48 protein-coding genes and 1 pseudogene (2 of these 49 cut by a window edge) are annotated in these 56,500 nt (G+C 70.5%); 22 read left to right on the top strand and 27 right to left on the bottom strand.

Features of this window, described 5'->3' with window-relative positions; genetic code table 11:
* The 8 genes from ACFYO2_RS14530 to pssA all read left to right on the top strand — a co-directional run.
* Window positions 1-742: the 3' portion of a TetR family transcriptional regulator gene (locus ACFYO2_RS14530; RefSeq protein WP_388348393.1), read on the top strand. The gene continues 68 nt to the left of window position 1, outside the view; only the last 742 of its 810 coding nucleotides appear in the window; the start codon falls outside the window, past its left edge; its stop codon occupies window positions 740-742.
* Between the two features lie 409 nt (window positions 743-1,151).
* Window positions 1,152-2,495, top strand: a complete 1,344-nt coding sequence (gene ccrA, locus ACFYO2_RS14525; RefSeq protein ID WP_388348391.1) for a crotonyl-CoA carboxylase/reductase — start codon at window positions 1,152-1,154, stop codon at window positions 2,493-2,495.
* An 8-nt stretch (window positions 2,496-2,503) separates the two neighbouring features.
* Window positions 2,504-4,531 (top strand): protein meaA, encoded by a 2,028-nt coding sequence (locus ACFYO2_RS14520; protein ID WP_388348389.1) that lies wholly within the window; start codon window positions 2,504-2,506, stop codon window positions 4,529-4,531.
* Window positions 4,528-5,487, top strand: a complete 960-nt coding sequence (locus tag ACFYO2_RS14515) for an HpcH/HpaI aldolase/citrate lyase family protein (protein WP_388348388.1) — start codon at window positions 4,528-4,530, stop codon at window positions 5,485-5,487. The genes ACFYO2_RS14520 and ACFYO2_RS14515 overlap by 4 nt, the downstream gene beginning before the upstream one ends.
* Before the next feature lie 5 nt (window positions 5,488-5,492).
* Window positions 5,493-6,005 carry a MaoC family dehydratase gene (locus tag ACFYO2_RS14510; protein ID WP_388348386.1) on the top strand — a complete coding sequence of 171 codons (513 nt, stop codon included), beginning with the start codon at window positions 5,493-5,495 and terminating at the stop codon, window positions 6,003-6,005.
* 2 nt (window positions 6,006-6,007) lie between these two features.
* Window positions 6,008-7,213 (top strand): acyl-CoA dehydrogenase family protein, encoded by a 1,206-nt coding sequence (locus tag ACFYO2_RS14505; protein WP_388348384.1) that lies wholly within the window; start codon window positions 6,008-6,010, stop codon window positions 7,211-7,213.
* 170 nt (window positions 7,214-7,383) lie between these two features.
* The gene (locus ACFYO2_RS14500) at window positions 7,384-8,040 is read left to right on the top strand and encodes a phosphatidylserine decarboxylase (protein WP_388348382.1); all 657 of its coding nucleotides are present in this window, start codon (window positions 7,384-7,386) and stop codon (window positions 8,038-8,040) included.
* A gap of 22 nt (window positions 8,041-8,062) precedes the next feature.
* The gene (pssA, locus tag ACFYO2_RS14495) at window positions 8,063-8,881 is read left to right on the top strand and encodes a CDP-diacylglycerol--serine O-phosphatidyltransferase (RefSeq protein ID WP_388348623.1); all 819 of its coding nucleotides are present in this window, start codon (window positions 8,063-8,065) and stop codon (window positions 8,879-8,881) included.
* 120 nt (window positions 8,882-9,001) lie between these two features.
* Here the strand turns inward: pssA and ACFYO2_RS14490 are convergent, their stop codons facing one another.
* Window positions 9,002-10,120, bottom strand: a complete 1,119-nt coding sequence (locus ACFYO2_RS14490) for a glycerate kinase (protein ID WP_388348621.1) — start codon at window positions 10,118-10,120, stop codon at window positions 9,002-9,004.
* A 222-nt stretch (window positions 10,121-10,342) separates the two neighbouring features.
* On the opposite strand from ACFYO2_RS14490, the gene ACFYO2_RS14485 reads away from it, so the two are divergent.
* The 5 genes and pseudogenes from ACFYO2_RS14485 to ACFYO2_RS14465 all read left to right on the top strand — a co-directional run bounded on the left by ACFYO2_RS14485 (window position 10,343) and on the right by ACFYO2_RS14465 (window position 13,668).
* Complete coding sequence (locus ACFYO2_RS14485) at window positions 10,343-11,419, top strand: ADP-ribosylglycohydrolase family protein (RefSeq protein ID WP_388348381.1); 1,077 nt, start codon at window positions 10,343-10,345, stop codon at window positions 11,417-11,419.
* Between the two features lie 132 nt (window positions 11,420-11,551).
* Window positions 11,552-11,773 (top strand): annotated as a pseudogene (locus ACFYO2_RS14480) (hypothetical protein); the annotation flags it as partial.
* Complete coding sequence (locus tag ACFYO2_RS14475) at window positions 11,760-12,254, top strand: NUDIX domain-containing protein (protein WP_388348379.1); 495 nt, start codon at window positions 11,760-11,762, stop codon at window positions 12,252-12,254. The pseudogene ACFYO2_RS14480 and the gene ACFYO2_RS14475, both read left to right, overlap by 14 nt.
* Window positions 12,255-12,559: 305 nt before the next feature.
* Window positions 12,560-13,285: an NAD-dependent deacetylase gene (locus ACFYO2_RS14470; protein ID WP_388348377.1), complete on the top strand. Its 726-nt coding sequence runs from the start codon at window positions 12,560-12,562 to the stop codon at window positions 13,283-13,285.
* A 14-nt stretch (window positions 13,286-13,299) separates the two neighbouring features.
* The gene (locus tag ACFYO2_RS14465) at window positions 13,300-13,668 is read left to right on the top strand and encodes a VOC family protein (protein ID WP_388348375.1); all 369 of its coding nucleotides are present in this window, start codon (window positions 13,300-13,302) and stop codon (window positions 13,666-13,668) included.
* An 11-nt stretch (window positions 13,669-13,679) separates the two neighbouring features.
* Here the strand turns inward: ACFYO2_RS14465 and ACFYO2_RS14460 are convergent, their stop codons facing one another.
* Together ACFYO2_RS14460 and ACFYO2_RS14455 are read right to left on the bottom strand one after the other, a co-directional pair.
* On the bottom strand, window positions 13,680-14,165 hold the full coding sequence (locus ACFYO2_RS14460) for a methylated-DNA--[protein]-cysteine S-methyltransferase (protein ID WP_388348373.1): 486 nt from the start codon (window positions 14,163-14,165) through the stop codon (window positions 13,680-13,682).
* Between the two features lie 38 nt (window positions 14,166-14,203).
* Entirely contained in the window at window positions 14,204-15,724 is a 1,521-nt protein-coding gene (locus ACFYO2_RS14455) for an AlkA N-terminal domain-containing protein (RefSeq protein WP_388348371.1), read from the bottom strand.
* A 142-nt stretch (window positions 15,725-15,866) separates the two neighbouring features.
* Here ACFYO2_RS14455 and ACFYO2_RS14450 point away from each other — a divergent pair, with 142 nt between their 5' ends.
* Both ACFYO2_RS14450 and ACFYO2_RS14445 read left to right on the top strand, forming a co-directional pair.
* The gene (locus tag ACFYO2_RS14450; protein ID WP_388348370.1) at window positions 15,867-16,007 is read left to right on the top strand and encodes a hypothetical protein; all 141 of its coding nucleotides are present in this window, start codon (window positions 15,867-15,869) and stop codon (window positions 16,005-16,007) included.
* The gene (locus ACFYO2_RS14445; protein WP_388348368.1) at window positions 15,991-17,175 is read left to right on the top strand and encodes an MFS transporter; all 1,185 of its coding nucleotides are present in this window, start codon (window positions 15,991-15,993) and stop codon (window positions 17,173-17,175) included. The genes ACFYO2_RS14450 and ACFYO2_RS14445 overlap by 17 nt, the downstream gene beginning before the upstream one ends.
* A 211-nt stretch (window positions 17,176-17,386) precedes the next feature.
* Here the strand turns inward: ACFYO2_RS14445 and ACFYO2_RS14440 are convergent, their stop codons facing one another.
* The 8 genes from ACFYO2_RS14440 to ACFYO2_RS14405 all read right to left on the bottom strand — a co-directional run bounded on the left by ACFYO2_RS14440 (window position 17,387) and on the right by ACFYO2_RS14405 (window position 29,108).
* A complete protein-coding gene (locus ACFYO2_RS14440; RefSeq protein ID WP_388348366.1) occupies window positions 17,387-21,295 on the bottom strand; it encodes a glycoside hydrolase family 2 TIM barrel-domain containing protein in 3,909 nt (1,302 codons plus the stop codon).
* 204 nt (window positions 21,296-21,499) lie between these two features.
* Window positions 21,500-22,009 carry an O-acetyl-ADP-ribose deacetylase gene (locus tag ACFYO2_RS14435; RefSeq protein ID WP_388348364.1) on the bottom strand — a complete coding sequence of 170 codons (510 nt, stop codon included), beginning with the start codon at window positions 22,007-22,009 and terminating at the stop codon, window positions 21,500-21,502.
* 72 nt (window positions 22,010-22,081) lie between these two features.
* Window positions 22,082-23,491, bottom strand: coding sequence for a phytoene desaturase family protein (locus ACFYO2_RS14430; protein WP_388348362.1), 1,410 nt, complete (start codon window positions 23,489-23,491; stop codon window positions 22,082-22,084).
* A gap of 96 nt (window positions 23,492-23,587) precedes the next feature.
* Window positions 23,588-24,430 (bottom strand): inositol monophosphatase family protein, encoded by an 843-nt coding sequence (locus ACFYO2_RS14425; protein ID WP_388348360.1) that lies wholly within the window; start codon window positions 24,428-24,430, stop codon window positions 23,588-23,590.
* A 122-nt stretch (window positions 24,431-24,552) separates the two neighbouring features.
* Window positions 24,553-26,418, bottom strand: a complete 1,866-nt coding sequence (locus ACFYO2_RS14420; RefSeq protein ID WP_388348359.1) for a gamma-glutamyltransferase family protein — start codon at window positions 26,416-26,418, stop codon at window positions 24,553-24,555.
* 28 nt (window positions 26,419-26,446) lie between these two features.
* Window positions 26,447-27,292, bottom strand: coding sequence for a class I SAM-dependent methyltransferase (locus ACFYO2_RS14415; RefSeq protein WP_388348357.1), 846 nt, complete (start codon window positions 27,290-27,292; stop codon window positions 26,447-26,449).
* 53 nt (window positions 27,293-27,345) lie between these two features.
* The gene (locus ACFYO2_RS14410; RefSeq protein ID WP_388348355.1) at window positions 27,346-28,008 is read right to left on the bottom strand and encodes a response regulator; all 663 of its coding nucleotides are present in this window, start codon (window positions 28,006-28,008) and stop codon (window positions 27,346-27,348) included.
* A complete protein-coding gene (locus tag ACFYO2_RS14405; RefSeq protein ID WP_388348353.1) occupies window positions 28,005-29,108 on the bottom strand; it encodes a sensor histidine kinase in 1,104 nt (367 codons plus the stop codon). Before ACFYO2_RS14405 ends, ACFYO2_RS14410 begins: the two co-directional genes overlap by 4 nt.
* Window positions 29,109-29,275: 167 nt before the next feature.
* Between ACFYO2_RS14405 and ACFYO2_RS14400 the strand changes: the two genes are divergently transcribed.
* On the top strand, window positions 29,276-30,316 hold the full coding sequence (locus tag ACFYO2_RS14400) for a carboxymuconolactone decarboxylase family protein (protein WP_388348352.1): 1,041 nt from the start codon (window positions 29,276-29,278) through the stop codon (window positions 30,314-30,316).
* A gap of 112 nt (window positions 30,317-30,428) precedes the next feature.
* Window positions 30,429-31,097, top strand: coding sequence for a hypothetical protein (locus ACFYO2_RS14395; RefSeq protein ID WP_388348350.1), 669 nt, complete (start codon window positions 30,429-30,431; stop codon window positions 31,095-31,097).
* A 31-nt stretch (window positions 31,098-31,128) separates the two neighbouring features.
* On the opposite strand, the gene ACFYO2_RS14390 is transcribed toward ACFYO2_RS14395, so the two are convergent.
* From ACFYO2_RS14390 to ACFYO2_RS14350, 9 genes are all read right to left on the bottom strand, one after another.
* Window positions 31,129-32,655 (bottom strand): NCS1 family nucleobase:cation symporter-1, encoded by a 1,527-nt coding sequence (locus ACFYO2_RS14390; protein ID WP_388348348.1) that lies wholly within the window; start codon window positions 32,653-32,655, stop codon window positions 31,129-31,131.
* A gap of 206 nt (window positions 32,656-32,861) precedes the next feature.
* The gene (locus ACFYO2_RS14385; RefSeq protein ID WP_388348346.1) at window positions 32,862-33,881 is read right to left on the bottom strand and encodes a TIGR03842 family LLM class F420-dependent oxidoreductase; all 1,020 of its coding nucleotides are present in this window, start codon (window positions 33,879-33,881) and stop codon (window positions 32,862-32,864) included.
* Between the two features lie 11 nt (window positions 33,882-33,892).
* Window positions 33,893-35,296, bottom strand: coding sequence for a dihydropyrimidinase (hydA, locus tag ACFYO2_RS14380; protein ID WP_388348344.1), 1,404 nt, complete (start codon window positions 35,294-35,296; stop codon window positions 33,893-33,895).
* 143 nt (window positions 35,297-35,439) lie between these two features.
* The gene (locus tag ACFYO2_RS14375) at window positions 35,440-36,282 is read right to left on the bottom strand and encodes a nitrilase-related carbon-nitrogen hydrolase (RefSeq protein ID WP_388348342.1); all 843 of its coding nucleotides are present in this window, start codon (window positions 36,280-36,282) and stop codon (window positions 35,440-35,442) included.
* 155 nt (window positions 36,283-36,437) lie between these two features.
* The gene (locus ACFYO2_RS14370; protein ID WP_388348340.1) at window positions 36,438-38,021 is read right to left on the bottom strand and encodes a PucR family transcriptional regulator; all 1,584 of its coding nucleotides are present in this window, start codon (window positions 38,019-38,021) and stop codon (window positions 36,438-36,440) included.
* Window positions 38,022-38,049: 28 nt separating this feature from the next.
* Window positions 38,050-39,336, bottom strand: coding sequence for an aspartate aminotransferase family protein (locus ACFYO2_RS14365; RefSeq protein WP_388348339.1), 1,287 nt, complete (start codon window positions 39,334-39,336; stop codon window positions 38,050-38,052).
* A complete protein-coding gene (locus tag ACFYO2_RS14360) occupies window positions 39,333-40,175 on the bottom strand; it encodes a nitrilase-related carbon-nitrogen hydrolase (protein WP_388348337.1) in 843 nt (280 codons plus the stop codon). Before ACFYO2_RS14360 ends, ACFYO2_RS14365 begins: the two co-directional genes overlap by 4 nt.
* Before the next feature lie 325 nt (window positions 40,176-40,500).
* The gene (locus ACFYO2_RS14355; RefSeq protein ID WP_388348335.1) at window positions 40,501-42,486 is read right to left on the bottom strand and encodes a hypothetical protein; all 1,986 of its coding nucleotides are present in this window, start codon (window positions 42,484-42,486) and stop codon (window positions 40,501-40,503) included.
* Window positions 42,487-42,632: 146 nt separating this feature from the next.
* The gene (locus ACFYO2_RS14350) at window positions 42,633-42,884 is read right to left on the bottom strand and encodes a helix-turn-helix domain-containing protein (protein WP_388348333.1); all 252 of its coding nucleotides are present in this window, start codon (window positions 42,882-42,884) and stop codon (window positions 42,633-42,635) included.
* 32 nt (window positions 42,885-42,916) lie between these two features.
* On the opposite strand from ACFYO2_RS14350, the gene map reads away from it, so the two are divergent.
* The gene (gene map, locus ACFYO2_RS14345) at window positions 42,917-43,684 is read left to right on the top strand and encodes a type I methionyl aminopeptidase (protein WP_388348331.1); all 768 of its coding nucleotides are present in this window, start codon (window positions 42,917-42,919) and stop codon (window positions 43,682-43,684) included.
* Between the two features lie 195 nt (window positions 43,685-43,879).
* The gene (locus tag ACFYO2_RS14340; RefSeq protein WP_388348329.1) at window positions 43,880-46,423 is read left to right on the top strand and encodes an ATP-dependent Clp protease ATP-binding subunit; all 2,544 of its coding nucleotides are present in this window, start codon (window positions 43,880-43,882) and stop codon (window positions 46,421-46,423) included.
* Between the two features lie 6 nt (window positions 46,424-46,429).
* Here ACFYO2_RS14340 and ggt read toward each other — a convergent pair whose 3' ends face one another.
* A complete protein-coding gene (gene ggt, locus ACFYO2_RS14335; protein ID WP_388348327.1) occupies window positions 46,430-48,226 on the bottom strand; it encodes a gamma-glutamyltransferase in 1,797 nt (598 codons plus the stop codon).
* A 119-nt stretch (window positions 48,227-48,345) separates the two neighbouring features.
* Between ggt and ACFYO2_RS14330 the strand changes: the two genes are divergently transcribed.
* Window positions 48,346-49,104 carry a hypothetical protein gene (locus tag ACFYO2_RS14330; RefSeq protein WP_388348325.1) on the top strand — a complete coding sequence of 253 codons (759 nt, stop codon included), beginning with the start codon at window positions 48,346-48,348 and terminating at the stop codon, window positions 49,102-49,104.
* Between the two features lie 128 nt (window positions 49,105-49,232).
* Window positions 49,233-50,798 (top strand): CocE/NonD family hydrolase, encoded by a 1,566-nt coding sequence (locus ACFYO2_RS14325; RefSeq protein WP_388348323.1) that lies wholly within the window; start codon window positions 49,233-49,235, stop codon window positions 50,796-50,798.
* A gap of 209 nt (window positions 50,799-51,007) precedes the next feature.
* Here the strand turns inward: ACFYO2_RS14325 and ACFYO2_RS14320 are convergent, their stop codons facing one another.
* Both ACFYO2_RS14320 and ACFYO2_RS14315 read right to left on the bottom strand, forming a co-directional pair.
* A complete protein-coding gene (locus ACFYO2_RS14320) occupies window positions 51,008-51,751 on the bottom strand; it encodes an amino acid ABC transporter ATP-binding protein (protein ID WP_388348321.1) in 744 nt (247 codons plus the stop codon).
* A gap of 125 nt (window positions 51,752-51,876) precedes the next feature.
* Entirely contained in the window at window positions 51,877-52,284 is a 408-nt protein-coding gene (locus tag ACFYO2_RS14315) for a DUF6278 family protein (protein WP_388348319.1), read from the bottom strand.
* Between the two features lie 242 nt (window positions 52,285-52,526).
* Between ACFYO2_RS14315 and ACFYO2_RS14310 the strand changes: the two genes are divergently transcribed.
* Complete coding sequence (locus tag ACFYO2_RS14310) at window positions 52,527-53,195, top strand: TetR family transcriptional regulator (RefSeq protein WP_388348317.1); 669 nt, start codon at window positions 52,527-52,529, stop codon at window positions 53,193-53,195.
* A 253-nt stretch (window positions 53,196-53,448) separates the two neighbouring features.
* On the opposite strand, the gene ACFYO2_RS14305 is transcribed toward ACFYO2_RS14310, so the two are convergent.
* The 4 genes from ACFYO2_RS14305 to ACFYO2_RS14290 form a co-directional block, all read right to left on the bottom strand.
* Window positions 53,449-54,228 (bottom strand): exodeoxyribonuclease III, encoded by a 780-nt coding sequence (locus ACFYO2_RS14305; RefSeq protein ID WP_388348315.1) that lies wholly within the window; start codon window positions 54,226-54,228, stop codon window positions 53,449-53,451.
* A gap of 62 nt (window positions 54,229-54,290) precedes the next feature.
* Window positions 54,291-54,926: an MBL fold metallo-hydrolase gene (locus tag ACFYO2_RS14300; RefSeq protein ID WP_388348313.1), complete on the bottom strand. Its 636-nt coding sequence runs from the start codon at window positions 54,924-54,926 to the stop codon at window positions 54,291-54,293.
* A 31-nt stretch (window positions 54,927-54,957) separates the two neighbouring features.
* Complete coding sequence (gene pcaC / locus ACFYO2_RS14295; RefSeq protein ID WP_388348311.1) at window positions 54,958-56,259, bottom strand: 4-carboxymuconolactone decarboxylase; 1,302 nt, start codon at window positions 56,257-56,259, stop codon at window positions 54,958-54,960.
* 20 nt (window positions 56,260-56,279) lie between these two features.
* Window positions 56,280-56,500 carry the 3' portion of a hypothetical protein gene (locus ACFYO2_RS14290; RefSeq protein ID WP_388348309.1) on the bottom strand. Its footprint extends 13 nt past the window's final position, so only the last 221 of its 234 coding nucleotides appear in the window; its start codon lies beyond the right edge, outside the window — the gene reads right to left on this strand; the stop codon is at window positions 56,280-56,282.

Below are 56,500 nucleotides of genomic sequence, written 5' to 3'. Positions count from 1 at the left end.
TCGCGCCGCCGCCCAGCGGCTCAAGATGCGCAGGGAACTGGCGGCCGCGGCGATGGAGCTGTTCGCGACCAAGGGGTACGAGGCGACCACTGTCGACGAGATCGCGGCCCAGGCCGGGGTCGCGCGCCGCACCTTCTTCCGGCACTTCCGTTCCAAGGAAGAGGCGATCTTCCCGGATCACGACGACACGTTGATCCGGGCGGAGGCGGTCCTCAACGCCGCCCCCGCGCACGAGCATCCGCTCGACACGGTGTGCCGCGGCATCAAGGAGGTCATGCGGATGTACGCGGCCCGGCCGGAGATCTCCGTCGCGCGTTACAAGCTGACGCGCGAGGTGCCCACCCTGCGCGAGGCGGAGATCGCGTCGGTGGCCCGCTACGAGCGGCTCTTCACCCGCTATCTGCTGGGCCACTTCGACGAGCACGCGCACGACGACGACGCCAACGACGACCCGCTGATGGCCGAGGTCGCCGCGTCCGCCGTGGTCACCGCCCACAACCACGTCCTGCGGCGCTGGCTCAGGGCCGGCGGACAGGGTGACGTCGAGGCGCAGCTGGACCGCGCCTTCTCGATCGTCCGGAAGATGTTCGGGACGGGTATCGGCGCGGGGCGCACCACGAACCCGAAGCCGGCCGCCGCGACGGTCTCCACGCACGGCGAGGTGCTGGTGACGGTCGCCCGCACGGACGCCCCGCTCGATCAGGTCATGCGGACCATCGAAGAGGCACTCAGGGACCGCTGAGCCCCCCGCAACCCTGTGACGACGGCCACCCCTCGGGGTGGCCGTTTTGCCATGTCAGGGGTGCTTTTCAGGCACCTTTCAGAAGCCGTTCGATCGATCATCGCTCATTTGTTACGTAAAGATTTCACCTGAGAGCAATCTCTGGCACTCAGTGCCTTGCGGGGTGACACGCGGTGTCATACGTTGGGAGTGTCCGGGCGGCCGGCGTGCAGAGACCTTTCGTACGCCGGCTGTCCCAGCAAACCAACGGTCTGCCCGCCCGGACGCCTGCGTCACAGGCAACCTCCCGCGCCACAACGCGCTGCCGAACAGCACCACCGCCGAACCGACGGCACTTCCCACCCACCCTCAGCAGCACCGACGTAACCCTCAGCGTCTCCCTCAAGACGCCATTCGCCGGAGGCAAACCGTGACAGTGAAGAACATCCTGGACGCGATCCAGTCGCCGGACTCGACGCCGGACGACTTCGCCGCTCTGCCGCTCCCCGAGTCGTACCGCGCGGTCACCGTGCACAAGGACGAGACGGAGATGTTCGCGGGCATGCAGACCCGCGAGAAGGACCCGCGCAAGTCGCTCCACCTGGACGACGTGCCGCTGCCCGAACTGGGCCCGGGCGAGGCCCTGGTGGCCGTCATGGCCTCCTCGGTCAACTACAACTCGGTGTGGACCTCGATCTTCGAGCCGCTGTCGACCTTCGGCTTCCTGGAGCGCTACGGCAAGGTCTCGGAGCTCACCAAGCGCCACGACCTGCCGTACCACATCATCGGCTCCGACCTCGCGGGCGTCGTCCTGCGCACCGGCCCCGGCGTCAACGCCTGGAGGCCCGGCGACGAGGTCGTCGCGCACTGTCTGTCCGTCGAGCTGGAGTCGTCGGACGGCCACAACGACACCATGCTCGACCCGGAGCAGCGCATCTGGGGCTTCGAGACCAACTTCGGCGGCCTGGCAGAGATCGCACTTGTCAAGTCCAACCAGCTGATGCCGAAGCCGGACCACCTCAGCTGGGAGGAGGCCGCCGCGCCCGGTCTGGTCAACTCCACCGCGTACCGGCAGCTGGTCTCCCGCAACGGCGCCGGCATGAAGCAGGGCGACAACGTCCTGATCTGGGGCGCGAGCGGCGGACTGGGCTCGTACGCCACCCAGTTCGCGCTGGCCGGCGGCGCCAACCCCATCTGTGTCGTCAGCAGCGAGCAGAAGGCGGACATCTGCCGGGCCATGGGCGCCGAGGCGATCATCGACCGCACCGCCGAGGACTACAAGTTCTGGAAGGACGAGCACCACCAGGACCCGAAGGAGTGGAAGCGCTTCGGCAAGCGCATCCGTGAACTCACCGGCGGCGAGGACGTCGACATCGTCTTCGAGCACCCCGGCCGCGAGACCTTCGGCGCCAGCGTGTACGTCACCCGCAAGGGTGGCACGATCGTCACCTGCGCCTCGACCTCCGGGTACAACCACGAGTACGACAACCGCTACCTGTGGATGTCCCTGAAGCGGATCATCGGCTCGCACTTCGCCAACTACCGCGAGGCCTGGGAGGCCAACCGGCTCATCGCGAAGGGCAAGATCCACCCGACGCTGTCCAAGGTGTACTCCATGGAGGACACCGGGCAGGCCGCCTACGACGTGCACCGCAACCTCCACCAGGGCAAGGTCGGCGTGCTGTGCCTGGCGCCCGAGGAGGGCCTGGGCGTGCGCGACGCGGAGAAGCGCGCGAAGCACGTCGACGCCATCAACCGCTTCCGGAACATCTGAGGTCATAGATGAGTGAGCGTCAGAAGGACCGGCCGTGGTTGATGCGGACCTACGCCGGTCACTCCACGGCCGAGGCGTCCAACGAGCTGTACCGGCGCAACCTCGCCAAGGGTCAGACGGGTCTGTCGGTGGCGTTCGACCTGCCGACGCAGACCGGCTACGACTCCGACCACATCCTCGCCCGCGGCGAGGTGGGCCGGGTCGGCGTGCCGATCGCGCACCTCGGTGACATGCGCCGGCTGTTCCAGGACATCCCCCTGGAGCAGATGAACACCTCGATGACCATCAACGCCACCGCCATGTGGCTGCTGGCGCTCTACCAGGTCGTGGCGGAGGAGCAGGGTGCGGACATCACCAAGCTCCAGGGCACGACCCAGAACGACATCGTCAAGGAGTACCTGTCCCGGGGCACGCACGTGTTCCCGCCGGTGCCCTCGCTCCGCCTGACGACGGACATGATCGCGTACACGGTCTCCCACATGCCGAAGTGGAACCCGATCAACATCTGCAGCTACCACCTGCAGGAGGCGGGCGCCACCCCGGTCCAGGAGATCGCGTACGCGATGTCGACGGCGATCGCGGTGCTGGACGCGGTGCGCGACAGCGGCCAGGTGCCGCAGGAGCGCATGGGCGACGTCGTCGGCCGTATCTCCTTCTTCGTCAACGCGGGCGTCCGCTTCGTCGAGGAGATGTGCAAGATGCGCGCGTTCGGCCGCATCTGGGACAAGGTCACCCGCGAGCGCTACGGCATCGAGGACCCCAAGCACCGGCGCTTCCGCTACGGCGTCCAGGTCAACTCCCTCGGACTGACCGAGGCGCAGCCGGAGAACAATGTCCAGCGGATCGTCCTCGAGATGCTGGCCGTGACCCTCTCGAAGGACGCACGCGCGCGTGCCGTGCAGCTGCCCGCCTGGAACGAGGCGCTCGGCCTGCCTCGCCCCTGGGACCAGCAGTGGTCACTGCGTATGCAGCAGGTGCTCGCGTACGAGAGCGACCTGCTGGAGTACGCCGACATCTTCGAGGGCTCGAAGGTGATCGAGGCGAAGGTGGGCGAGCTGGTCGAGGAGTCGCTCGCGGAGATGGAGCGGATCGAGGAGATGGGCGGCGCGATGGCCGCCGTCGAGTCGGGCTACCTCAAGTCGCAGCTGGTCGCCTCGCACGCCGAGCGGCGGGCCCGTATCGAGTCCGGTCAAGAGAAGATCGTCGGCGTCAACATCTTCGAGACGACCGAGCCGAATCCGCTGACGGCCGACCTCGACACAGCCATCCAGACGGTCGACCCGGCCGTCGAGGCCCGGGTCGTCGCCTCGCTCCAGCACTGGCGCGACACCCGCTACCAGCCGCCTTTCAACCACCCGCGCCCCTGCAAGGCGCTGGAGAAGCTCAAGGAGGCCGCCAAGGGCACCGCCAACCTCATGGAGGCCACCCTGGAGTGCGCCCGCGCGGGTGCCACGACCGGCGAGTGGGCGGGGGCGCTGCGGGAGGTGTTCGGCGAGTTCCGGGCGCCGACGGGCGTGTCGTCGGCTCCGGTCGCCGTCACGGCCGAGGAGGGTTCCGCCATGAGCGAGGTGCGCCGCAAGGTCGACCTGACCGCCCGGGACCTCGGTGTCGGCAAGCTCCGCTTCCTGGTCGGCAAGCCGGGCCTGGACGGGCACTCCAACGGCGCCGAGCAGATCGCCGTGCGGGCCCGTGACGCCGGGTTCGAGGTGGTCTACCAGGGCATCCGGCTCACCCCGGAGCAGATCGTGGACGCGGCCCTCGCGGAGGACGTGCACGCGGTCGGCCTGTCGATCCTCTCCGGATCGCACGCCCAACTGGTGCCGGACGTGCTGGAGCGGCTGCGTGTGGCCGGTGCCACAGACATTCCGGTGATCGCTGGTGGCATCATCCCGAACAACGACGCCGAACAGCTCAGGGCCGCGGGAGTGGCCGCGGTCTTCACCCCGAAGGACTTCGACATCACGGGAATCATCGGCCGCATCGTCGACGAGATCCGGAAAGCGAACAAGCTCGACCCCCTGGAGGTCCCCGCATGACCGTCAACCGTCTGCGTCCCCGCCGCTCGTGTCTCGCGGTCCCGGGAAGCAACCCCCGCTTCCTGGAGAAGGCGCAGGGCCTCCCCGCGGACCAGGTCTTCCTCGACCTGGAGGACGCGTGCGCTCCGCTCGCCAAGCCCGAGGCGCGGCACACCATCGTCAAGTTCCTCAACGAGGGTGACTGGACGGGCAAGACGAGGGTCGTGCGCGTCAACGACTGGACGACCGAGTGGACGTATCGAGATGTCGTCACGGTCGTCGAGGGTGCCGGCCCGAACCTCGACTGCATCATGCTGCCGAAGGTGCAGGACGCCCAGCAGATCGTCGCTCTCGACCTCCTGCTCACGCAGATCGAGAAGACGATGGGCTTCGAGGTCGGGAAGATCGGTATCGAGGCGCAGATCGAGAACGCCCAGGGCCTCAACAACGTCAACGAGATCGCGCAGGCCTCCCCGCGCGTCGAGACGATCATCTTCGGCCCGGCCGACTTCATGGCGTCGATCAACATGAAGTCGCTGGTCGTGGGCGAGCAGCCGCCCGGCTACCCGGCGGACGCCTACCACTACATCCTGATGAAGATCCTGATGGCGGCCCGCGCCAACAACCTCCAGGCGATCGACGGCCCCTACCTGCAGATCCGCAACATCGACGGCTACCGCGAGGTCGCCCAGCGCGCCGCGGCCCTCGGTTTCGACGGCAAGTGGGTACTGCACCCGGGCCAGGTCGAGGCGTCCAACGAGATCTTCTCGCCGTCGCAGGAGGACTACGACCACGCCGAGCTGATCCTGGACGCGTACGAGTACTACACGTCCGAGGCGGGTGGCAAGAAGGGCTCGGCGATGCTCGGTGACGAGATGATCGACGAGGCCAGCCGCAAGATGGCCCTGGTCGTCTCCGGCAAGGGACGCGCCGCCGGCATGCAGCGCACCAGCAAGTTCGAGATCCCGGAGGCGTGACGGACATGCAGTTCGGACGTACCTACGAGGAGTTCGAGGTCGGGGCGGTCTACAAGCACTGGCCCGGGAAGACGGTCACGGAGTACGACGACCACCTCTTCTGCCTTCTCACCATGAACCACCACCCGCTCCACATGGACACCAACTATGCGGAGAAGACGACGGATTTCGGCAAGAACGTCGTCGTCGGGAACTACATCTACTCGCTGCTGCTCGGCATGTCCGTGCCGGACGTCTCCGGCAAGGCGATCGCCAACCTGGAGATCGAGTCGCTCAAGCACGTGGCGCCGACCTTCCACGGTGACACGATCTACGGCCAGACGACCGTGCTCGACAAGTGGCCGTCGAAGTCGAAGAACGACCGCGGCATCGTCCACGTCGAGACCAAGGGCTACAAGCAGGACGGCACGCTCGTGTGCGTGTTCCGCCGCAAGGTCATGGTGCCCACAGAGACGTACATCAAGGAGCGCGGCGGCGAGCAGCCGGGCCGCCCGGAGCTGAAGGCACAGGAGAAGTAGCCATGGCGCGACTCGCCCAGACCGCCGGTCTGACCGACATCCAGCAGGAGATCCTCTCCACCGTCCGCGACTTCGTGGACAAGGAGATCCTCCCGGTCGCGACCGAGCTGGAGCACCGCGACGAGTATCCGCAACAGATCGTTGACGGGCTCAAGGAATTGGGCCTGTTCGGCCTGATGATCCCCGAGGAGTACGGCGGTCTGGGTGAGTCGCTCCTGACGTACGCGCTGTGCGTGGAGGAGATCGCCCGCGGGTGGATGTCGGTGTCCGGCATCATCAACACCCACTTCATCGTGGCGTACATGCTCAAGCAGCACGGCACCCAGGAGCAGAAGGACCACTTCCTGCCGAGGATGGCGGCCGGCGACATCCGCGGCGCCTTCTCGATGTCGGAGCCGGCCCTGGGCTCGGACGTCTCGGCGATCACCTCGAAGGCGGTCAAGGACGGCGACGAGTACGTCCTGAACGGCCAGAAGATGTGGCTGACGAACGGTGGCACGTCGTCTCTGGTCGCCGTTCTCGTCCGAAGTGACGAAGGACACCCCGAGGGGACCGCGCCCCACAAGTCGATGACGACCTTCCTCATCGAGAAGGAGCCCGGCTTCGGAGAGGTCCGCCCCGGCCTCACCATCCCCGGGAAGATCGACAAGATGGGCTACAAGGGCGTCGACACCACCGAGCTCATCATGGATGGCCTGCGCCTTCCCGCCGATCGGGTGCTCGGCGGCGCCACCGGCCGAGGTTTTTACCAAATGATGGACGGCGTGGAAGTCGGCCGCGTCAACGTGGCGGCGCGTGGCTGCGGCGTCGCCCAGCGTGCCTTCGAACTGGGTGTCTCCTACGCCCAGCAGCGGCACACCTTCGGCAAGCCGATCGCCCAGCACCAGGCGATCCAGTTCAAGCTGGCGGAGATGGCTACCAAGGTCGAGGCCGCCCATGCGATGATGGTGAACGCAGCACGCAAAAAGGACTCCGGAGAACGAAACGACCTTGAGGCTGGGATGGCGAAGTACCTCGCCTCCGAGTACTGCAAGGAGGTCGTGGAAGATGCTTTCCGGATCCACGGCGGCTACGGCTTCTCCAAGGAGTACGAGATCGAGCGCCTCTACCGAGAGGCTCCGATGCTGCTGATCGGTGAAGGTACCGCCGAGATCCAGAAAATGATCATCGGTCGCAGGCTGCTCGAAGAGTATCGATTCCAAGGCTAGAAGTCCGTTTCGGGGTGTTTTCTTCGAGAAGAAGATCACACCCCGTCAGCACGCTTCGGCTGCCGACTCGGCTTCCCGGCTTGCCCAGTTGTGGCCCGCGACCGGTACGATCCCGGGAAAGCCGCCGTCCCCCTCCCGCAGCGCGGCATCATCCGCTACGAAGGTCATCCATGCCCCACAGCCAAACCTCTGCACCTCGCGACAGCCTGGCAGGCCTACGCCTGGCGCGCGGAGCATCGCCGTGGCTCCTCCCGACCGTCGCCACCGCAGCCCTCAGCCTGGTACGCGCGCGCAAGTCCGGCGCCGCCAAGGCCGTCGCCGTGCCCGCCACCGCGCTCGCGGCGGGCATGCTGTGGTTCTTCCGCGACCCCGAGCGCGAGATCACCCAGGGCCGGGTCATCTCGCCCGCCGACGGCGTGGTGCAGAGCATCATGCCGTGGAAGGACGGTCGCACCCGCGTCGCGATCTTCATGAGCCCGCTCAACGTCCACGTCAACCGCGCACCGCTCTCCGGCGCCGTGACGTCGGTCGAGCACATCCCCGGCGGATTCGTTCCGGCGTTCAACAAGGAGAGCGAGAACAACGAGCGCGTAGTCTGGCATTTCGACACCGAACTCGGTGACATCGAGATGATCCAGATCGCCGGCGCGGTCGCTCGCCGCATCGTCCCTTACGTGCCCCAGGGCACCAAGGTCGAGCAGGGCGACCGAATCGGTCTGATCCGCTTCGGCTCGCGTGTCGACATCTACCTGCCCGAGGGCGTGGAGGTGGCGGTCGAGGTCGGTCAGAAGACCGTGGCTGGGGTGACTCGCATTGACCGTGATTGATCCGGAGACCCAGACGGGCTGGGTGCCCGAGGCCGACGAGGTGGACGACGACGAGGAGATGCCCCTCTCTCTCCGCCTCTCAATAGCGGACACCCTCACCCTCGGCAATGCCACGTGCGGGTTCATGGCGGTGTACTTCACCACCACCGGCATCCTGATCCCCCACCTCACCGGCAGCCAGGAATCCGGCATGGCCCGCCACAGCGCGGCCACGGCGGTCATCCTGATGCTGTGCGCGGCGGTCTTCGACCTCTTCGACGGCCTGGTGGCGCGGAAGCTGCGCTCCTCCCCCATGGGCGCAGAGCTGGACAACCTGTCGGACCTGATCAGCTTCGGCCTGGCCCCGGCGTACTTCGTCCTGGTGTACGGCATGGTCGCGGACGACGCGCACCAGCGGGTGGCGGCGGTCGGCGCGATCGTCGTACTCCTGGCCGTGGTGCTCCGCCTCGCGAGATTCTCGTGCGTGACGGTGAAGGACGGCACCTTCCAGGGCATGCCGTCGCCGTTCGGCGCGCTGACGGTGGTCTCGATCGTGCTCCTTGAGCTGCCCTTCGTGGCGACGCTCCTGGCGATCCTCGGCACGGCCTGGCTGATGGTGAGCCGCGTCGAGTACCCGAAGCCGCGGGGCCGTCTCGCGGTGGCGATGCTCTCCTGGATCGTCCTGTCGATGGGCCTCCTGGCGGCCTGGGCGTTCGACGCCCCCGGCGGCCAGCTGCTCCTTCAGATGGGCTGTGCGCTCCAGCTCGTCATGGGCGCGGTGATCCCGCTGTTCGCCACGGCCCGCCGGGTCAACAGCTTCCGGGACAACCGGCGTGAGGCGCGGGCGGCACAGCTGCCGTAGCGGTCGTATGACGAAGCGGGCCCCGAACCGATGGTTCGGGGCCCGCTCTTCGTTCTCGCCTCAGCCCGGGACATCCCTCCCGCCTCAGGCCGGGGCATCCCGCCTCAGGTCAGTCTCGCCTCAGGTGAGGAAGTCCCGTGCGATCCCCTCCGCCACCCGCTCCAGGATCGGGCCGGCCTCGGCGATGCACTTGGCGACGTCCGGCTCGGCGTCCGTCAGCGGGTAGGCCCGACGGATCCCGGCCCGGCCCAGCGCCTCCGGCGGCAGGGCGAGCCGTCCGCAGACCGCGATGACCTCCTTGCCCTGCGCGCGAGCCGCGGCCGCGACGCCCGCGGGGGCCTTGCCGTGCAGGGTCTGCTCGTCCAGGGAGCCCTCGCCGGTGATCACCAGCGTGGCCTTCTCCAGGGCGGGCCCGAACCCGAGGACGTCGAGCATGACCTCGATGCCGGGGCGGAAGCGGGCGCCCAGGAGAAGGGCGCCGTATCCGATGCCGCCCGCCGCGCCCGCGCCGGGCGAGGCGGCGTACTCGGCGGCCTTGGCGCCGATCGCCCGCTCCATCAACTTCGCGTAGTGCCCGAGCGCCGCGTCCAGCGTCGCCACGTCGTCCGGCGAAGCGCCCTTCTGCGGGCCGTACACCGCCGGCGCGCCCTTCGGGCCGGTCAGCGGGTTGTCGACGTCGCTGGCGAGGACGAACTCGACGGAGGCGAGCCGCTGGTCCAACTCGGACAGATCGGCCGAGGCCAGGTCGGCCAGGCCCCCGCCGCCCGGGGCAATGGGCTCCCCCTGCGCGTCCAGGAACCGCGCGCCCAGCGCGGACAGCATGCCGGCGCCCCCGTCCGTGGTGGCGCTGCCGCCGACCCCGAACACGATCGTCCGCGCCCCCGCGTCCAGCGCGGCCCGCAGCAGCTCTCCCGAGCCGTACGTGGACGCCGAAAGCGGTGCGAAGACGCCCGCGGGCAGCCGCTGCAGCCCGCTCGCCTCCGCCATCTCGATGACCGCCGTGTCGCCGCGCAGCGCGAAGGCGGCCGTCACCTCCTGCCCGAGCGGGCCGGCGACCCGTACCTCCCGCCGCTCGAATCCGGCCGCGACCGCCGCGTCCACCGTCCCGTCGCCGCCGTCGGCCACGGGCAGCGACTCCACGTCGAGGCCCGGTACGACCCGGAGCAGCCCGGCCGTCACCCGCTCGGCGACCTCGACGGCCGTCAGCGAGCCCTTGAACTTGTCCGCGGCGATGAGCACCCGCGTTCCGACCCGGGCCCTGTTCACTGCAGCGTTCGCCACCTTGTCTTCCCCTTGCTCTCCGGGCCCCACGCACGTCAAGGCCAGTCGCGCCGCTGCGACCTTAACCGCAGGACACCTCCGCAGTCATGCCCGGACCGGCCCCTGGGACAACCCTGAGGGACGCCTGTGCGCACGGCCGAACGCCGCGCGGGCGTCCCCGGAATTGGGTAAACCGGAGCTATGACCCCTGTGGGCACTGAGCAAGAGCTCGCCGACCGCGTCCTCGGGGGCTGGCTGGGCCGGATCGCGGGCAACATGCTCGGCAAGCCGGTCGAGCAGGGCGACCTGTGGACGCGGGACCGTATCGACCGCTATCTGCGGCGGGCCGCCGCGCTGCCGCTCACCGACTATTTGCCCGAGCCCGTCGGCGAGAGCGACGGCCTGGAGCTGCGCCCCGAGTGGCGCCAGTGCGTGCGCGGCCGCATCCACGGCAGCTGCCGCGACGACGACGTCGACTACGCCATCCTCGGCCTCGACCTCCTGGAGACCCACGGCTTCGCGTTCAGCACCGAGCAGGTGGGCGACCTGTGGCTGCTGCGGCTGCCGTATCTGCAGACGTTCACGGCGGAGCGGGTCGCCTATCGCAACCTCGCAGACGGGCTGAAGCCGCCGCTGACGGCGACGTACGACAATCCGTACCAGGAGTGGATCGGGGCGCTCATCCGCGCCGACGTCTACGGCTGGACCTCCCCGGGCGACCCGCGCCGCGCCGCAGCCCTCGCCCGCCGCGACGCGGTGCTGTCCCACACCGGCAACGGGGTGTACGGGGCGATGTGGGCGGCGGCGCTGGTCTCGGCGGCGTTCACGGCGCACACGGTGCGCCAGGCCGTGGACGAGGCGCTGGCCGTCGTCCCGGCGAGCAGCCGCCTCGCCCGTACCGTGCGGCGGGTCGCCTCGCTCCACGACACCCGGATGACCTGGGAGGACACCCTCACCACGGTGGCCGAGGAGACCGCCGGGCTGGGCTGGATCCACACCATCCCGAACGTCGCCGTCCTCACCGCCGGGCTCCTGTACGGCGACGGCGACTTCACCCGCACCATCACGCTCACCGTCCGCGGCGGGCTGGACACCGACTCCAACGGCGCGACCGCGGGCTCGGTGGCCGGCGTGCTGACCGGTGCGGAGGCCATTCCGGCCCAGTGGAAGGACCCGCTGGAGGACACGGTGCGCAGCGCGGTGTTCGGCTTCGACGGAGTGCGGATCAGCGAGCTGGCGGAGCGGACGCTGCGGCTGGCGAGGGCGGCGGAGTCCTGACCGACGGTGGCGCGTGTCTTGTCGAACGCGTCCGCCGTCACCTCCATCCCCCGCGGCGTGGGCAAGGGCACGCGGGCGCAGACCGCGTCGGCGTGCAGAATTCTCTGATGGCAGCGATACCACCAAAACAGCCCCGAGTTCGCCGCTCTCTGGGACGAGCACGAGGTGGTCGGTCTCCGGTCGTCCGTCCGGCGCCACGAACATCCGCTCGTGGGCGCGTTCGAGGTGTCGTACGTGCGGATGGCGCTGGAGGAGGCGCCCTGGCTGAGCCTCGTCTGTCCTTCGCCGAGCCGGGCAGTGAGGCGGAGGCACGGTCGCGGAAGCTGGTTACCCTTCCTTGATGACCTCCACTGAAGACTTCGCCACATACATCGCGGGTCTCCCCCGTGTCCTCGCCGGCGCCGCCGCCCTCTTCCGCGATGCCGAGGGCCGGGTCCTGCTCGTGGAGCCCAACTACCGCGAGGGCTGGGCGCTTCCGGGCGGCACGATCGAGTCCGACGAGGGCGAGACCCCGCGCCAGGGCGCGCGCCGCGAGACCTTCGAGGAGATCGGCCTGGACCACGAGCTCGGCCGGCTGCTCGCGGTGGACTGGGTGCACGGGACGGCCCGCCCGCCGCTGGTGGCGTATCTGTACGACGGCGGCGTCCTCGGCGAGGACGACTTCAAGGCGATCCGCCTCCAGGAGGAGGAACTGCTGTCCTGGCGGATGGTCCCGCGCGGGGAACTCGCCGAGTACCTGCCCGGCGCCCTGGGCCACCGCGTCCTGACCGCGCTGGACGTCCTCGCGGCCGGCTCGGGCACGGCGGAGCTGGAGAACGGGCACCGGGTGGGCTGAAGTCGGCCGTGGGCGAGCGTAGGCCGGCGGTGGGGGGGCGGCACCGACCGTGGGAGGCGCAGCGCCGGCCGAGGGCGAGCGCGGCCCTGACGGTCCGCTCGCCGCGCCGGCCGGAGCCGTTCTCGGGATCGCCGTCCGCACCACCGGCCCGCAGGTCCACCAGCCGGCCAGTGGGGAACGGGTCCCACAACTCGCGTTCCGCCGACGTGAGTGCTTCGTACGAGTGCACTGGGGCACTGCAGTGGGTGGCGACAGGCCGTTATTTCGCTCGCCGCACCGGATCCGCCCGACCTACCCTCGACGACATGACCAAGCCCCTCGTCGCCATCCTCACCGGCGCCGGAATCTCGACCGACTCCGGCATCCCGGACTACCGCGGGCCGAACGGGCTGTGGCGGCGGGATCCCGGGGCCGAGAAACTCGTGACGTACGAGTACTACATGGGCGATCCGGAGATCCGGCGACGGTCCTGGCAGATGCGGCGGAAGAACCGGACGCTTCAGGCCGAGCCGAATGCCGCGCACCGGGCCGTGGCCGAGCTGGAGCGGTCCGGAGTACCGGTGCGGGTGATCACACAGAACGTGGACGGCCTCCACCAACTCGCCGGGATGCCGGCCCGCAAGGTGCTGGAGCTGCACGGATCCGCGCGGAGCGTGGTGTGCACGAAGTGCCATGCCCGGGGTCCGATGGAGGACGCGCTGGCGCGGGTCGACGCCGGGGAGGAGGACCCGCCGTGTCTGGAGTGCGGCGGGATCCTGAAGTCGGCCACGGTCATGTTCGGCGAACGGCTCGACCCCGAGGTGCTCGGTGAGGCACTCGCCATCACCAAGGCGTGTCAGGTCTTCGTCGCGGTCGGCTCGAGTCTGCAGGTCCAGCCCGCCGCCGGGCTCGCCGGCGTCGCCGCCGACCACGGGGCCCGGCTGATCATCGTCAACGCCGAGCCCACCCCGTACGACGAACACGCCGATGAGGTGATCCGGGAGCCGATCGGCACGGCGCTGCCGAAACTGCTGCGCGAAATCGGCGACTAGATCAGAATCCGTCCATGACCTCCTCGATACGCCATGTGACGATCGACTGCGCCGATGCCTACCGCCTCGCCGCCTTCTGGGCCGAGGTTCTGGGACAGCCCGTGCACGAGGACGACAAGCCGGGCGACGAGGAGGCGCTGATCGAGGGTGCCGGTCTGCTTTTCGTCACCGTCACCGAGCCCAAGACGGTCAAGAACCGCCTGCATCTCGACCTCCAGCCGCAGGACCGTACCCGCGACGAGGAGATCGAGCGTCTCCTCGCCGTCGGGGCCACGCTGGTCGACGACCGCCGGAACGCGGACGGCAGGGGCTGGGCGGTCCTCGCCGATCCGGAGGGCAACGAGTTCTGCGTGGAGCGCGGTGCGGCGGAGCGGGCCGGCTGACCGACCAGGATCTAGAACAACGCCGGCCCGCTCTCGAAGTCCAGCAGCCGCTGCTTGCGGTCCAGGCCGCCGCCGTAACCGGTGAGGCTGCCGTTGACGCCTACGACGCGGTGGCACGGCACGATGATGCCGACCGGGTTCCTGCCGTTGGCGAGGCCGACGGCGCGGGAGGCGGTGGGGTTGCCGAGGGCGTCGGCCAGTTCGCCGTACGAGCGGGTCTCGCCGTACGGGATCTTCCGGAGCTGTTCCCAGACGCTGCGCTGGAACGGGGTTCCGTGCAGGCTGAGTTCGAGGGTGAACTCCTTCAACTCATCTGCGAAGTACGCCTTCAGCTGGTCGGTGGCCGCGCCGAAGGCCGGTAGGTCGTCGCGGGGGCCGAAGGTCTCCTCCGGTGGGCGGTGGCGTTGGCCGGTCATGTAGAGGCCGCAGAGGACGCCGTCGTCGGCGACCAGGGTGAGGGGGCCGTACGGGCTGTCGATCACGGTGTGCTGCTTCATGGAGTGGTCCCTCCGTCCTTGTGCGTGCTTGTCCGCCCCTATACGGGCAGGAAGTTGATCGGGTGGCTGTCGGTCGCCCACAGGTACTGGACCGCATACGCCCGCCAGGGCCGCCAGGCCGCCGCGCGGGCCGTGAGCGCCGCCGGGGTCGACGGCAGGCCCAACTCCTGGGCCGCGCGCCGCATCCCGAGGTCGGTGGGGAGGAAGGCGTCCGGGTCGCCGAGGGCGCGCATCGCGATGACGTCGACCGTCCAGGGGCCGAAGCCGGGGAGCGCGAGGAGTCGGGCGCGGGTCTCGGTCCAGTCGCTCTCCACTCCCAAGTTCAGTGAACCCTCCGCGAGTTGGTGCACCAGCGTGGTGAACGTGGTGCGGCGCGTCCGGGGCATCGCCAGGGCATCGGGGTCCACCGCGGCGAGTGCCTCGGGGGCCGGAAAGAGGTGGGTCAGGCCACCCTCGGGGTCGTCGACCGGGTCGCCGTGCGTGGTCACCAAACGGGCCGCGTGCGTACGGGCCGCCGCCGTGGAGACCTGCTGTCCCAGTACCGCCCGTACGGCGAACTCCGCCTCGTCGACGGTGCGCGGGACCCGCCGGCCGGGGGCCTTGTCGACCAGCGGGGCGAGGAGCGGATCCGTGCGCAACTGGTCGTCGACGGCCACCGGGTCGGCGTCCAGGTCGAGCAGGCGGCGGCAGCGGCTGATGGCGACGGTCAGGTCACGCAGGTCGCTGAGCGTGAGGCGGCAGGCGATGTGGTCCGAGCGCGGGGTGAGGGCCACGATGCCGTGGCCGTACGGCAGTCGCAGCGTGCGCCGGTAGGCGCCGTCGCGCCATTCCTCTACGCCCGGGACGGCCGTCGCGGCGAGGTGGCCGAAGAGGTTCTCGGGGTTGAGGGGGAGGCGGAAGGGGAGGCGGAGGGACAGGACGCCGGGGGCGCTTCCGGAGGCACTTCCGGAGACGCTGCTTGTGAGGGTGCTTCCGGGACTCTTCTTCGGCAGCCGGGCGCGGAGTTCGCTGGGTGACAGGGCGAATACCTCGCGCACGGTGTCGTTGAAGGTGCGGATCGAGGCGAAACCGGCCGCGAAGGCGATCTCCGCCATCGGGAGCGGGGTCGTCTCGATGAGGATCCTGGCCGTCTGGGCGCGCTGGGCGCGGGCGAGGGCGAGCGGGCCCGCCCCCAGTTCGGCGAGCAGCTGGCGTTCGACCTGCCGGGTGCTGTAGCCGAGCCGGGCGGCGAGTCCGGGCACGCCCTCGCGGTCCACGACACCGTCGGCGACCAGCCGCATGGCGCGGGCCACCAGGTCGGCGCGCTGGTTCCACTCCGGAGAGCCCGGGCTGGTGTCGGGACGGCACCGCTTGCAGGCCCGGAAGCCCGCCTGCTGGCAGGCCGCCGCGCTCGGGTGGAAGGTCATGTTCTCGGGTTTGGGCGGCACCACCGGACAGCTGGGCCGGCAGTAGATCCGGGTCGTCAGGACGGCCGTGAAGAACCAGCCGTCGAAGCGGGCGTCCTTGGACTGGACGGCGCGCACGCAGCGCTCGGTGTCGGTGTGCATCCCCATCTGCATGGATCCAGCATCGTCCACGAGCCGGACGGGGGCTGGCGAGAATTCGACATCGACCTCAGCTGTCCTGCGCCGGCCCGGATCACCCCCGGCCACACATGAACACCCATTCATCCATTCATGTTCGATGGGTAGGATACGCGCCATGGGTCATGGAGCCGTCACCGCCGCGCAGGACGCCCCCGAACGCCTGCGCCTGGACGCGGGCAATGTGGCCGAGCTGCTCGACCAGGCCGTCCACCACATGGAGCATCTGCGCCTTGGTCTCAATGACACCGCCGAGTGATACCCCGGCGCGCCGGTTGTGGCCGCTGTACGCGGCCGGGTTCACCACCGCCTTCGGCGCGCACGGCATCGCCGCGAACCTCGGCGCCGGCTCCGAGGACGCGGTCACCTCGCTGCTCGTCCTCGGTGGGCTGCTCGCGCTGTACGACGGCGCCGAGGTACTGCTGAAGCCGGTGTTCGGCACGCTGGCCGACCGGGTCGGGGCGCGGCCGGTGCTCCTGGGCGGGCTCGTGGCGTTCGCCGCCGCGTCCGCGCTGTACGCCGTCGCGGACCGGTCGCAGTGGCTGTGGGCCGCGCGGCTGGGGCAGGGGGCGGCGGCCTCCGCGTTCTCACCGGCCGCGTCCGCGCTGGTGGCCCGGCTCAATCCGGCGGCCAAACAGGGGCGGGCGTTCGGGACGTACGGCTTCTACAAGTCCATCGGCTACACGCTCGGCCCGCTCCTCGGAGGGGTGCTCGTGTGGGCGGGCGGGCTGCGGCTGCTGTTCGTCGTGCTGGCCGGGCTCGGTGCGGTCGTCGCGGTGTGGGCCCTGATCGCCGTACCGCGGGTGCCCCCGCTCCCCCGCGCCCGGCAGACCGTGGTGGACCTGGCGCGGCGGCTGGCAGATCCGGTGTTCCTCGTCCCCACGGCCGCGCTCGCGGGGGCGACCGCCGCGCTCTCGGTCGGCGTGGGTTTCCTCCCGGTGTCCGGTTCCGCCGCCGGGCTCGGCACGGTGGCGACGGGCGCGGCGGTGTCGGTGCTCGCGGCGTGCGCGGCGGTGGTGCAGCCGCGTGCCGGGCGGGCGTTGGACGCGGGGCGGATCACCGTGCGGGCCGGACTGGTCACGGGGCTGTCGCTCGCGGCGGCCGGGCTGGGGTGCGCGATGCTGCCGGGATTGACGGGCGTACTGCTTGCCGCCGCCCTCATCGGAGTGGGGACTGGGCTGATCACTCCGCTGGGGTTCGCGGCGCTGGCGTCCTCCACTCCGCGGGAGCGGCTGGGGCAGACCATGGGCGCGGCGGAGCTGGGGCGCGAACTCGGGGACGCCGGTGGGCCGTTGCTGGTGGCAGGGGTTGCCGCGGCCGTGACACTGACCTATGGGTATGGAGTACTGGCGGTGTTGTTGGCGTGCGGGCCCGTGGTCGCGGTGGTCGCGGGTGTACGGCGGAGGGGTGCGGCCGGGGTGAGGTGACGGCCGCTGGTCCCGGTTTCACCTCCCTGTCCCGCCCCGGTTTCACGTCCCCCTCGCGCCCCGGTTTCACGTCCCCGTCGCGCCCCGGTGACAGCTGCGCCGGTGACTGAGGTGTCACTCGGGGGCTTGAGGCGCCGGTGGGGCTCCAGCCGTGGGAGAGCCGGGACAGCCGGAAGACCCGACAGCCCCGGTGAGACCCACCCGCCCGACGTTAGTGCGTCGCCGTAGGCCGCCGCGAGGCCGCCATCGCCTCGTCGACGTCCCTCAGGGGACGCAGCCGGTAGCTGTACGAGTAGTCGCGGTTCGCGAAGAGCTTGTACTCGTCGTGAGTGTGCGCGCCCCAGCTGTTGTCGCCGCCCACGCCCATCTGCCGGTGGTTCACACGGAGTACGACCGCCTCGCGCGCAGTGAGCTGGTAGTCGTGGCGGGCCGCGACCGACAGGTCCTCCGGCGTGAAGTGCGAGGCACTGACCTCCACCAGCGGCTCGCCGGAGACCAGCAGGCCCACGCCGTGGCGGTCGGTCAGGGCGGCCCACCGCACGTCGGTCTTGTTGCCGTTCTCCTGCGGGCGGATGTAGGAGGTCCACTGCCCGGACACGGTTCCCGAGTAGATGCCGACGTCGGTGCCGTAGTTGCGGTCCCAGTAGTTCTCCTCGGGTCCGCGGCCGTAGTAACGCAGCTGTTCCAGGCGTGCCGGCAGGAACAGCAGGCTGCCGACCTCCGGGAGGTACGGCAGGCTCGCCGCCCCCGGGTACAGAGTGTGGTCGACCTTGATCTCACCGTTGCCGAAGACCGTGTAGGTGGTGGTGTACGTCGACTCGACGGTCGTCGGCAGCGTTCCGGCGACCTTGATCTCGACCGCCCGGTCGCGCACGGCGCGCACGGTCACGTCCGTCACCTTGCGGTTCGCCCCGGCGTCCCGCCAGGTCTGGTTGCGGGTGTGCTGGCCGTTGCCGTGGTCGTTGTCGGTGGGCGCCCGCCAGAAGTTGGGTGCGGGGCCGGAGGTGATGAGCCGGGTGCCACGGACCTCGTACGAGGTGATGGTCCCGCTGCTCTTGTCGACGACGACGGTGAAGTCCTTGCCGGTGACCGTGACTTGGTCGTCTCCGTCGAGGTGGCGGAGGGCGGGGACGCTCTCCAGGGGCGCGGGGGCCACCACCGGGCTCCCCGCGTCGAGGGCGAGTTGCTGCCGCGCCACCTCGAAGCCGGACTTCGCCCACTTCGTGGACTCCTTGGTGGTGAAGGAGAGTTCGAGGAAGTACTCGGCGCCTGGCTTCGGTTGGGCCGGCAGTCTCACCGGCACGGTGATGTCCTTGCTCGACTGCGGCGGCACGTCCAGCTGATCACGCGTCAGCTTGCCGCGCCTTACGACCCTCCCGTCCGCGACCAGCGACCAACTACCGTCGAATTCACGGAGGTTGGTGAACAGGTATTCGTTGGTGAGAGTCACCGCCCCGGCCGCGCCGCCCCCGACCGGTGACGCGTTGACGGCCTGGTAGACCCGCTTGATCTCCGCCGCCTTTCCGGTGTGGCCCCGGTCGGCGGTGATGATGCCGTCGGCGACGAAGTTCCCGTCGTTGGGGTTGTCGCCCCAGTCGCCGCCGTACGCGAAGAAGGTCTTGTCCTTCGGCCGCTTCTCGGTGACCGCGACGGTGGCCGCGTCGAACCAGAACCGCACGCCCTCGTCGCCGGGACCGCGGCTGTCGGAGGCCAGTTCGGCGGCGGTCAGCGCACGGGCATACACGCGCGCCCGCCGGATGGTGCCGCTGAACTCGCGGGTGATGTTGTCGACGTCGGTGGCCAGGGCGAGGGGCGCGGTGTTGTTGCCGGGGCGCAGGGTGGTGGTCCGGGTGGCCTTCGCCGTGCCGTCGACATACAGGGTCAGCGTGCCCGTGGTCGCGTCGAAGACGCCGGCTATGTGGTGCTCTGTGCCGGTCCAGTCGTCGGGCAGCGCCCAGGTGGTGGTGATCCACTGGCCGCCGCCGTGGATGAAGAACTCCAGGCTCCGGCCCGACTGCTTGAGGGCGTACTGGGTGTCGCCCTTGGCGATGATCGGCTGGTGGTAGCCCGTCACGTGCGGGGTGACCCATGCCTCCAGGGTCAGCGAGCCGGTGAGGTCGAGGCTCGGGTCGCGGGCGAAGACCGTGCTGCCGAAGACGCCCTTGGCGCGGTCCAAAGTGCCGCTGGGGGCGAGGAGTTCACCACGCAGCTTGGCGGGGCCGGTCTCGGTCAGCAGCTTGCGCGCCGGGGTGGGCCAGCTCAGGGACTGGTCGACGAAGTCCCAGATCCAGCCGCCCTGGAGGACGTCGTGACGCCGGATGATGTCCCAGTACTTCTTGAAGTTGCCGTTGGAGTTCCCCATCGCGTGGGAGTACTCGATCATGACGTACGGCCGGGTGTCGGCGGTGTCCTTCGCCCGCTGTTCGACGCGCGCGGGGCTCTCGTACATCTCGGAGCGGATGTCGCTGATCGTGGGGCGGTCGTCGCCCTCGTACTGGATGACGCGGGTCGGGTCGTAGGAGCGGATCCAGTCGTGCATGGCGACGAACGTGCTGCCGCCGCCCGCCTCGTTGCCGAGCGACCAGATGACCACCGAGGCGTGGTTCTTGTCGCGGTGGACCATGTTCTGGGCGCGGGCCACGCACGCCTCGGTCCAGTCGGCGTGGTTGCCCGGGTACTCGCCACGGATGCCGTGCGTCTCGAGGTTGGTCTCGTCGACGAGATAGAGGCCGTACTCGTCGGCGAGTTCGTACCACAGCGGGTTGTTGGGGTAGTGCGAGGTGCGCACCGTGTTCATGTTGAGCCGCTTGATGATCCCGATGTCCTCGACCAGGTCCGCGCGGGTGAGCGCCGTGCCGCGGTCCGGGTGCATCTCGTGCCGGTTGGTGCCCCGGAAGGAGACCGGTTTGCCGTTGATGCGCATCAGCCCGTCCCTGAGCGCGAACTCCCGCAGGCCGACGCGGTGCGAGAGGGTCTCGATCACCTTGCCGGCGGGGTCGCGCAGCCGCAGGACGGCGGTGTAGAGGTTCGGGTGTTCGGCCGACCACAGCTTCGGCTCGGGTACGGCCTTCGCCGCCTGTACGGTCGCCTCGGCACCGGGGTGCAGCTCGACGGTCTGTTGGAGCGGCCGGGACCAGACAGGATGCCCGTCGGCGCCATACAGCATCGTGTCGACTGTATATCGTCCACCGGAACCGGATTTCGATCCGCCCCCGTAGTCCCGCACGCTCGCGGTGACCGACAGCTCGGCGGCCGTACAGTCGTCGCTCAGCGGGGTGTCCAGCTTGAAATCGCGCAGGTGCACGGCCGGGGTGGAGTACAGGTACACCGAGCGGAAGATGCCGCTCAGCCGGATCATGTCCTGGTCCTCGAGCCAGTCGCCGTCGGAGTAGCGGTACACCTCCACCGCTATCTGGTTGGTGCCGGGCTTGAGATGCTCGGTGATGTCGTACTCGGCGGGGCTGAACGAGTCCTCGTGGTAGCCCACCAACTCCCCGTTGATCCACACGTAGTGGGCCGACTTGACACCCTCGAAGTGCAGGAAAGTCCGCCGTCCCGACCAGTCGCGCGGGACGGTGAAGGTACGGCGGTACTGGCCGACCGGGTTGTAGCGGGTCGGCGCGGCCGGGGGTTGCGGTTCCTCGCCGAGGCCGTTGGGGCCCCAGTACGGGTAGGTGATGTTGACGTAGATCGGGAAGTCGTAGCCGTGCTGCTGCCAGACGGAGGGGACGGGGATCGCGTCCCAGTCGCCGTCGTCGAGGTCGGTGCGGTGGAAGTCTGCGTCCCGGTCGTCGGGGCGGTCGGTGTAGGCGAACTTCCACTTGCCGTCGAGGCTCAGCCGGTACGGCGAACGCGTGCGGTCGGCTGCCAGGGCCTGTCTGACGTCCTGGTACGGCATGAGGGTGGTGTGCGGGGGCTCGGTACCCAGACGGAAGACGGCGATGTTGCCGTTCCACTCCGGTAAGGCGTCCGCAGCCGCCGTGCGCCGGCCGGCGGCCGACGCGGGGACGGGCGAGGCGGACAGGGCGAGCGCGCCGAGTACGGCGGCTCCCCCCTCCAGCAGACGGCGGCGGCTGAACACGTGCGAGTGCGAGAGCGCGTGCGGATGCGGGTGCGGCATGACCGTGGCCTTCCTCGGTGCGACAGGGGGTGCGCGAACTGAGGGTGCGTCAGGAGGGTCAGGGAGACGGGGGAGTCAGGGGCAGAACATGACTACTGGCGACAAAGGCAACTACTGAGCCATGGGAACCCTAGGACTCGCACACAATCGAAGCAATGTTCCTGTCGGACTTTGTGCGGTCCTGTTGAGCCAGAGCGCCAGTGGTCACCGGACGTGCGCGGCGAACGCCTCGTACGCCCGCTCGTCGAAGAGGACGAACCTGATCTCCTCGACCGCCGTGTCCGTCGCGCGTACCGTCTCCACCGCGATGCGGGCGGCGTCGTCCATCGGCCACCCGTAGATGCCGGCGGAGACAGCAGGGAACGCCACCGTACGCGCGCCCAACTCGTCGGCGATGCGCAGCGACTGCCGGTAGCAGGAGGCGAGCAGCTCCGACCGGTCCTCCTCGGTGGAGTGACGCGGGCCGACGGTGTGGATCACCCACCGCGCGTCCAGCTCCCCCGCCGTCGTAGCGACCGCCTGGCCGGTCGGCAGGCCCTTGCCGTAGTGCGAGGCACGGAGCCTGCGGCAGTCCTCAAGGATCGCCGGGCCGCCGCGTCGGTGGATGGCGCCGTCGACGCCTGAGCCGCCGAGCAGGGAGGAGTTCGCCGCGTTGACGATCGCGTCGACGCTCTGCCGGGTGATGTCGCCCTGGACGAGCGTGATCGTGGTCATGTCCGGCACGTCCTCTTCCACACGGTGATCGTGGTCATTCCTGCCGCAGCCTCTGCAACATGGCGATCGCGGTCATTCCTGCCGCAGTCTCCTCCACACGGCCTTCGCCGCGTTGTGCCCCGACATCCCGTGCACGCCCGGTCCCGGCGGGGTGGCCGAGGAGCAGATGAAGACGGCCGGGTGCGGGGTGCCGTACGGGAACAGGGACAGTTTGGGGCGCAGCAGGACCTGGAGTCCGGTGACCGCGCCGGAGGCGATGTCGCCGCCGATGTAGTTGGCGTTGCGGGCGGCGACTTCGGCCGGTCCGGCGGTCGCGCGGGCGAGGACGCGGTCGCGGAATCCCGGGGCGAAGCGCTCCAGTTGGCGTTCCATGGCGTCGGTGAGGTCGCCGGTCCAGCCGCTGGGGACATGGCCGTACGCCCAGAAGACGTGCTTGCCGACCGGGGCACGGGTGGGATCGACGATGCTGGGCTGCACGGTGATCATGAACGGCCTGTCGGGTGCTCGGCCCTCCCTGGACGCCGCGCGCAGGGCGGCGCCGACCTCCGCGCTGTCGGCGCCGATCTGCACGGTGGTGGCCCGGCGCGCCTCCGGCGCGGTCCACGGCACGGGGCCGTCCAGGGCGTAGTCGATCTTGAAGACTCCGGGGCCGTACCGGTAGTTCTGGTAGTAGCGGCCGAGGTCGGCGATGCGGGCCAGGGCGGTGGGGGAGGTGTCGAAGACGTAGGCGCGCGCGGGTGGCAGGTCGTCGAGGCGCTTGACCTCGAAGTCTGTGTGGATGGTGCCGCCGAGGTCCTTCAGATAGGCGGCCAGGGCGTCGGAGATGGACTGGGAGCCGCCACGGGCCACTGGCCAGCCGCGGGCGTGGGCGGCGAGGGCGAAGACCAGGCCGATGGCGCCGGTGGCGAAGCCGCCGAGCGGGGCCATCACGTGCGCGACGAGGCCGGCGAACAGTGTCTTCGCCCGCTCGTCGCGGAAGCGGCGCATCAGCCAGGTCGACGGGGGCAGGCCGACCAGGCCGAAGCGGGCGAGGGTGACCGGGTCCCGGGGCAGCGCGGTGAGCGGCAGCGACATGAAGTCGCGGGCCAGGGTGTCCCACTTGGGCAGAAAGGGCTCGACCAGCCTGCGGTACGCCCCCGCGTCACGTGGCCCGAGGGAGGCGGCCGTCTCACCGACCGACCGCGCCAGCACGGCCGCGGTGCCGTCGGTGAAGGGGTTCGCCATGGCCAGGTCGGCGTGCAGCCACTCCAGGCCGTAGCGTTCCAGGGGCATGGCGCGGAAGGCGGGTGAGTTGATGCCGAGGGGGTGAGCCGCGGAGCACGGGTCGTGCCGGAAGCCGGGGAGGGTGAGCTCCTCGGTGCGGGCTCCCCCGCCGACGGTGTCGCGGGCCTCGAAGAGGGCCACGGAGAAGCCGCGGCGGGCCAACTCCACGGCGGCGGTCAGTCCGTTCGGACCCGCGCCCACCACAACCACATCGAGCATCGACGACACCTTCGGACCCCTTCGTCAGCCGGTGGTCTGTGAGGTCAGGATATGACGGAGGACTGACACCCCTGGCTCGCGGGGCGCCTCCGAGGACTACTGCGGAGTAAGCAGCTTCACCACCCGGCGTGCCGTCGCCGCGTCCCGGGCGGCGGTGAACGGGAGCGTGTTGTGGCCCGTGATACGGAACGGCTCGTCGGTGAGGGTCAGGTGCGCGCCGCCCGCCTCCTCGACCAGGAGCAGCCCGGCTGCGTGATCCCAGGCCGCCTCCCACGAGAAGGCTGTCGCGTCCAACTCCCCACGGGCGACGGCGAGATACTCCAGACCGGCCGAGCCGCACGCGCGCGGTGCCACACCCTCGGTCCACAGCCCCAGCAGGGCACGCTTCTGGTCGTCGGTCGTGTAGTCCGGGTGGGAGGTGGCTATGCGCAGGTCACGGCCGGTTTCCGGAGCACCGGCGTGCAACCGCTCGCCGTCGAGGAACGCGCCCCGGCCGCGCACGGCCGTGGCCAGCTGGTCGCGAGCCGGCGCGTACGTCCACGAGGCGCGCAGGACTCCGCCCTGCGCGAGCGCGACCAGCGTGCAGAAGCCGGGGTCGCCGTGCACGAACTGCCGTGTCCCGTCGACCGGGTCGACGATCCAGACCGGCGTGTCGCCCTGTAGCGCCTCGTACGACACCGGGTTCGCGTGCACCGCCTCCTCGCCGACCACCACCGAGCCGGGCAGCAGGGCACCGAGCGCCTCGGTGAGGTACAGCTCCGCCTTGCGGTCGGCGTCCGTCACGAGATCATGCGGGCCGCTCTTCTGGTCGACCTCGTGCGCGGCGAGCCGACGGAAGCGCGGCATGATCTCGGCCGAGGCCGCCTTGCGTACCGCTTCTTCCACGTCGGTCGCGTGCCGGTCGAGAAACTCGTCGATGGTTTCCGTGTCTTCGATCATGACTCCATGAGAGCACGCGCCACTGACAATCCCCACCCGGCCGGTGTATCGGGGATGGAATCGGCGTGAATACCGCGACGGGCCGAGCGCCGGGGTTGTCCGTGATGGCGTCGGCGCCCAGGTCAGCGGCCCACCGCGTACCCCTGCATGCCCCGCGGATTCGCCGCCGCCGACAGGATCCCGGTCTCCGGATCCCGTGCGACCGCGCACAGCCGCCCCTCCGACCACGCTTCGCCGACCGTCACGTCGTGCCCGCGCCGCCGCAGCTCCGCCACGACGTGCTCGTCCGTGCGGGACTCCACGGTGACGCTGCCAGGCCGCATGCCGCGCGGGTAGAAGGAGCCGGGGAAGCTGTCGTTGTGCCAGTTCGGGGCGTCGATCGCGCCCTGGAGGTCGAGCCCGCCCCTGACCTGGGCGCGCAGCGCGACCGCGAGGAAGAAGTGCAGCTGCCACTGGTCCTGCTGGTCGCCGCCGGGTGTCCCGAACGCCATGACCGGCACCCCGTCACGCAGCGCGATCGAGGGCGTGAGGGTGGTGCGGGGGCGGCGGCCCGGGGTGAGGGAGTTCGGCAGCCCCTCCTCCAGCCAGGTCATCTGCAGCCGGGTACCCAGCGGGAAGCCCAGCTCGGGTACGACGGGGTTGGACTGCAGCCAGCCGCCGCTGGGCGTGGCGGCGACCATGTTGCCCCACCGGTCGACGACGTCGAGATGGCAGGTGTCGCCGCGGGTGAGCCCGTCGGGGCCGACCTCGGGCTCACCGGGCACCGGGGACGTGGGTCGCTTGGCGACGGTGGGCTCACCGACGCCCGGCATGTCCCGTACCGCGACCGTGGGTTCCCCGGCGCCCAGCGGGTCGAAGCCGGGCTCGTCGCCGATCACCACGCGCGCGTGGACGCTCGTTCGCGGGGTGCGGCCCCCAGGACTGCCGGGCCGCAGCTCGTACGACGCCTTCTCTCCGACGAGCCCCCGGCGCCCCGCGTTGTACTCGTCCGACAGCAGGGCGCGGAGCGGCACCTCCGCCGCGTCCCCGTACCAGGCCTCCCGGTCGGCCATGGCGAGCTTGCAGCCCTCGATCAGCAGATGGACATAGTCGGCGGACCCGTACCGGGGCAGCTCGGGCGGCAGCAGGGCGAGCTGCTGGAGGAACACCGGCCCCTGGCTCCACGGCCCGGCCTTGCACACGGTCCAGCCGTTCCAGTCGTACGTCGCCGGCGCCTCGTACGTCGCGGACCACCCGCCGAGATCCGCGGCCGTGAGCGTGCCGGCGTGGCGCTCGCCGCTGGTGTCCATGGTGGGCCGCCGCGCCTGCCGTACGAGGGCCTCACCGATGAACCCGGAGCGCCACACCTCCCGCGCGGCCTCGATCTGCGCGTCCCGGTCCCCCGCGCGGGCGACCTCTTCGAGGAGCCGCTTCCAAGTGGCCGCAAGGGTGGGATTGCGGAAGAGCACACCCGGTCGGGGCGCCTTCCCGCCCGGCAGATACACCTCCGCCGACGACGTCCACTCCGTCTCGAACAACTCCCGCACGCTCTCGACGGTCGCCCCGACGTTCTCCACGGGCGCGTGCCCGTGTTCCGCGTACCCGATGGCGTACTTCAGCACGTCGGCGAGCGACTTGGTCCCGTAGTCGCGCAGCAACAGCATCCAGGCGTCGAAGGCCCCGGGAACGGCGGCGGCGAGCGGTCCCGTCCCCGGAACCAGCTCCAGCCCGAGCGCCCGGTAGTGCGCGACCGTCGCCCCACCCGGTGCGACACCCTGGCCGCACAGGACCCGTACGTCCCCACCCACCGGCGCGAGCAGAATCGGCACCTCCCCGGCCGGGCCGTTCAGATGCGGCTCGACCACATGCAGCACGAACGCCCCCGCCACAGCGGCGTCGTACGCGTTCCCGCCGTCCTCCAACACCGCCATCGCCGACTGCGAGGCCAGCCAGTGCGTGGAGGACACCATGCCGAAGGTGCCCTGGAGGGTGGGGCGGGTGGTGAACACGGTGGGCTCCTCGCTGGACGGCGGCGGGTCAACGAATCGTACGCAGCCGGCTCGGCCGCCGACCCGCCGTGAGCAGATGCCCGCTGGCCCCGAGCAGCGTCGGCTCGGACTCGATGCGCCGGGTCGCGGCCAGGACGGCCGAGCGGCGTTCCGGGTCGTCCAGCCAGTCCTCGACGCCGCCCATGAGCCAGGCGACGCCCTCGACACCGTACTGGCCCTCGACGGTGAGCCCCGCGTGGGTGAACTCGGTCGGCGGCTCCTCGGGGCGGGCGAAGTAGGCGACGGTGAACAGACCGTCCTCGGCGTGGTGGTCGTGCCGGCCGTCCAGCGTGACGGCGTCGGTGCGTTCGCGGTGCAGGGGGGTGAAGTAGCGCTCCTCGCGCAGCACGTCGTGCAGACCGGCGAACCGGTTGATGGTGGCCGCCACCACCAGCCCGCCCGGCCGGACCACCCGGTGGGCCTCGGTCAACGCCCGTACACGGTCCGGCCGTTCGGGCAGGTGGTACAGCGGCCCGAGGAGCAGCGCCACGTCGTACGAGGCGTCGTCGGCGGGCAGGGCGCGGGCGTCACCGGGGCGGGCGGTGACGCCGGGCAGCCGGGCGGCCTGCTCCAGGTGGAGCGGTACCGGGTCGACGAGGTCGACCTCGTACCCGTCCCGTGCGAGCCACTCGGCGTGGATTCCGCTGCCGCCGCCGATGTCGAGGACCCGCGCGGGCGCGGCCGGCATCAGCCGACGCAGCACGTCCTGCGTCCGCCAGAACTCCAGCCGCCCGGAGCCCTCTCTGAGGCGGGCGTCCTCCTTGCCCCGGGCGTAGTAGGCGAGGATCTCCTCGCGGACGGCGGGCTGTTGCTCGTGTGTCGTCTCGGTCGTCATCACCTCAGCTTGTTGAGCACGGCCCTCGGCACGCAACGCAATATGTTCCGCGGTCAGTTGCCGCGTGCCGCCACCAGCCCCGACTCGTAGGCGAACACCACCAGCTGCGCCCGGTCCCGCGCCCCCAGCTTCGTCATCGCCCGGCTGATGTGCGTCTTCGCCGTGAAGGGGCTGATGACCATGTGCTCGGCGATCTCCTCGTTGGTGAGGCCGCGCGCGGCGAGGGCGGTGACCTCGCGTTCGCGGCGGGTCAGGCACTCCAGGCCGGGCGCGGTGGACCGGTCGGGCGGGCGGGAGACGAACTCGCCGATGAGCGTGCGGGTCACCGACGGGGAGAGGAGGGCCTCGCCGCGGGCGACCACCTCGATGGCCTGCAGGAGGTCGGACGGTTCGGTGTCCTTCAGCAGGAAGCCGCTCGCGCCCGCCCGCAGCGCCTCGAAGACGTACTCGTCGAAGCCGTAGTTCGTGAGGATGACGACGCGTACAGCGGCCAGGGCCGGGTCGGCGGCGATGTGGCGGGTCGCCTCGATGCCCGTCATCACGGGCATCTGTACGTCGATCAGCGCGATGTCGGGGACCTCGGCTCGCACCAGGTCCAGGCCCTGCTTCCCGTCCGCCGCCTCCCCCACCACCTCGATGCCGTCCTCGGCGTCCAGCAGGGCGCGGAAACCCGCCCGCATCAGCGCCTGGTCGTCGACGAGGGCCACCCTGATCATCCGGCCTCCCCCAGCGGCAGCTCCGCCTTCACCGAGAAGCCTCCCTCCGCGCGCGGACCCGCCTCCAGGGCGCCGCCGAGGGCCGTGACGCGTTCCCGCATGCCCGTGAGACCGATGCCAGGTGTCGGGGGCCGGGCGGGGTCGGCCGCTCCGTCGTCGTCCACCTGGACGACCAACTCAGCCCTGCCGTACGCCAGTTGGACATTCACCTTGGCCGCGCCCGCGTGCCGTGCCGCGTTGGTGAGCGCCTCCTGGACTATGCGGTACACCGCCCGGTCCACGGTCGCCGGCAGAGGGCGCTCGTCGCCGGTCACCGTCAGTTCGACGGCGAGGCCCGCCGCGCGTGCGCGCTCCACGAGCACCGCGGGGGTGCCGGTCGGTTCGTCGGTGCGCAGGATCTCCAGGGTGGCGCGCAGTTCGCGCATCGCCTCGCTGCCCGCCTCCTGGATGGCGAGCAGGGCGGGCGGCACCTCCTCGCCGCGCTTGCGGGCCAGGTGGACCGCGACACCCGCCTGGAGCTTGACGATGGAGATGCTGTGGGTGAGGGAGTCGTGCAACTCCCGTGCGATCCGCAGGCGTTCCTCGCCCGCCCGGCGCAGCGCGGCCTCCTCGCGGGTGCGTTCGGCCTCCAGGGCGCGCTGTTCGGTCTGGCGCAGGTATGCCTGCCAGTTGCGGTCGGCGAGGCCCGTCACGACCGCGCACAGGAACCAGCCCGTGAGCAGCGCGGCCTTCTCCACGACCTGCCCCGTCGTCGGCCCTGTCGCCACGTACGCCGCCAGGTAGACACCGCTCGCGGCGGCGGCCCAGCCCCGGTGCCCCACGCGGGCCGCCGTGTGCACGGCGGCGAGCACGGGGAGGGCGGCGAGCAGACCGGGGTGGGCGTGCAGGACGTACGCCGCGCCGGTCGCGGTGGCCGCGGCAAGCACCGCCAGCGGGGCCGTACGGTAGAACGCCAGGGCGGCCGAACCCAGCACGATCAGCGCGTGGTCGACGGCCGTCGTGTCGGCGTCGAACGCGGCCGTGGTCGCGACGAGGGCGCCGACCACGACCGCGAGGGCCGCGTCGGCGAGACCCCTGCGTGTGACCAAGTGCCCGCTCATGCACGCACAGTAGCGTCCGGGACCGACACCGGCGTCACCCCTGTGGACAACTCCCCGACTACTCCCGTCGTAGTAGACAAAGGCCCCGGGCCGCCCCGCCGACGCAGCGCCGAGTGTCTTCGGCCGTACGACGACCCCGCCCGCCCCCGTGGCGCACGCTGCTGCCCATGCCCACACCTTTCCGCTACACCGAGCCCCTGCCCCCCAAGGCGGCCACCGGCCGTGTCGCCGAGGTCTACGCCCAGCTCTCCCGCGACTTCGGCATCGACGAGCCCGTCACCTTCGTGGTCCTCTCCTCCGCGCCCGAGATCCTCGCGCCCGTCTGGGCGCTGATGCGCGAGTCGCTGATCGCGGGCCCCGGCAGCCGTACCGGCAAGGAGCTGGCGGCACTCGGGGTGTCGCTCGCCAACAAGTGCCCGTTCTGCGTGGACGCGCACACCATGCTGCTGCACGCCACCGGCGACCACGCGCTCGCCGAACGCCTCGTCCGAGGGGAGCGGCCGCAGAACGAGCAGCACGCGCGCGTGCTGGAGTGGGGCAAGCGGACCCGCGTACCGGGCGGCCTCGGCCCCGAGCCGTACCCCTTCCCGCGCGAGCACGCCCCCGGCTACCTCGGCACCGCCCTCGCCTTCCACTTCATCAACCGGATCGTGTCCGCCCTGCTGACCGAGAACCTGCTGCCGGGCAACGTCCAGCGGTTCCGGGCCGTACGCAGCCTGGCGGGCCGCACGCTCGCCCGGACCGTACGCCGCACCGCCCTGCCCGGCGAGGCCCTCGCGCTGCTCGACCTCCCCGACCCCGGCGAATCTCCCGGGTGGGCGGACGGCACGCCCGTCGGCCTCGCGTACGCGGCGCTGATCAGGGCTGCCATGGCGGGCGCCGGCCTCCTCGACGCCGACGACCAGGCCCTCGTGGAGGAAACCCTGTGGGACTGGGACGGAGCGCATCCGCCGCTCGACCTCAGCGGGTTCCCGGATCGGCGGGAGCGTCCCGGCGCACGTCTCGCGCTGCTGGCGGCCCTCGCGCCGTACCGCATCACGGACGAGGACGTGGCGGCCTGGCGGCGGCCGGAGCACACCGACCACTGTCTGGTGCACCTCGTCTCCTACGGGGCGTTCACGGCCGTGGACCGGATCGAGACGGCGTTCAACCGGCCCACCGCGAGGACATATCAGGGCACACAGCCCATCGACAGCCGGGCATTGTGACCGCACCGGTACGGAGCGAGTTCGCACTTCCGTCCCACAGGGAGTCATGTGAAACTGGCGCCCCGTCCGCAGTGCGGACCCCCTCCGCACCGTCCCCCACGAAAAGTGCGCCGTGCGCTCCAGCTTCCTTCCTTTGCCGCTCGCCCTCACCGCACGCCTGTCGCCCGTCGTCGTACTCGCCACGGCGGGTTGGGCGCTGACGTCCGGTCCGTTCGCCGCGCCCTCGGCCGCCGAGCACAAAGAGGGGCAGAAGACCGGCACGCAGTCCGCGTCCGCCCCGGCGACAGCGGCGGCGTCGAAGACGTACGCCGCCGCGCCCGCGCCGTGCGGCAGCCTCGCCAAGAAGACGATCACGTCGCTGGTGCCGGGTGCCAAGACGGCCGGCAAGGAGATCCCGTCGACGGACACCAAGCTGCGCCGCACCTGCTCGTGGAACGCGCTCAAGGGGTACGACTACCGCTGGCTCGACGTCTCCTTCGAGCTCGCCGACACGGACGAGGCGGCGCAGAAGTCGTACAAGGAGACCGTCACGGAGAAGAGTGGCGGCGGAGACGTGCCCGGTCTCGGCGACTCGGCGTACTCCGTCGTGAACCTCACCACCGAGGACAAGCAGCAGACCCGCGAGGGCGTGGTCGTGGTGCGCGCGTCCAACGCGCTGGTGACCATCACCTACAACGGCAGCGACTTCGAGACGAAGAAGGCGCCCAGCACGGACGAGATCAACAAGGGCGCCATCAAGGCCGCCAAGGAAGCGGTCGCGGCGCTGGGGGCCGGTCGGTAGAACCGACCGGCCCCCAGCACAGCGTGCGGCGTCACGCCTCGAGACGGTCCCTTCCACGCGCCAGCATCAGCACCACGTACAGGACCATCGACGTGCCCAGGCCCACCGCCCAGCCGTAGTCGGCCAGCGACTCCAGCGCCGGAATGGGCCGCCCGTCGAACAGCGGCTTGAAGCTGGCGCCACCGATGGCCAGGACACCGCCGGTCACGAAGGCGACCACGGCCCGCCAGTTCCAGCCGCCGTCGTACCAGTAACGGCCGCCCGTGCGGTACAGGTCGGTCAGGTCGAGCTTGCCGCGGCGCAGGATCCAGTAGTCGGCGATGAGGATGCCGGCGACCGTGCCGAGCAGACCGCCGACCAGGCCGAGCCAGGTGAAGATGTAGCCCTGCGGGTCGGAGTACAGCTTCCACGGGAAGATCAGCACGCCGAGGACACAGGTGACGAGGGCGCCGGCCCGGAAGGTGATCTTGCGGGGCGCGATGTTGGAGAAGTCGAAGGCCGGCGAGACCAGGTTGGCCGCGACGTTCACGGACAGGGTCGCCACCAGCACGGTGACCAGAGCGAACAGCAGGCCCACGATGTTGTCCGTCTTGGCGGCGAGCTGTACCGGGTCCCAGATCGTCTCGCCGTACACGGCCTGCGAGCCGGAGGTGACCATCACCGACAGCAGCGCGAAGAGTGTCATGGTGGTCGGCAGACCGAGGGCCTGGCCCCACGTCTGCGCCTTCTGGCTCTTGCCGTAACGGGTGAAGTCCGGGATGTTCAGGGACAAAGTGGACCAGAAGCCGATCATGCCCATGAGGGAGGGCCAGAACAGCTTCCAGAAGTCGCCGCCCCAGCCGAGCTTGGAGGGCTGGTCGAGCAGCGGGCCGAACCCGCCCGCCTTGTTGCTCATCCAGATCAGCATCACCAGGGCGCCGACCAGGACGAAGGGCGCCGCCCAGTTCTCGAAGCGGCGGATCGTCTCCATGCCCCGGTAGATGATCGCGACCTGGAGTGCCCAGAAGATCGCGAACGAGAGCCACATGGTCCAGGCGTAGCCGCCGATCTTCCCGGCGTCGCTCCAGCCGTTCCCGATGAGCTTCCCGGCGAGGAAGTAGATCGCCTCGCCGCCGATCCAGGTCTGGATGCCGAACCAGCCGCACGCCACCAACGCCCGTACGACAGCGGGGAGGTTGGCGCCGCGGATGCCGAAGGAAGCGCGGGCGAAGACCGGGAAGGGGATGCCGTACTTCGGCCCCGCGTGCCCGGTGAGCAGCATCGGCACCAGCACGATCACGTTGGCCAGGGCGATGGTGAACACCGCCTGCTTCCAGTCCATGCCGACGGCGATCAGACCGGAGGCCAGGGTCCAGGAGGCCGTGTTGTGGGCCATTCCGACCCACAGCGCGGAGAAGTTGTACGTGGTCCAGGTGCGCTTCTCCACCGGGACCGGCAGCAGGTCCTCGTTGGCGTAGCGGCCGCTCGGGGCGGGGCTGCCCGGAGCGAGCTCCACCCGGCCGTCGGCGAGGGTGACTTGAGGGGACGGCGGTATGGCCGTGGGAGCGGTGTCGGTCATGGGCAGGCCAATCAAACGAGGGGCGGATCCGGAAAGGCCGTGCGGGCCGGCGGGGCCGGGGAAGGGAGGGTGCGTTCCCGCGTCGCACCGGGCGGCGTGGGGGCGTGCCCTCCCTTCCCCGGCCCCGCCACCCCCTCCCCGGGACGGGACGGTGGGGAGGGGAGAACAGGAGTGGGGGGATGGGCGGTTGAGCGGTGGGTCGTGGGTCAGGCGTTGACGGCCGGGATCACCTTCGTGCCGTACGCGTCGATGGTGGCTTCCTGGGCGTCGTGCATGTCGTAGACGGCGAACTGGTCGACGCCCAGCTCGCGCAGCGCGTTCAGCTTCTCGATGTGCTTCTCGACGGGGCCGATGAGGCAGAACCGGTCGACGATCTCGTCGGGCACGAACTGGGTGTCCGGGTTGTCGGCGCGCCCGTGGTGGGAGTAGTCGTACCCCTCGCGCGCCTTGATGTAGTCGGTGAGTTCGTCGGGTACGGCGGCGGAGTGCTCACCGTACTTGGAGACCAGGTCGGCCACGTGGTTGCCGACCATCCCGCCGAACCAGCGGCACTGCTCGCGCGCGTGGGCGAGAGCCTCGGGCGAGTCGTCCTCGGTGACGTACGCGGGGGCGGCGACGCAGATCTTCACTTCGGAGGGGTCACGACCGGCGGCGACGGCCGCGTCCTTGACCGCCTTCACCATGTACTCGGTGAGGTACAGGTCGGCCAGCTGGAGGATGAAGCCATCGGCCTCCTCGCCGGTCATCTTCAGCGCCTTGGGGCCGTACGCGGCCATCCAGACGGGGAGCTCGGCGTCCTCCTTGATCCAGGGGAACCTGATGACCGTACCGCCGAGGTCGGCCTCCTTGCCCGAGCCGAGTGCCCTGATGACCTTCATGGCCTCGCTGATGCGGGCCAGCGTGTTCGGGGCGCGGCCGGCGACGCGCATCGCGGAGTCACCGCGGCCGATGCCGCAGACGGTGCGGTTGCCGAACATGTCGTTGAGGGTGGCGAAGGTGGAGGCGGTGACCTCCCAGGTGCGGGTGCCCGGGTTGGTGACCATCGGGCCGACCTTCAACTTGCTGGTGTTCGACAGGATCTGGCTGTAGATCACGAACGGCTCCTGCCACAGCACGGCGGAGTCGAAGGTCCAGCCGTACGTGAAGCCGTTGCGCTCCGCCCGCTTCATCAGGCTGATGACCTTCGAGGCCGGCGGGTCGGTCTGCAGGACGAGTCCGAAGTCCATTTGCGCCACTCCTAGTTGAGGTACTGACAGGTGGAGCGGGGGGTGTAGACGCCGTGCCCGGCGTGCCCGGTGTACTCCCGCTCGGTGATGACGAGTTCGCCGCGCGAGAGGACCGTCTCGACGCGGCCGGTGAGGCGCTTGCCCTCGTAAGCCGAGTAGTCGACGTTCATGTGGTGGGTCTCGGCGGAGACGATCTGCTCGGTGTGCGGGTCGTAGATGACGACGTCCGCGTCGGCGCCGGGGGCGATGGTGCCCTTCTTCGGGTACATGCCGAACATGCGGGCCGGGGTGGCGCAGGCGATCTCGATCCAGCGGCGGCGCGAGATGTGCCCGTCGACGACGGCCTGGTGGAGCAGGTCCATACGGTTCTCGACGCCCGGAAGGCCGTTGGGGATCTTGGAGAAGTCGCCGCGACCGAGCTCCTTCTGGCCCACGAAGCAGAAGGGGCAGTGGTCGGTGGAGACGACCTGGAGGTCGTTGGTGCGCAGGCCCTTCCACAGGTGGGCCTGGTGCTCCTTGGGCCTCAGCGGCGTCGAGCACACGTACTTCGAGCCCTCGAAGTCGGGCTCGGCGAGGTTGTCCGTCGACAGGAACAGGTACTGCGGGCAGGTCTCGCCGAAGACGTTCAGGCCCTCGTCGCGCGCCCTGGCCAGCTCGGCGACCGCCTCCATCGCCGAGACGTGCACGACGTACAGCGGAGCCCCGGCGACCTGCGCGAGCTTGATGGCACGGTGCGTGGCCTCGGCCTCCAGCAGCGCCTTCCGCACCTCCCCGTGGTAGCGCGGGTCGGTCTCGCCGCGCGCCAGCGCCTGCTCGACCAGTACGTCGATCGCGATGCCGTTCTCGGCGTGCATCATGATCAGGCCGCCGTTCTCGGCGGAGCGCTGCATGGCGCGCAGGATCTGGCCGTCGTCGCTGTAGAAGACGCCGGGGTAGGCCATGAACTGCTTGAAGGAGGTCACGCCCTCCTCCACCAGCAGGTCCATCTCCTTGAGCGTGTCCTGGTTCACGTCGGAGACGATCATGTGGAAGCCGTAGTCGATGGCGCAGTTGCCCTCGGCCTTGGCGTGCCAGGCGTCCAGGCCCTCGCGCAGCGAGTGGCCGACGCTCTGCACGGCGAAGTCGACGATGGTCGTCGTACCGCCCCAGGCGGCGGCCCGGGTGCCGGTCTCGAAGGTGTCGGAGGCGAAGGTGCCGCCGAACGGCAGCTCCATGTGGGTGTGGGCGTCGACGCCGCCCGGGATGACGTACTTCCCGGTGGCGTCGATGGTGCGCTCGGCCGTCCAGGCCTCGGCGGCGGAGGTGCCGGAGGCGGCCAGGGCGGCGATACGGCCGTCCTCGATCAGGACGTCGGCGTGGATCTCGTCGGACGCGGTGATGACGAGGCCACCACGGATGACGGTACGGCTGCTCATGCGTTAACGCTCCGCTGGGTTGTGGTCAAAGTGCGGGTCGTTTGTGGCTGGTCGCGCCCACGCGGCGGAAGCCGCATATCAGGCACTGCCCCGCGCCCCTTGGAGGGCTGCGCCCTTCACGAGAGGCGCGGGGACTGCATCGGTCACGGTGCGGTCAGCGGGGAATACGCGTCAGGGCGGCGGTCGCGGTAGAACTGCCAGCGGTCGCGGACTTCGCGCAGCTTGGCCAGGTCCAGGTCGCGGACGACCAGTTCGGTCTCCTTGTCGCTCGCCACCTCGCCGACGAACTGGGCCTCCGGGTCGACGAAGTACGACGTCCCGTAGAAGTCGTTGTCGCCCAGCTCCTCGACACCGACCCGGTTGATCGCGCCGACGAAGTACTCGTTGGCGGCGGCCGCGGCCGGCTGCTCCAGCTGCCACAGGTAGGCCGACAGGCCGCGCGAGGTGGCCGACGGGTTGAAGACGATCTCGGCACCCTCCAGACCCAGCGCGCGCCAGCCCTCCGGGAAGTGGCGGTCGTAGCAGATGTAGACACCGATCCGGCCGACGGCCGTGTCGAAGATCGGCCAGCCGCTGTTGCCGGGACGGAAGTAGAACTTCTCCCAGAAGCCCGGCACCTGCGGGATGTGGTGCTTGCGGTACTTGCCGAGGTACGAGCCGTCCGCGTCGATCACGGCGGCCGTGTTGTAGAGGACTCCGGGCTGCTCCTCCTCGTACATCGGCAGGATGAGGACGAGGCCCAGTTCCTTGGCGAGCGCCTGGAAACGCTTGACGATCGGGCCGTTCGGGATCTGCTCGGCGTACTCGTAGAACGCCTTGTCCTGGACCTGGCAGAAGTACGGGCCGTAGAACAGTTCCTGGAAGCACAGGACTTGGGCACCCTGCGCGGCCGCGTCGCGGGCCGCCTGCTCGTGTACCTGGATCATCGACTCCTTGTCGCCCGTCCAGGCGGTCTGGAAGAGGGCGGCTCGGATCACTGTGCTCATCGGGACCTCCGGTCACTCGGTGTGCGAGGAGCCTAGAAAGTCCGAAAGCTTGCTTTGAGTTGCACGGTGTCACGTCTCCGGGCCCGCGGCGTGGCACCGTGTCACCCTGTCGTGGACCCATGTTTCACCGCCGTTTTCCCAGGTCGTCGCATGTTTCAGCCCTGTTGCGCGTCGTGCGCGAGGAGTGCGATGTGCACCGAGGCGGCCTGCTCGAAGTCGTCGAGGTCGACGCCGAGCCGGCCCTGTATCGCCTCCAGCCGGCGGTAGAGCGCCGGCCGTGAGACGTGGTGGAGCTGGGCGGTGCGGGACTTGTTGCGGCCGGTGGCGAGATAGGTGCGCAGTACGGCGAGCAGGTCCTCGCCGGCCCCGCACAGCAGCCCGTCCAGTTCGCGTTCCGCGAAGGACTGCACATGCGGGTCGTCGCGCAGCAGCCGGATCAGGCCACGCAGGTGTACGTCCTTGAGGCGTACGACGGCCGGGAGGTCCAGGACGGCCGAGGAGTCCGCCACGGCGTCGGCGACGTGCTGGGCCTCGCGCAGCCCGGCGGGGACGTCGTCCCAGGCGGTGCGTTCGTCGGCCGCCGCGACCACGGCCTTGGAGGACCCGGACTCGGTGCGCAGCCGGGCCACGAAGTGGGCGGCGAGGGCCGTCGCGTCCTGGTCGCGGGCGAGACTGAGCAGGACGGCGACGGCCCCGTCGGCCAGCTCGGCGACCAGTCCGGGCAGCCCCAACATGCGCAGCACCCGGTCGAGTCGGTCCGGTTCGCCGTCGCGTACGACCAGCGGGACGAAGGTGCGCCGGTTGACGGGCAGTCCGGCCGCGCGGGCCCGGGGCAGCAGCTGCCGGGCCGGTACGACGCCGGAGACCAGGTCGGTCAGCAGGCTCTGCGCGGACTGCTCCTCCCAGGTGTGCGCGGAGGTGCCGCCGAGCATGCGGTGCAGCACGAGCGCCTCGGCGGCCCGGTCGGCGAGCAGCCGCCCGGTGGCGGTGTCGCCGCGGTAGCCGCACAGGGTGATCCGGCCCCACCGCTCGCCCCGTCCGACCAGCTCCGCGCGGATCCAGCCGTCGACCTCGTTGCCGCCGGCCTGGCGGGCGATGCGCTCCCAGTCGCGCAGCACGTCGTCCACGGCGGGCCGCTCCCCCGCGGTGGCGAGGACGCGGTGGGCGAGGTTGGTGACGACGACGGGACAGCCGCTGTGCTGGGCGATCTCGTCCAGCAGCCGGTGCAGCGGGGCGCCCGCGGTGATGAGTCCGGTGAGCGCGGTCCGTACGGACTCGGAGAGGCTGACGGCGGCGAACTTCCGCCGCACCAGCCGGGACTGGACCTCCTCCGTCAACTCGGCGAAGGGGAAGGGCCGGTGCAGGACGACCATCGGCAGCCCGCACCGGTCGGCCGCCCGGCGCATGACGTCCGGCGGGGCCGGGAACGCCCGCCCCAGACCCAGCACGACGGCCGCGGCCTCCGCGCGGTGCAGGGACTGGATGTACTCGGCCTGCGCGCCCTCGTCGCCGGCGAGCAGCACTCCGGTGGTGAGGACCATCTCGCCGCCGCTGAGCATCACACCGACGTCGGCGGCCTCGGCGACGTGCACCCAGCGCACGGCCCGGTCCAGCTGACTCGCCCCGGCCACCACCTCGGGTTCACCGGCGAGGACCCGCTCCAGCGTGAGGACCTGGCGCACCGACAGGGTCGGCTCGACAGGCTCGACGGGACCCCAGGTCTCCGAGGTGGTGGTCATGGCGGCGTTTCCCTTGTTCAGAATGCTGCTACTGGATGCTCCTCAGAGCGTCTTCGAGGATCGCGGCGCCCTCCTCGGCCTCCGCGACGGTCAGGGACAGCGGCGGGGCGACGCGCAGGGCGCTGGTGTTGTGCCCGCCGCCCTTGCCGATGAGCAGTCCGCCCTCGCGGGCCGCTTCCAGCACGGCGGACGCGGCCGCCGGGTCGGCCTCGTCCGTGCCGGGCCTGACCAGCTCGATGCCGAGCATCAGCCCGCGCCCGCGCACCTCCCGTACGGCCGGAACCTGCGCCGCGGCGGCCCGCAGCCGCTCGATGAGCAGTCCGCCGACGCGCCGGGCGTTGCCCTGGAGGTCGTGCTCCAGCAGGTACGTCAGGTTGGCGAGGCCGGCCGCCATGGTGATCTGGGTGCCACCGAAGGTCGAGATGCTGTTGGCGTCCAGGCAGTTCATGATCTCGCCGCGGGCGACGACCCCGCCGATGGACATGCCGTTGCCGATGCCCTTGGCGAAGGTCACGATGTCCGGCGGACCGTTCTGGCCGTGCGCCTGCCAGCCCCAGAAGTGCTCGCCGGTGCGGCCCCAGCCGGTCTGCACCTCGTCGGCGATCCACAGGATGCCGCGCTCCTGGAGCACCTCGCGGAAGGCCGCGTACAGGCCGTCCGGCGGGGAGGTGAAGCCGCCGACGCCCTGGATGGGTTCGGCGATCAGCGCGGCGGGCGGGCGGGTGTGGCCGAGCAGGTCCGTGAGGTCGTCGACGCAGGCCGCGATGAAGTCGTCGTCGCCGAGATGCGCGTACGGACCGCGTGTCCGCACGCCTCCGTGGACGTACAGCGTCTGGAGCGGGGACAGCGACGTGGGTGACCAGCCGCGGTTGCCGGTGATGCCGACCGCGCTGAAGGAACGGCCGTGGTAGCTGTTGCGCATCGCCAGGATCGTGTTGCTGCGGCGGTACGTCGTCGCCAGCATCAGGGCGGTGTCGTTGGCCTCGGTGCCGGAGGTGGTGAAGAAGACACGGGCGTCCGGGATGCCGCTCAAGTGGGCGACGCGCTCGGCGAGTTCGACCATCGGCCGGTTGAGGTAGAGCGTGGACGAGTGGACGATCCGCCCGGCCTGCTCGCTCACCGCCTTGGTGATCTCGGGCAGGGCGTGCGCGGTCATCGTCGTCAGGATGCCGCCGAAGAAGTCGAGGTACCTGTTGCCCTCGGCGTCCCAGACGTAGCGGCCCTCGCCGTGGGTGATCTCCAGCGGGTCCTCGTAGTAGAGGGCGAGCCAGTCGGGCAGGACGGAGCGGTGGCGGCCCAGCAGGTCCCTGGTCACGGCTGCACCAGCCCCTCGTACGCGTCGGGACGGCGGTCTCGGTAGAACGCCCACTGCTGCCGGACTTCCTCGATGAGGTCGAAGTCGAGGTCTCGGACGATGAGTTCCTCTTCCTCGTCGCTGGCCGTCTCCCCCACGAACTGGCCGCGCGGGTCGACGAAGTAGCTCGTCCCGTAGAAGTCGTTGTCGCCGTACTCCTCGACGCCGACCCGGTTGATCGCGGCGACGAAGTACTCGTTGGCGACGGCGGCGGCGGGCTGTTCGAGCCGCCAGAGGTAGTTGGAGAGCCCGCGGTGCGTGGCGGACGGGTTGTAGACGAGCTGGGCGCCGTTCAGGCCGAGCTGCCGCCAGCCCTCCGGGAAGTGGCGGTCGTAGCAGATGTAGACGCCGACCTTGCCGACGGCGGTGTCGAAGACCGGCCAGCCGATGTTGCCCGGCTTGAAGTAGTACTTCTCCCAGAAGCCCTTGACCTGCGGGATGTGATGCTTGCGGTACTTGCCGAGGAAGGTGCCGTCGGCGTCGATCACGGCCGCGGTGTTGTAGTAGAAGCCCGACTGCTCGATCTCGAACACCGGGACGACGATCACCATGCCGGTCTCGCGGGCGAGCTCTTGCATACGACGGGTGGTCGGCCCGCCGGGCACCGGTTCGGCCCAGCGGTAGTGCTCGGGGTCCTGGACCTGACAGAAGTAGGGGGCGTTGAAGACTTCCTGGAATCCGATGATCTTGGCACCCTGGCGGGCCGCCTCGCGGGCGTGCTCCTCGTGTTTCGCCACCATGGACTCGGTGTCGCCGGTCCAGGTGGCCTGGACCAGAGCGGCACGTACGACGTTGGCCATGAGCTGCTCCTTCGACGGTGACGTCAGAGGCGTCTACGCGCGTGTACGCCGACCGTAGAGGGCAAAGTCCTCGCCGGGAAGCATGCCCGCCCACTCGATCGGGTGAATCGCGTTCGATGCGCCGCGTGCACCAAGCGTGCAGGGCCTTCTTTACGTCGATGTAACCGAGCTGGTTCCAACCCGGCCGGTGTTGATCGCGCCGGGGAGGGTTCGCACTCCGGTGGGTGAGTCCGGCGCCATGACCGGGCCTCTCGGTCCGGCCCGGTCAGGTCCGGTCCGGTCAGGTCCGGTCAGGTCAGGTCAGGTCAGGTCAGGTCAGGCGCGGTCAGGCGCCGAAGCCCGCCACCCTGAGCGCGTGGACCAGGTCCCGGTGGAGGTCGGCCGATGCGTCCCGGGCGGCCTCCAGCAGGAGCGGGACGAGGGTCTGCGGGTCCGGCTCGACGCTGTGGACCGCCTCCTCGGCGGTGCGGACACGGACGTAGGCGTCCAGGAGCCCGCGGGCGGAACGGCGGCGGCCCTCTGCGGTCAGCCCGAGCACGGCCCGCCCGATCTCGTCGGCGGGCCGCACGACGCCCTGCCTGAGGATCTGCTCCCCGTCGGTGCCGCGCCCCGCGGCGACCAGGGCGTCGGAGACGGCGACGAGCCGGTCCGGGGGCAGCGAGGCGGCCTCCCACAGCAGGGTCGCCCAGTCGGCGCCCAGCCCGGCGCGCTGCATCTCGGCGGCGAGCAGCGGGAAGCGGGCGGCGGGCCAGTACGCGATCTCGGCGAGCAGCGCGTGCGCCTCGCCGCTGCGGCCCTCACCGCGCAGTCGCACCAGCCGCTCCACGGCCCCGGCACTCTCGCGCCGGGCCGCCGCGTCCAACGGCTCGCGTCGCGGCTCCGACACCGCGTCCGCCTCCGCGGCCCCGGCGAACCGGGCCCCGCGCGGGCTACGGCCCCCGGTGACGGGCGCGGCGGGCACGTCCGGTGCGGCGGTGGGCGGTACGACGGCGGGGGCGGCCTCCTCCTCGGCCATCCCGGCGAAACGGGCACTGCCGCGGCGGCGCTTGCGTTGCTTGGACGTGGGGGCCGGCTGTTCTGGCGGGGCGGGGGCCGGCTGTTCCGGGGTGGTGGTCGGGCGGTCGTCGAACTCGCCGAACTCCGGGTACTCGCCGTGCCCGGCGTCGCTGTCCGCGGCGGGAGCGGGAATGGCCGACGCCTCGCGCTGCTGCGGCAGCCCGGCGAATCCGGCGCCGTACGAGCCATCGCGCACGTCCGAGGGCGCGGTATACGTGTTTCGAGCGTCCGAGGGCGCGGGCGTGTACGCGTTTCGAGCGTCCGAGGGCGCGGCGTACGCGTTTCGAGCGTCCGAAGACGCGGCGTACGCGTTTCGACCGCCGGAAGGCGCGGCGTACCCGTCATGCCCGCCCGACCGCGTGCCGTACGCGTCGCGATCGTCGGATCGCGCGGCGTGCGTGCCCCGACCGCCGGAAGAGGTGCCGTGCGCATCCTGACCACCCGCAGACGTGCCGTGCGCATCCCGACCATCCGGCCGTGTGCCGTACGCATCCCGACCGTCCGACCGCGTGCCGTACGCATCCCGACCGTCCGACCGCGTGCCGTACGCATCCCGACCATCCGACCGCGTGCCGTACGCATCCCGACCATCCGACCGCGTGCCGTACGCATCCCGACCATCCGACCGCGTGCCGTACGCATCCCGACCATCCGGCCGCGCATCGCCGTCGTTCCCGCGGAACACGGTGCCGCTGCCGCTGCCCGCCGTCCGTGCGCGGCGGATCTCCTCCGCCTGTCCGCTCACCGACCGCCGGTCCAGGTCCTCCATCCGCGACCGGAGTTCGGCGCAGCGGCGGGTCGCGCGTTCGTGGTCGTCGCGGGCCCAGGCGAGGTCGAGGCGGATGGCGTCGGCCTCCTGCTGGGTGGTGGCGGAGGCGAGGAAGCGGCCCAGTTCGGCCTGTCGTTCGGCTGCGTAGCGCTGCTCACGGAGCATGACGTCGAAGCGGTCGCTGAGGGCGTCCCGGCCGCCGGGGCGGGCGTCGTGGGCGACGAGTGCGGCGGTGTGCAGGGGGCGGGCCCGGTCCGCCTCCGGGGCGGCGACGGCGGCGCCGTACTCGGTGGCGAGGTCCTGCAGGAGCGCCTCGACGACGTCCCAGGGCGGTATCTCACGCCCTTCGAGGCAGGCCCGCATGCCGTCGGGGTCGCGCTGCCAGAACACGCCGCACCAGCCGACGCCCTGATCCAGGCGTGCCAGCAGACTGTCCAGGTAGTTCGCGAACTCCCGCACCTGACCGGGGAGTTGATCCAGAGTCATCGCCCAACTCCCGCCCTGACCGGAGCACTCCGGTCCGTAGGCAACACCAGTCGTGTTACAGGCCCGCTACGGGGAGTTTTCCGGCGCAGTGCATGACCCTCATTGTGCGATCTTGACCATTGCGCGGCGACTGCCCGAGAAGCCCCCTATACCTCCGCCAGAGCACACAGCCCCGCCAGTTCGTCCATCGACAGACCGAGCGCGCGGGCCAGCGCGGCCACCGTGAAGAACGCCGGGGTCGGCGCGCGGCCGGTCTCGATCTTGCGGAGGGTCTCCGGGGAGATTCGGGCACTGGCCGCGACCTCCGTCATGCTGCGCCCGCCACGGGCCTCGCGCAGCAGCCGGCCGAGCCGTTCGCCGCGTTCGCGCTCTTCGACGGTGAGAGGGGTGCGTACCATACCGGCATTGTAATACCGGTATAGTAATTGGAATGGTAGAGCTGAAGACCGACACATCCATCGACGCCATGTATGAGGCCGGCCAGGTCGTCGGCCGCGCCCTGACAGCCGTACGACAAGCCGCTGACGTCGGCGTTTCCCTGCTGGAGCTGGACGAGGTGGCGCACGACGTGCTGCGCGCGGCGGGCGCCGGCTCGCCGTTCCTCGGCTACCGGCCCTCGTTCGCGCCCACCCCCTTCCCGGCCGTCATCTGCGCCTCCGTGAACAACGCGATCGTGCACGGCATCCCGACCACCTACCGGCTGCGCGACGGCGACCTCGTCTCCATCGACTGCGGTGCGGAACTGGGCGGCTGGACCGGCGACTCCGCGATCAGCTTCGTGGTCGGCAGGCCGCGCCCGGCCGACGTCCGCCTGATCGAGACCGCCGAGCGGGCCCTCGCGGCGGGCATCGAGGCGGCGGTCGTGGGAAACCGCATCGGCGACATCGCGCACGCGATCGGCACGGTGTGCCGGGCGGCGGGGTACGGCATCCCGGACGGCTTCGGCGGCCACGGCATCGGCCGCCGCATGCACGAGGACCCGCCGGTCCCCAACGAAGGCCGCCCCGGGCGCGGGCTCCCGCTGCGGCACGGCATGGCCCTCGCGATCGAACCCATGCTCATCGGCGGCGGCACGGACGGCTACCACGAGGCCCCGGACGGCTGGACCCTGCGGACGAACGACGGTTCGCGCGCGGCACACATGGAGCACACGGTGGCGATCACGGACACGGGGCCGCGGATCCTGACGGCACGCTGAGCGGCGGGGCACCTTCAGAGCTGCCTGCACAGACCCCCGAGGTTCTCTGAAGGTGCCCCCTCCCCTCCTTCGTGCGAAGGTGTTCTACGAGCGTGCGTCCCGGGGTGTAACCGACTGCCACACGGGTTACCCGACCCCGGCACGTCGATCAGCGAGGGCGTCCCGGGCCCCGCAGGGACGCCGGATGGGAACGCTATGACCAGCGGCTTCACCGGCTCAGAAGGCTACGACGCCTTTGGAGAATTCCTCGCCCGCTTCTTCGGCGGACCACGCCCCGGTCCGCGCCAGATCGACATCGGGCGGCTGCTCAGTCAGCCCGCCCGGGAGCTGGTGCGGGGCGCCGCCCAGTACGCCGCGGAACACGGCAGCCGGGACCTGGACACCCAGCACCTGCTGCGGGCCGCGCTGTCCGCCGAGCCGACCAGGAGCCTGCTCAGCCGGGCCGGCGCGGATCCCGACTCCCTCGCCACGGAGATCGACGAGCGCTCGGGCCCGGTCCAGCACTCGCCGGGCGATGCTCCGCCGCCGACCTCGCTGTCCCTGACCCCGGCCGCCAAGCGCGCCCTGCTGGACGCGCACGACCTGGCCCGGGCGCGCGGCGCCGGCTACATCGGCCCCGAGCATGTGCTCAGCGCCCTCGCCGCGAACCCGGACTCGGCGGCCGGGCACATCCTCAACTCGGCCCGCTTCGCGCCCTCGGGTCTGCCGCCCGAGACGGCTCCGGACGGCGGGCAGGTCCGCAGCGAACGGCCGCGCGCCACCGGCACGCCCACGCTGGACAAGTACGGCCGCGATCTCACCGACCTGGCCCGGCAGGGCCGTATCGACCCGGTGATCGGGCGGGAGGAGGAGATCGAGCAGACCATCGAGGTGCTCTCCCGGCGTGGCAAGAACAACCCGGTGCTCATCGGCGACGCGGGCGTCGGCAAGACCGCCATCGTGGAGGGGCTCGCCCAGCGCATCTCCGAGGGCGACGTGCCGGACGTGCTCATCGGGCGGCGGGTGGTCGCCCTGGACCTGACCGGGGTGGTCGCGGGCACCCGCTACCGGGGTGACTTCGAGGAGCGGCTGAACAACATCGTCAGCGAGATCCGTGAACACTCCGACCAGCTGATCGTGTTCATCGACGAGTTGCATACCGTGGTGGGCGCGGGTGGCGGCGGCGAGGGCGGGTCCCTGGACGCAGGCAACATCCTCAAGCCGGCCCTGGCCCGCGGTGAGCTGCACATCGTGGGCGCGACCACGCTGGAGGAGTTCCGCCGTATCGAGAAGGACGCGGCGCTGGCCCGCCGTTTCCAGGCGATCCTGGTGCCGGAGCCGACCCCCGCGGACGCGATCGAGATCCTGCGCGGCCTGCGCGACCGCTACGAGGCCCACCACCAGGTCCGCTACACCGACGAGGCCCTGGTGGCCGCCGTCGAGCTGTCCGACCGCTATCTCACCGACCGCCGCCTCCCGGACAAGGCGATCGACCTGATCGACCAGGCCGGAGCGCGGGTACGGCTGCGGGCGCGGACCAAGGGCACGGACGTACGCGCCATGGAGCAGGAGCTCGAGCAGCTCGGCCGGGACAAGGACCAGGCGGTCGCGGACGAGCAGTACGAGCAGGCCACGCAACTGCGCGACCGTATGGCCGAGTTGAAGAAGCGGATCGCGGAGGCCGACGGTGGCGGCGCGGCCGACGAGGGGCAGCACCTGGAGGTGACGGCGGAAGCCATCGCCGAAGTGGTGTCCCGGCAGACCGGCATTCCCGTCAGCAGTCTCACCCAGGAGGAGAAGGACCGGCTGCTCGGCCTGGAGGAGCATCTGCACGAGCGGGTGGTCGGCCAGGAGGAGGCGGTCCGGGTGGTCGCCGACGCGGTGATGCGTTCCCGCGCCGGCCTGGCGAGCCCGGACCGGCCGATCGGCAGCTTCCTCTTCCTCGGCCCGACCGGCGTCGGCAAGACCGAGCTGGCGCGGGCGCTGGCGGAGGTCCTGTTCGGCAGCGAGGAGCGGATGGTCCGCCTGGACATGAGCGAGTACCAGGAGCGGCACACCGTCAGCCGTCTGGTCGGCGCCCCGCCCGGGTACGTGGGCCACGAGGAGGCCGGTCAGCTCACCGAGGTCGTGCGCAGGCACCCGTACTCGCTGCTCCTCCTCGACGAGGTGGAGAAGGCGCACCCGGACGTCTTCAACATCCTCCTGCAGGTTCTGGACGACGGACGGCTGACCGACGCCCAGGGCCGCACGGTCGACTTCACCAACACCGTCATCGTCATGACCAGCAACCTCGGCTCCGAGGCGATCACCCGGCGCGGCGCGGGCATCGGCTTCGGTGCGGGCGGCACGGAGGCGGACGAGGAGGCGCGGCGGGAGCAGATCCTACGGCCGCTGCGGGAGCACTTCCGGCCCGAGTTCCTCAACCGGATCGACGAGATCGTCGTCTTCCGCCAGCTCACCCCCGAGCAGCTGCGACGGATCACCAACCTGCTGCTGGAACGCACCCGCCGGCTCCTGCACGCGCAGGGCATCACGGTCGACTTCACCGACCCGGCCGTCGACTGGCTCGTCGAGCGCGGCTACCAGCCGGAGTACGGCGCCCGGCCGCTGCGCCGCACCATCCAGCGCGAGGTCGACAACCAGCTGTCCCGGCTGCTCCTGGACGGCCGGATCGCCGAGGGCGGCCGGGTGACGGTGGACGCCGAGGACGGGCGGCTCGCGTTCCATACACCGGACGCGACGCCCGCCCCCGAGCTGTGAGCCCCGTTACGGCGCCGGGTACACGACCATCGCCGAGCCGCCGCCCCGCCGTACCTTCTCGGCGGCGGCCAGCCACTTCCCGCCGGGCAGTCGCTGTACGGCCGTCGCCGCGCCGATCTCCGGGTTCAGCTTGAAGGAGTGCCCGATGGCCTCCAGCTGCTTGGCCGTCTCGCTGCCGTAGAGCCCGGGTTCGAGCTCGGTCTGGGCGGCGTTGCGCTGGCTGGCGCGCGGTGCGGCGATCGCGTCGACCAGCGGCAGCCCGCGGTCGAGGAACTGGGTGAGGGTCTGCAGCACGGTGGTGATGATCGTCGCGCCACCGGGCGAACCCAGCGCCACCACCGGCTTGTTCTGCTTGTCCAGCACGATCGTCGGCGAGATCGACGACCGCGGCCGCTTGCCCGGACCGGGCAGGTTCGGGTCGTGGACGGCCGGGTTGGCCGGGGCGAAGGAGAAGTCCGTCAGCTCGTTGTTGAGGATGAACCCGCGGCCGGGCACCGTGATGCCGCTGCCGCCGGTCTGCTCGATGGTGAGCGTGTAGGAGACGACGTTCCCCCATTTGTCGGCCGCCGTCAGATGCGTGGTGTTCTCGCCCTCGTACGTCGTCGGCGCCGCCGTTCCCCCGCCGGCGCAGGCGGCCGGATTCCGCGGGTCACCGGGCGCCACCGGGCTGGTCAGCACCGCGTCGTCCTTGATGAGGCACGCCCGCGAGTCGGCGTACTTCTGCGACAGCAGTTCCTTCGTGGGTACGTCCTCGAAAGCGGGGTCGCCGACCCAGCGCCCCCGGTCCGCGAACGCGATCCGGCTCGCCTCGATGTAGCGGTGCAGGTACTGGACGTCGCTCGCCTTCGACAGGTCGGTGTTCTCAAGGATGTTGAGGGCTTCACCGACCGTCGTGCCACCGGAGGAGGAGGGCGCGATGGAGTAGACGCCGAGGCCGCGGTACGAGGTCCTGGTGGGCGCTTGGAGCTTGGCGCGGTAGGTGGCGAGGTCCTTCTCCGAGAGCTCGCCCGGGCGGGCGTTCCAGCCCGAAGCGGGGTCCACCGGGGGGTTGTTCACGGTGTCGACGATGTCCTCGCCGAGGTCGCCGTGGTAGATGGCGCCGACGCCCTTCTTTCCCAACTCGGCGTAAGTGCGGGCGAGATCGGGGTTCTTGAAGGTCGTGCCGACGACGGGGAGTCGGCCGCCCGGAAGGAACAGCTTCGCGGTGTCCGGGAAGTAGCGGAACCGGCTCTCGTTGGAGGCCGTCTGCGAGCGGAAGGTGTCGTCGACGACGAATCCGTCACGGGCGATCCGCTCGGCGGGCTTCAGGACGCTGCCGAGTCCCTTGCTGCCCCACTTGTCGAGCGCGGTCTGCCAGGTGGCGGGCGTGCCCGGCGTGCCGACGCTCAGCCCACTGCTGACGGCGTCGGCGAAGGCCAGTGGCTTGCCGTTCTCCAGGAACAGGCCGGAGTCGGCGGTCAGCGGGGCGGTCTCGCGGCCGTCGATCGTATGCACCGTACGGGACTTGGCGTTGTAGTAGACGAAGTAACCGCCACCGCCGATGCCGGAGGAGTAGGGCTCGGTGACACCGAGCGCGGCGGCCGTGGCGACGGCGGCGTCGACGGCGTTGCCGCCCTTCTTCAGCACCTCGATACCGGCGGCGGAGGCGTCCGCGTCGACGCTGGCCACGGCGCCGCCGTAGCCGACGGCGAGGGGGACCTTCTCAACGGCTGCTCTCTGAGCAGTCGGTGGCGCCGCGCCCACCGACACCACGGCGGCCGAGACCGCGAGAACCGACAGTTTCCGTGCGACAGGGCGACGCATCCGAACCTCCAGCCAGAAGACCGTTCGCGCAGCTTATTCGATCGCCATGGCCTCGTCAGGAAGGCACGAACAGCCCGTTTCGAACACGGGTTTGCGTTCGCCCGCTAGCATGCGCGCCCATGAATGACGACGTACGCAACATCGTCCTGGGTGTGGTGGCCGCCGGTATCAGTGCCGCGCTCGGCTGGCTGGCCAGGACCTACCTGTGGAAGCGGAAGCTCCGCCGCAAGCAGGCCTTCTTCGGGCTGCCGGACCATTCGGAGTCACTGCTCGTCGTCAACCGCGACGCGGGCAGCGCCGACTTCGCGGTGCACCGCTACGACGTGTTTGCACTCCTGGAACTCGCCGCGCTCATCAAGGACTGCGGCGCGCACGCCGAGGTGATCACCCAGGACGCGGCCCGCCAGGGCTTCGGAGAGCGGACCGAGTTCTGCGTCGGCGGTCCCGGGTCGAATCGGCGCATGGCGGCCCACATGCACGCCATGCTGCCCGGAGTTCGTGTGAACACCGGTCCGGAACCGGGCCCGGACCGACTGGCGTTCCAGATCGGCAGCGAGCGTCACCGCATGGAACCGGGCCTGACCGAATACGTGCTGCTCGCGCGACTCACAGCCGGGCAACCCGGCCTGACTCGGCCGGTCTTCCTCTTCTGCGGCCAGCGCGCGATCACCAACCAGGCCGCCACCCGCTACCTCTCGCGCAACCACGAACGCCTGGCCCGCAAGCACCGCGACAACTCCTTCGTCCTGCTGCTGAAGGTCGTCAACTCGCAGGCATACGGACCCGATGTCGTCGAACTCGTCGCGGACGTCACCCGGGAGGCGCAAACCCCCCTGCCCACCCCGGCACCTCCGCGCAACTCCCACCGCGCGTCCTAGGTTTCAGCACATTCCATCAATCGTTACTCCTGCGTAACTTACCGACGGGTTACCTCCGGTAATGAACAGAGGTTACCGTCGGGTCACTTTGCACTGACACGTGACATGTCACGAGTGAGGAGTGACCCGTGGGACTCCAACGCAAGGCCCTGCGTACGACCGCCGTGGGTGCCGTCTCGGCGACACTGATCGCCGGCAGCGCCCTCGGGCTCGCCCCAACCGCCCAGGCCGCGACCGCCATCCGTTTCGTCGACATCACCGGTGACGGCGGTACGGTCCTCAAGGCCAACGTCATCACCCCCGCCGGCGCCGACGGCACCCGCCGCTACCCGCTGCTCGTCATGCCCACGAGCTGGGGCCTGCCGCAGGTCGAGTACCTCGCCCAGGCTCAGAAGCTCGCGAACTCGGGCTATGTCGTGGTCACTTACAACGTGCGCGGCTTCTGGCAGTCGGGCGGCGAGATAGAAGTCGCGGGCCCGCGCGACACCGCCGACGCCTCCAAGGTCATCGACTGGGCCCTCGCCAACACCCCGGCCGACGCGCGGAAGGTCGGCATGGCGGGCGTCTCGTACGGCGCCGGCATCAGCCTGCTCGCCGCGGCGCACGACAAGCGTGTGAAGGCCGTCGCCGCCCTCAGCGGCTGGGCCGACCTGATCGACTCGATCTACTCGGGCCGCACCCAGCACGTCCAGGCCGCCGGACTCCTGGACGGCGCGAGCCTGGTCACCGGGCGCCAGAGCGCCGAAATCCGGCAGATCTTCGACGACTTCTACGCCTCCAACCTGGCCAAGGAGCCGGAGCTCGTCGCCTGGGGGAAGAAACGTTCCGCTGAGACCTATGTCGACCAGCTGAACAAGAACGGCGCCGCGGTCCTGATGGCCAACGCGTGGGGTGACACGGTCTTCTCCCCCAACCAGTACGCGGACTTCTACGAGAAGCTGACCGGCCCGAAGAGACTGGAGCTGCGCCCCGGCGACCACGCGACCGCCGAGATCACCGGCCTGTTCGGGCTGCCCAACGACGTATGGACGGACACCGAGCGCTGGTTCGACCACTACCTCCGTGGCGAGGACAACGGCATCGACCGGGAGCCGCCCGTCCAGCTCGAGTCCCGCTCCACGGCGGGCTACGAGGGCTATCCGGACTGGAAGTCGGTCGGCGCGACGCGGAAGAAGATCGCCCTCGCGGGCACGACCACGATCCGTGCGAACGTCGACTCGGGCGCCAACGGCGGGGTGGTCTTCCTGTCCAGCATCCTCGACCAGATCGCCCGGCTGCCCCCGGTCGCCTCGATCCCGCTGCTCCCCCGCCGCTGGGCCGCCGTATGGCAGTCGGAGAAGTACGCCGGCGCCCAACAGGTGCGGGGCACCACGAAGTTGCACACCACACTCACCCCGACCAAGGAGAGCGGCACCCTCGTCGCCTACCTCTACGACGTGGGGCCGCTCGGCCTCGGCAAGCTGGTCAGCAACGCGCCGTACACCTTCCACGGGCAGACGCCCGGGAAGCCGTTCGACGTGGACCTGGAGCTGTTCTCCACGGCCTACGACGTCCCGGCAGGGCACCGGCTGGCCCTGGTGGTCGACACGGTCGACCCGCTCTACATCGAGCACAACCCGACCGGCGCGCAGCTGACCTTCTCCTCGCCGGCCACCGACCCGTCGTACGTGTCGATTCCGCTGCGCGAGCAGTGATCTCCGGCTGCTGCCGGACGGGTATGGGCTCTCGAGCTGCCACCCCCAGGCCGGGGCCTAGGGTGTCGGGGCCGTGCGGGGAACCCCACCCGGCAGCAGTGTCCCCGGTCCGGCCGCGGCGGCCCCGGAGCGGGTGCCGGCCACCTTGCACGGCGACGCGGCCGGACCGGGGCACACACGGACGGAACGGAACACGGTTCGCCCCCCGCTCAGTGCGCGAGGATCTTGGAGAGGAAGTCCTTGGCACGCTCGCTGTGCGGGTCGGTGAAGAACTCTTCGGGAGTGCGCTCCTCGACGATGCGGCCGTCGGACATGAACACGACGCGGTTGGCGGCCGAGCGGGCGAAGCCCATCTCGTGGGTGACGACGACCATGGTCATGCCGTCCCGGGCGAGCTGTTGCATGACCTCGAGGACCTCGTTGATCATCTCCGGGTCCAGGGCCGAGGTCGGCTCGTCGAACAGGAGCGCCTTGGGCTCCATCGCGAGGGCGCGGGCGATGGCCACGCGCTGCTGCTGGCCGCCGGAGAGCTGCGCCGGGTACTTGTCCGCCTGGGAGGCGACGCCGACGCGGTCGAGGAGTTCGCGCGACTGCTTGTCGGCTTGCTCCTTCTTGTGTTTGCGGACCTTGATCTGAGCCAGTGAGACGTTCTGCAGGACGGTCTTGTGGGCGAACAGGTTGAAGGACTGGAACACCATGCCGACCTCGGCGCGAAGCGCTGCGAGGGCCTTGCCCTCCTCCGGCAGTTGCTGCCCGTCGAGCGTGATGGACCCGGAGTGAATGGTCTCCAGCCGGTTGATCACCCTGCACAGGGTCGACTTCCCGGACCCCGAGGGTCCGATGACCACGACCACCTCCCCCTTGCCGACGGTGAGGTTGATGTCCTGCAGGACATGCAGCTCCCCGTAGTACTTGTTGACGTCACGCAGTTCGATCAACGGATCGACGGTCATGCCCAGCCCTACTCACTCTCAACTGTGTCGTAGTTGCCGCAACTTATCCGGGCAAGATCATAGTTATGGGACGACACGCACTTTTCGGGCATTAGCCGTATTTACGTCGCCCTGCGGCCAGAGATTCACGTTTCGGCTACCTCGGCATACAGCTGCGAGAGTTCGGGCACCCCGCTTGCGGCCCACTCGTGCCCGGCGGCCACGACGTCGAACTCGCGGCCCGAGGCGAGCCGGATGACGGGCTGGCCGCTGGGCCACAGGTCCCAGGCGGCGCCCGGAACCGTGCGCACGATGACCGTCCCGAGGTAGAGCCCGGCGTCGTTGCCGAGCCAGGGCAGGACCTCCTCGTCGTCCCGCCAGCGCGGCACCAACTGGTCCAGCGCCTCCAACGAGGCGGCGGTGTCGTCGAGTTGGACACCCTCCTGGGACGCATGGGAACGCAGCAGCTCACATTCGGAGAGCAGTTCGGCGATGCCCTCGGGGTCGCGGGCGCCGGGCTCCTCGCGCCGGTGGCCCAGAAAAGGGATCTTCATACGCCCAGCGTGTCATTGACACCGCCGCACGCACCACAGGCGCGCAGATCCTCGATACCGCGGGGCGAGCGAGGCGGCGGCGGCCGCCCACCGCCTCTTGCTGAGATCGTTCATCTTTCGTAGCGTTCATCCGCTCATGAGTTCAACGCATGTGTGGATGGATTCCGCGGATGCCGTCCGCCAGGCGGTTTTCGCTAGAGTGATTTTCTTCTCCCGTAGCCCCCGTGAAGTGCAGTGATCCCATGACATCCAGGCACGCGGACGGTTCCGCGGCTTCTGAGAAGCCTTTGCGGCGAGCCCGCAGCGGCCGCCGCCCCGGCGACAGCGGTACGCGCGAGCACATCCTCGAGGCGGCGCTCCGTCTCTTCGCGGACCGCGGTTACGCGAGGACCACCATCCGCGCGATCGCGGAGGACGCCCGGGTCGACCCGGCCCTGGTGCACCACTTCTTCACCAACAAGGAGGGGGTCTTCGAGGCCGCCGTCAACTCCTCCTTCAGCGTCTCGACATCCTTCGACAGCGCACCGGCCCTCCACTCCGACACAGCGGAGGCCGCCTGGATCGCTCAGACGTACTTCTCGTTCTGGGAGAACGAGAAGACTCGGTACGCCATGACCGCCATCTACCGGGCCGGGCTCGCGGACAGCGCCACCTCGGAGGTGCTCAGGGCCCGGGTCGAGGCCAGCGCCAAGGCCTGGGCGAACGCGACCGGTTACAAGGACCACCCGGACGCCGACACCCGCGCGGCACTGGCCTCGGGACACCTGGCCGGACTGGCCCTCATGCGGTACGTGCTCGGGATCCAACCGCTGGCGGACATGCCGTTCGACGAGTTCATCGCCTGGGTGGTACCGGCCCTGGAAATGCGCCTGTCCCGCACGCTGGAAGCCCGCAGGGCCGAGACGGACTGATCCTGCCGGAACGGGACACGGCGACGCGGCCGACCCGTTGCCGCACGCGACCGGACTACGTGTGTTCGCACTGTCGGAGCGGGCCAACACGCTGGTCGGGCGACCGCGACCTCCGGCTGCCCGGCCGGGGGCCTTGATCGGGCCGGAGGCGCGCCGCGCCGCCGTCGTACGCGAGCGAGCCGTGCGATCACGCGGCGGGCGGGTTCCGAGGCGTAGACCGAGCCGGGCCCCACGACGGGCTGAGGGAGTCGACCTACACGTCCAGATCCACGACCACCGGCGCGTGGTCCGAGGCGCCCTTGCCCTTGCGCTCCTCGCGGTCCACGTACGCGTCGGTGACGGCCTTGGCGAACGGCTCGTTGCCGTACACCAGGTCGATGCGCATGCCGCGGTTCTTGGGGAAGCAGAGCTGGCGGTAGTCCCAGTACGTGAAGGGGTGCTCGTACTTCAGGGGCCGCGGCACCACGTCGGACAGGCCCGCCTCGCGCAGGGACGTCAGGGCGGCACGCTCGGCGGGGGTGACGTGGGTGGATCCCTCGAAGGCGGACCTGTCGTACACGTCGTCGTCCGTCGGAGCCACGTTGTAGTCGCCCATCACCGCGAACGGGCGGCTGCCCCCCGCGTCGCCGGCGACGGCCGCCTTCAGGGCCTCCAGCCACTGGAGTTTGTACGCGAAGTGGGGGTGGTCCACCTCGCGGCCGTTCGGCACGTACACCGACCAGACGCGGACCGGGCCGCAGGTCGCGGAAATGGCGCGCGGCTCCGGAGCGCCGTCATAGCCGGGGTCGCCCGGCAGGCCCTTGACCACGTCCTCGATGCCGACGCGGGAGAGCACCGCCACGCCGTTCCACCGGCCGGTGGCGTGCACCGCCGCCTCGTAACCCAACTCGCGCAGTTGGTCCGACGGGAACTGGTCCTCTGCGACCTTGGCCTCCTGGAGGCACAGCACGTCGGTGCCGCTGCTCTCCAGCCAGGCCAGGAGCCTGGGCAGGCGGGCGGTGATCGAGTTCACGTTCCAGGTCGCGATGCGCATGCCTGACAACTTACCGGGCGGGTCTGACAACGCTGCCCGCCCGGGTCAGGGGCCAGGGGTCGTCACACCTCGGCCGACTCCCCCGGCATCAGCCGCAGGTGGTCCGAACCGCCGAGGGCGCCGATCTGGTTGTCGTAGATCGGGCGGGCGAGGTCGGTCAGGAGGGCGTCGTGGATGTCGTACGCGCGGTGCGGCTTGACCTCGCGGACGTAGTCGATGACCTCGGAGATCTTGCTCCAGGGGGCCATCACCGGGAGCATCAGCGTCTCCACGGCGCGGTCCGGGACGGTGAGCGCGTCGCCGGGGTGGAAGACCTTGCCGTCGTCGACGAGGTAGCCGACGTTGGTGATGCGCGGGATGTCCGGGTGGATCACGGCGTGCAGTTCGCCGTGGACCTGGACGTCGAAGCCGGCGGCGGTGAAGGTGTCGCCGTGGCCGACGGTGTGGACGCGGCCCGGGAAGGCGGCGGAGACCTTCTCCGCGACCGACCTGAGGGTCCAGATCTCGGCGGCCGGGTTGGCGTCCATGGCGTTCCGCAGCCGTCCCTCGTTGAAGTGGTCGGGGTGCTCGTGCGTGACGAGGATCGCCTCAGCGCCGACCGCGGCGTCCTCCTCACTGAATCCCCCGGGGTCGAGGACGAGCGTCCGCCCGTTCTTCTCGAGGCGGACGCAGGAGTGCGACTTCTTCGTGAGCTTCATGGGTCCATCCTGCCCGGGCGCCGTACGGGGCTCACTCGGTCGGGGTCGTCTCCTCGCGGATGACCTGCTGGGCCACCTTGAAGGCACTGTTCGCCGCCGGTACGCCGCAGTAGACGGCCGCCTGCAGCAGCACCTCCTTGATCTCCGCCGGAGTGAGGCCGTTGCGCAGGGCGGCGCGGACATGGAAGGCGAGCTCCTCCAGGTGGCCGCCGGCGACCAGCGCGGTGAGGGTCACACAGCTGCGGGAGCGCCGGTCGAGGCCGGGCCGGTCCCAGATCTCCCCCCAGGCGTAGCGGGTGATGAGCTCCTGGAAGTCGCCCGAGAACTCGTCGGCCTGCGCCAGTGCCCGGTCGACGTGCGCGTCCCCGAGCACCTCCCGGCGAACCTTGAGGCCGGCGTCGTACGGGTCCGGGCGGCCCATCGCCTGGGGTTCCACGGCGGCCGGGGCGATCTCGGCGCGGGGCGCGGGCTGCGGCGGCGCGGCGGACAGGACCGGCTTCACCGGGGACGCCACGATCGCCGCCATCTGGCCGGTGGTCGAGTCGAAGGCGGGCTGCCAGGCGGTGGAGAAGTGCCGCACCAGGAGGTCGGTGACGGCGGCGGGCTGTTCCACCGGCACCAGGTGGGAGGCACCGGGAACGACGGCGAGCCGGGCGTCCGGGATGCCCGCGACCAGGGTGCGGGCCTCGGCCGGGCCGGTGACCTGGTCGTCCGAGCCGACGAGGACGAGTGTCGGGACGCCGATACGGGCCAGCTCGGACCGTACGTCGAACGAGGCCAGCGCCTCGCAGGCGGCGATGTAGCAGCCGGGGTCGGTGGTGCGGACCATCTGCACGGCCCACTCGGTGATCGCGGGCTGCGCGGCGGCGAATCCGCCGGTGAACCAGCGGTCGGGGGAGGTGCGGGCGATGGGATCGAGCCCGTTCGTACGCACTATCACCCCTCTCTGCCGGAACTCGTCGGCCGTGCCGAAGCGCGGCGAGGCCGCGATCAACGCGAGCGAGGCGACGCGCTCGGGGTGGCGCAGGGCCAGCTCGATACCGACCGCGCCGCCGAGGGCGCAGCCCGCGTAGCCGAAGCGCTGCACGCCGAGTCCGTCGAGTGTGGTCAGCAGCCGGGTGCTCAGGTCGGCGACCGAGCCGGCCGGGTAGGCGGGGGCGCCGCCGTGTCCCGGCAGGTCGAACCGGAAGACACGCCACTGCTTGGCCAGCTCGGGGACCTGCCGGTCCCACATGTGCCACGTCGTACCGAGTGACGGACCCAAGATCAGGACAGGTGCGTCTTCTGGCCCGTCGAAGCGGTACTGCAGGGGGCTCGTCGTCGTGTCGCTCACTCGACTCACGCTCTCATATCTCACGATTTCTCACGCACCTGGATCGGCGGCCCATGCAGACCTCCCCACGTTGTGGCGACTTCGCGAAGATCCTCGACACCCGGTTTCACAACCACTTCTTCGTGGTCCGGACATCCGCGTGCCCGGCCCACCCGGGCCAGAATGTGATCCGGCACACCGTTGTCGGCCAGGCAGGTGCGGCACGAAGCCCGCGAATCGCGCAGAGGGGTCCGGCGCAGGC

The organism is Streptomyces sp. NPDC006602 (assembly GCF_042870385.1).
Classification (GTDB): domain Bacteria; phylum Actinomycetota; class Actinomycetes; order Streptomycetales; family Streptomycetaceae; genus Streptomyces.
Note: the sequence above shows the minus strand (reverse complement) of the source record. Positions and strands in the feature narration are given on the sequence as shown.

Excerpts from the sequence above, each read along its gene's own strand:
- ACFYO2_RS14500 (WP_388348382.1), top strand. The coding sequence starts at position 7,384 with ATGCCCCACAGCCAAACCTCTGCACCTCGCGACAGCCTGGCAGGCCTA.
- ACFYO2_RS14505 (WP_388348384.1), top strand. The coding sequence starts at position 6,008 with ATGGCGCGACTCGCCCAGACCGCCGGTCTGACCGACATCCAGCAGGAG.
- ACFYO2_RS14375 (WP_388348342.1), bottom strand. The coding sequence starts at position 36,282 with ATGAGCACAGTGATCCGAGCCGCCCTCTTCCAGACCGCCTGGACGGGC.
- ACFYO2_RS14475 (WP_388348379.1), top strand. The coding sequence starts at position 11,760 with ATGACCTCCACTGAAGACTTCGCCACATACATCGCGGGTCTCCCCCGT.
- ACFYO2_RS14330 (WP_388348325.1), top strand. The coding sequence starts at position 48,346 with ATGAATGACGACGTACGCAACATCGTCCTGGGTGTGGTGGCCGCCGGT.
- ACFYO2_RS14350 (WP_388348333.1), bottom strand. The coding sequence starts at position 42,884 with ATGGTACGCACCCCTCTCACCGTCGAAGAGCGCGAACGCGGCGAACGG.
- ACFYO2_RS14405 (WP_388348353.1), bottom strand. The coding sequence starts at position 29,108 with ATGAGCGGGCACTTGGTCACACGCAGGGGTCTCGCCGACGCGGCCCTC.
- ACFYO2_RS14485 (WP_388348381.1), top strand. The coding sequence starts at position 10,343 with ATGACCCCTGTGGGCACTGAGCAAGAGCTCGCCGACCGCGTCCTCGGG.
- ACFYO2_RS14390 (WP_388348348.1), bottom strand. The coding sequence starts at position 32,655 with ATGACCGACACCGCTCCCACGGCCATACCGCCGTCCCCTCAAGTCACC.
- ACFYO2_RS14385 (WP_388348346.1), bottom strand. The coding sequence starts at position 33,881 with ATGGACTTCGGACTCGTCCTGCAGACCGACCCGCCGGCCTCGAAGGTC.
- ACFYO2_RS14400 (WP_388348352.1), top strand. The coding sequence starts at position 29,276 with ATGCCCACACCTTTCCGCTACACCGAGCCCCTGCCCCCCAAGGCGGCC.
- ACFYO2_RS14310 (WP_388348317.1), top strand. The coding sequence starts at position 52,527 with ATGACATCCAGGCACGCGGACGGTTCCGCGGCTTCTGAGAAGCCTTTG.
- ACFYO2_RS14300 (WP_388348313.1), bottom strand. The coding sequence starts at position 54,926 with ATGAAGCTCACGAAGAAGTCGCACTCCTGCGTCCGCCTCGAGAAGAAC.
- ACFYO2_RS14520 (WP_388348389.1), top strand. The coding sequence starts at position 2,504 with ATGAGTGAGCGTCAGAAGGACCGGCCGTGGTTGATGCGGACCTACGCC.
- ACFYO2_RS14450 (WP_388348370.1), top strand. The coding sequence starts at position 15,867 with ATGGGTCATGGAGCCGTCACCGCCGCGCAGGACGCCCCCGAACGCCTG.
- ACFYO2_RS14410 (WP_388348355.1), bottom strand. The coding sequence starts at position 28,008 with ATGATCAGGGTGGCCCTCGTCGACGACCAGGCGCTGATGCGGGCGGGT.
- ACFYO2_RS14510 (WP_388348386.1), top strand. The coding sequence starts at position 5,493 with ATGCAGTTCGGACGTACCTACGAGGAGTTCGAGGTCGGGGCGGTCTAC.
- ACFYO2_RS14415 (WP_388348357.1), bottom strand. The coding sequence starts at position 27,292 with ATGACGACCGAGACGACACACGAGCAACAGCCCGCCGTCCGCGAGGAG.
- ACFYO2_RS14340 (WP_388348329.1), top strand. The coding sequence starts at position 43,880 with ATGACCAGCGGCTTCACCGGCTCAGAAGGCTACGACGCCTTTGGAGAA.
- ACFYO2_RS14425 (WP_388348360.1), bottom strand. The coding sequence starts at position 24,430 with ATGATCGAAGACACGGAAACCATCGACGAGTTTCTCGACCGGCACGCG.
- ACFYO2_RS14355 (WP_388348335.1), bottom strand. The coding sequence starts at position 42,486 with ATGACTCTGGATCAACTCCCCGGTCAGGTGCGGGAGTTCGCGAACTAC.
- ACFYO2_RS14445 (WP_388348368.1), top strand. The coding sequence starts at position 15,991 with ATGACACCGCCGAGTGATACCCCGGCGCGCCGGTTGTGGCCGCTGTAC.
- ACFYO2_RS14305 (WP_388348315.1), bottom strand. The coding sequence starts at position 54,228 with ATGCGCATCGCGACCTGGAACGTGAACTCGATCACCGCCCGCCTGCCC.
- ggt (WP_388348327.1), bottom strand. The coding sequence starts at position 48,226 with ATGCGTCGCCCTGTCGCACGGAAACTGTCGGTTCTCGCGGTCTCGGCC.
- ACFYO2_RS14435 (WP_388348364.1), bottom strand. The coding sequence starts at position 22,009 with ATGACCACGATCACGCTCGTCCAGGGCGACATCACCCGGCAGAGCGTC.
- ACFYO2_RS14515 (WP_388348388.1), top strand. The coding sequence starts at position 4,528 with ATGACCGTCAACCGTCTGCGTCCCCGCCGCTCGTGTCTCGCGGTCCCG.
- ACFYO2_RS14370 (WP_388348340.1), bottom strand. The coding sequence starts at position 38,021 with ATGACCACCACCTCGGAGACCTGGGGTCCCGTCGAGCCTGTCGAGCCG.
- ACFYO2_RS14470 (WP_388348377.1), top strand. The coding sequence starts at position 12,560 with ATGACCAAGCCCCTCGTCGCCATCCTCACCGGCGCCGGAATCTCGACC.
- ACFYO2_RS14455 (WP_388348371.1), bottom strand. The coding sequence starts at position 15,724 with ATGCAGATGGGGATGCACACCGACACCGAGCGCTGCGTGCGCGCCGTC.
- ACFYO2_RS14315 (WP_388348319.1), bottom strand. The coding sequence starts at position 52,284 with ATGAAGATCCCTTTTCTGGGCCACCGGCGCGAGGAGCCCGGCGCCCGC.
- ACFYO2_RS14440 (WP_388348366.1), bottom strand. The coding sequence starts at position 21,295 with ATGCCGCACCCGCATCCGCACGCGCTCTCGCACTCGCACGTGTTCAGC.
- ACFYO2_RS14320 (WP_388348321.1), bottom strand. The coding sequence starts at position 51,751 with ATGACCGTCGATCCGTTGATCGAACTGCGTGACGTCAACAAGTACTAC.
- ACFYO2_RS14360 (WP_388348337.1), bottom strand. The coding sequence starts at position 40,175 with ATGGCCAACGTCGTACGTGCCGCTCTGGTCCAGGCCACCTGGACCGGC.
- ACFYO2_RS14460 (WP_388348373.1), bottom strand. The coding sequence starts at position 14,165 with ATGAAGCAGCACACCGTGATCGACAGCCCGTACGGCCCCCTCACCCTG.
- ACFYO2_RS14465 (WP_388348375.1), top strand. The coding sequence starts at position 13,300 with ATGACCTCCTCGATACGCCATGTGACGATCGACTGCGCCGATGCCTAC.
- hydA (WP_388348344.1), bottom strand. The coding sequence starts at position 35,296 with ATGAGCAGCCGTACCGTCATCCGTGGTGGCCTCGTCATCACCGCGTCC.
- map (WP_388348331.1), top strand. The coding sequence starts at position 42,917 with ATGGTAGAGCTGAAGACCGACACATCCATCGACGCCATGTATGAGGCC.
- ACFYO2_RS14430 (WP_388348362.1), bottom strand. The coding sequence starts at position 23,491 with ATGCTCGATGTGGTTGTGGTGGGCGCGGGTCCGAACGGACTGACCGCC.